Here is a 56693-nt window from a genome sequence, read left to right on the forward strand (position 1 = left end):
GGGTCGCTGCGCATCGGAAACCGCTTCGTGCACACCGGGAAGCCGACGCCCGCCGCCTACGCCGCGGCAGGCGGATCGCTGTACTTCGGTGTCCCGACGGTGTGGTCGCGGATCGTCGGCGACCTCGACGCGGCGCTCGCGCTGTCGTCGGCACGGCTCCTGGTATCGGGTAGTGCTCCGCTACCGGTTCCGGTGTTCGACGACCTCGTCCGCCTGACCGGTCACGCCCCCGTGGAGCGGTACGGCAGCACCGAATCCCTGATCACGCTCAGCACCCTGGCGGGTGGCGAACGGCGCCCGGGCTGGGTCGGGGTTCCGCTCGACGAAGTGCAGACACGGCTGATGGCCGATGATGGCACCCCCGCTCCGCACGACGGGGAAACCATTGGGCGACTGGAGGTTCGCGCCCCGACCATGTTCGACGGTTACCTCAATCGGCCCGACGCCACGGCCGACGTCCTCGGCGCCGACGGGTGGTACCGCACCGGTGACGTGGCCGTGATCGACGCCGGTGGCATGCACCGCATCGTCGGTCGGGAGTCGGTCGACCTCATCAAGTCCGGTGGCTACCGCATCGGCGCTGGCGAGATCGAAGCGGTGCTTTTGGCGCACGGTGGCGTCGCCGAGGCGGCGGTCGTCGGGCTGCCCGACGCCGACCTGGGCCAGCGGATCGTGGCTTTCGTCGTCGGCTCGGCTGCTGCAGAGGAGTTGATCGAGCATGTCGCACAACAGCTTTCGGTCCACAAGCGGCCGCGTGAAGTGCGGATCGTGGCGGCCCTGCCCCGGAATGCCATGGGTAAGGTTCTGAAGAAGGAGTTGTTGACATGACATTGCGTTTCAGTGACGTATGCATCGACGCGGCAGACGTTCACGCGCTCGGCCAGTGGTGGTCCGACGCGCTCGGGTGGCCCGCCGAGACCACCGACGACGGTGACGTCCAGCTTCGCGCGACTGCTGGTCCGAACTTGTTGTTCCTCGCCGTTCCCGAGGGAAAGACGATCAAGAACCGCATCCACTTCGACTTCACGCCCGACGATCAACAGGCCGAGGTCGACCGCCTCGTAGGGTTGGGCGCCCGCCACGTCGACGTCGGGCAGGGCGAGCAGTCCTGGGTGGTACTGGCCGATCCCGAGGGTAACGAGTTCTGCGTGTTGTCGGGTAAGGGCTGACGTCTCACAGGAGACTCGATACGCACCCACAGATCTCGGTGCCAAGATGTCCGCGTGCGTCGACTGTGGGTCTTGCTGGTCTGCGTCGGCGTGCTGGCCGCGTGCGGATCGCCCGCCGTGCTACCGCGCTCGGCGCAGACCCCGCCTATGGGGTGGAACTCCTGGAACTCCGGTGTGCCCCTGACTGAACGGGCCATCGAGGACGTCATCGATGCGATGGTGTCCTCCGGCCTGCGCGACGCCGGATACCACTACGTCAATCTGGACGCGGGGTGGGCGGCGCCGACACGTGATGCCGACGGCAACTTGCGCGCCGATCCCGACCGCTTCCCCCACGGCATCGCCACCGTCGCGGCCTATGCGCATGACCGCAGCATGTACCTCGGCATTTATCACAGCCCGTTCAATCAGGGGTGCGGCCAGGATCCGCACATCGGCGGGGCCGGCCACGAGCAGGCGGACGCGCGGAGTTTCGCGGCCTGGGGCGTCGACTACCTCAAGTACGACTGGTGCCGACTGGACGCCGGCCACAGCGAACAGGTGAAGTACTTCGCGGCGATGCGAGATGCGTTGCGCGCCAGCGGCCGTCGCATCGTCTACAGCATCAACCCCAACAGTTCGGGGGACCCCGACGCGGGATCCGAATACGACTGGTCCCGCATCGCCGACGTCAGCCGCGACGCGATGGACCTGGTGCCGGCCTGGGGTGACGAGCGCCTGGGGGCGGAGGGACTGGCCGGTGTCAGCCAGGCGTTCGCCGCGGCTGGTCCGGTCGCCGCGTACGACGGCCCGATGCACGTCAACGACCCAGACATGTTGGTGGTCGGCATCCGGTGGGCGGACTTCGCCCGAACTCACCCGACGATGTCACTGGGACCGCAGCGGGCCGATCTAACGGATGTCGAACAGCGCGCCCACTTCTCGTTATGGGCGATGCTGGCCGCGCCACTGCTGGCGGGCAACGACGTGCGGTCGATGGACGAGGCGACGCGCGACATCCTCACCAATCGGGACGTCATCGCGGTCGACCAGGACGGGTTGGGACTGCAGGGGCTGCCCCTGCTCGAGGATCGGCGGGTGATCGTGAAACCGCTCGCCGACGGTGCGGTGGCGGTCGCGTTGTTCAACAGCGGCGATGCGCCGGTGGACCTCCACACCGATGCGCACGCGATCGGTCTGTCGGGTACCGACTGCTACACCGTGCGCGACCTCTGGTGCCACACCGAGACGGGGACCAACGGCCCCGTCGGACAGACGGTCCCGGCCCACGGCGTCGCGATGATGCGGGTATCCCGATGCCGATAGGCCTCAGTTGGCGTGCAGCGCCTCGTTCAAGGTGATGCCGGTGCCGTCGCGCGAGACCACCTCGACCGCCCCGGACACCGAATTGCGGCGGAACAGAAGGCTGTTCGCGCCGGACAGCTCCTTGGCCTTGACGGTCTGCCCGTCTGACGTGGTGACCTTGGTGCCACCGGTCACGTACAGACCCGCCTCGATGACGCAGTCGTCACCGAGGGAGATCCCGAGCCCGGAGTTCGCGCCAAGCAGGCAACGACTACCCACTGAGATGACCTCCTTGCCGCCGCCGGACAGGGTGCCCATGATCGATGCGCCGCCGCCGACATCGGTACCGTCGCCGACGACCACGCCCGCCGAGATGCGGCCCTCGACCATCGAGGTGCCCAGGGTTCCGGCGTTGAAGTTGACGAAGCCCTCGTGCATGACGGTCGTGCCCTGCGCTAGGTGCGCGCCGAGCCGGACCCGGTCGGCGTCGGCGATCCGCACGCCAGTGGGCACCACGTAGTCGACCATCCTGGGGAACTTGTCGATGCCGTAGACGGTCACCGGGCCACGCCGCCGCAGCCGGGCGCGGGTCAACTCGAACCCGTCGACCGGGCAGGGGCCGAAGTTGGTCCACACCACGTTGGCCAGCACCCCGAACACGCCGTCCATGTTGGCGCCGTGGGGGGCGATCAGTCGGTGCGAGAGCAGATGCAGGCGCAGGTAGGCGTCGAACGCATCGGCGGGCTTGTCGTCGAGCGATGCGATCGTGGTGCGCACGATGACCGTCTCGACGTCGCGCTCGTCGTCGCGGCCCTCGAGCGCGCCGATTGCCTCGGGTACCTCGGCCACGGAGAGGCGGTTCGTGCCGGACGCAAGGTCCGGCTCGTCACCACCGAGCTCCGGCTCGGGGTACCACGTGTCGAGAACAGTCCCGTCGGCCGCGATGGTGGCCACGCCGACGCCTGATGCGGAAGTCACGATGGTCGAGGTTACTGGACTAGCCTCGAGGACTGTGGCCCTAGACTTGCGCGCCGATCCCATCGCGCTGACGGCGGCGTTGGTGGACATCCCCAGCGAGTCGCGGAACGAACAGCGGATCGCCGACGAGGTCGAGGCCGCGCTACGCACCCAGACCAGCGGATACGAGATCGTCCGCAACGGCCACGCCGTGCTGGCGCGCACCAATTTGGGTCGACCGTCGCGCGTCATGCTCGCCGGTCACCTCGATACCGTTCCCGCCGCGGACAACGTGCCCAGCCACCTCGTCGGCGACGAGTTGTTCGGCTGCGGCACGTCGGACATGAAGTCCGGTGACGCGGTGTTCCTGCACCTGGCGGCGACGATCGCCGAGCCGTCGCACGACATCACTTTGGTCATGTACGACTGCGAGGAGATCGAGTCCACGGCCAACGGTCTGGGTCGCATCGAACGCGAGCTGCCCGACTGGCTCGAGGCTGACGTCGCCATCCTCGGTGAGCCCTCGGGCGGTCTCATCGAGGCGGGGTGTCAGGGCACGATTCGGATGGTCGTCCGCGCCAAGGGTACCCGCGCGCATTCCGCTCGATCGTGGTTGGGGGACAACGCCATTCACAAGATCGGTGCCGTGCTCGACCGGCTGTCGAGCTACGATGCCAGAAACGTCGACATCGACGGCTGCACCTACCGCGAGGGGTTGTCCGCCGTCCGCATCGACGGTGGCATCGCGGGCAACGTCATCCCCGACGCCGCGTCGGTCACGGTGAACTTCCGGTTCGCCCCCGACCGCAGCGTCGAGCAGGCCGCCGCGCACGTGCACGAGGTGCTCGACGGACTCGACGTCGACGCCGAGCTGACCGACGCCGCGGCGGGAGCACTGCCCGGGTTGACGAAGCCGGCGGCGGCCGCACTCGTCCGGGCCGCCGGGGGACGGGTGCGCGCCAAGTACGGGTGGACCGACGTCGCCCGCTTCGCGGCCCTCGGCATCCCCGCGGTCAACTACGGCCCCGGCGATCCGAACATGGCGCACCGCATCGACGAACGGGTGGACGTCACGCAGATCACCGCGGTCGCCGCGATGCTGCGCCAATATCTCGTTGACTGATGTCGGTAGCATGGTCGGAGAACGTCGAATCGACACGAGGCGGGCCGTAAGCATGGTGGGCGAAGACATCTCCGCGTAGCCGGAGCACGTCTGCACCGTCCCCTCACCGAGAGTCCCCTCGCATGTCCGATGTCTTCGTCGTCTGTTCGCAGCTGTCGTACCGCTGGGCCGACGACACCCCGCTCTTCGAAAACCTGTCCTTCACCGTGCCTGGCGGCCGCACCGGCCTCGTCGCGCCCAATGGCGCCGGCAAGAGCACGCTGCTCAAGCTGATCGCGGGGGACCTCGTCCCCGCCGGCGGTTCGATCTCGATCGACGGCACCCTGGGCCATCTACCCCAGACGCTGCCCTTCTCGACGGTCGGCGCCGACCGCACCGTCGCCGAAGTCCTCGGCGTCGCACCGATCGTCGCTGCCCTCGACGCGTTGGCGGGCGGCGACGCGTCCGAGGCGGTGTTCGCCGCCATCGGTGACGACTGGGACGTCGAGGAGCGGCTGCACGCGCAACTCGACCGCCTGGGCCTCGCTCATCTCGCGATGGAGCGGCCACTGGCCTCGCTCAGCGGTGGGGAAGTGGTCTCGCTGGGTTTGGCGGCACGACTGCTACGACGGCCCGACGTGCTGTTGCTCGACGAGCCGACCAACAACCTCGACGTCGACGCCAGGCAGCGGCTGTACGCCGCGATCGACGAGTTCGCCGGCACCCTGCTCGTCGTCAGTCACGACCGGGTGCTGCTCGACCGGATGGACCGCATCGCCGAGTTGCACAGCGGCGAAATCACCTTCCACGGAGGCAATTTCACCGACTACGAAAACGCCGTCGATGCGGCTCAGCGCAATGCCGAGGCCGACATTCGCAACGCCGAACAGCACCTGAAACGCGAGAAGCGCCAGATGCAGCAGGCGCGTGAACGCGCCGCCAGACGGTCGAGCACCGCCGCCCGCAACGTCAAGGATGCCGGCCTGCCCAAGATCGTGGCAGGCAAGTTGAAGCGGAACGCCCAGGAGTCGGCCGCCAAGTCTGACGACGTGCACGCCAAGCGCGTCGACCACGCGAGGACCCGACTCGATCAGGCGGAGCGGGCGCTTCGTGACGACGACGCGATGGTGCTCGACCTGCCGGACACCGAGGTGCCCGCGGGCCGCACGGTCCTGGCCGCTCGCGGGCTGAAGCTTCGCATCGGTGACCGAGAGCTGTTCGTGGACGACGGAATCGATCTGGACATCCGGGGACCGGAACGCATTGCGTTGACCGGGGCCAACGGAGCGGGCAAGTCGACGTTGTTGCAGACGATCAGCGGTGACGTGCAGCCCACGGGCGGGGACGTCCAACGAGGCGACGGTCGGATCGCGTACTTGTCGCAGCGGCTGGACCTGCTCGATCCGGACCGCACGGTCGCGGAGTGTCTGGCGGAGTCCGCGCCGGGCCTGTCACATACCCGCCGCATGCATCTGTTGGCGCAGTTCCTGTTTCGTGGCGATCACCTCGAGGTGCCGGTCGGCTCGCTGTCGGGTGGGGAGCGGTTGCGCGCGACGCTGGTGTGCGTGCTGAACGCCGAACCGGCGCCAAGACTCTTGCTCCTCGACGAGCCGACCAACAACCTGGATCTGGTCAGCGTGCGCCAGTTGGAGTCGGCGCTGATTGCGTACCGGGGTGCGTTCGTGGTGGTCAGCCACGACGAGCGTTTCCTGGACGCGATCGGAGTCGAATGTCGGCTCCGCCTCGCCGAGGGCGTGCTGCGCTAGAGCGGGGACTGCTGCGGACGAGTCTGCGCCGGCTGCGGCGGTTCCGGGGTGGGCGTGGGAACGGGAGCGCGGCCAGCATCGGCGGACTGGCCCGGCCGGGCGCTCTCGTTCTGGGCGGGCGGCGTATCACGTTGCGCACGTTGCTCTTCGGCGCGCTTCTCGGCGTCCTCGCGGTCGCGGTCGGCGGCCTTCTCGTCGTCTGACTTGGCATCATCGTTCTTGGCCGCGTCCGATTCGGCACCCTTGGAAGCGGAATCCACGATGCCCTGCACGCCCTGCATGACTTGCTGCGGCAGCTGGGCGAGGCCCTGCGCGAGGCCCTGTACCGATTGCGCCATGCCCTGGGCGAACTGCCCTAGCTGTTGCCCGACCTGACTGGCCAGCTGACCAGCCATCTCCGCGCCTCCGTCGGCGGCGGTACCGGTGGCTCCGGTTCCGCCCCTGCTCGTCGCGCCCGCGGTGCCCCCGGCACCCCCGGCGCCAGGCGTGCCCTCGAGCGCTTCGGCTGCGGCCCTGAGCTTCTCGGCCCCTTGCTGGTCACCTTGCTGGTACATCTGGTGGGCCTTGGCGAGCAACTCGGCGATGGTGTCGCTCGAACCCTTGGTGGCCTGGAACGTGCCGGCGCGGCTTTGCGTCACGCCGTCGAGTGCCGTGTTCACCGCGAACGCGATGTTGCCGAACGATTCCGCGACGCCAGATGTTTGAGGGGCACCCGCGCCAGTGAGTTCGGACAACCCGTTGGCGACCTGCGAGTAAATGTCGGCCAGCGGCGTCAGGCCGGCACCGTCGAGGGAGAACTCGCCTGCCATGGTCATCCTCTCTGCGTGGTGCTGTTCAGGCCATTCTATGGCCGGTGACACGGGTCAATTGGCGGCACTTCGTCACTTCGCCTCGGCCGGCCAGCCGGGGATGGGGTCACCGTGCGGCGGTGGTTGGTCATGGAATCCGGTGTACATCGCCTTGCGTGCCGCGGCGTCATCGGGCATGTTGTCCGCGCACTGTTGTTGCAGCTCCGGCGGACCCACGTCACGCGCCTTTCCCATGTCGCCCCACAACGTGTAACTCGCCGCCGTCACGAACCACGGACCAAACACGTCGTCAGTGGGTGCGGGCGCGGGTCCGCTCTGCGGCGCAGACACTGCCGGAGGGTGATTCGGTGGGAGCCGTGGATCTGTGTCCGTGAACTCGACCCGCCAAACGATGATTCCGTAGCGATCCTTGTTGGGCGGCTCACTGGAGTCGGATGGCATGATGATCGACCTGAACTTGGAAGCGTCCTGGGTGTCTCGTTTGAATACGGAGTACTCACTTGCGCATACGAATGCACGGTAAGCGTCGCCGACTGGCTCGAGACTCGAGATGTAGAACGGCGCGTAGCCGTAGAGATCAGGATGCACCAGGGGATCTGCTGTCGACCCGGCAGGCGTCTCGGGTCGGATGCTGCCGAGTTCGATCGGGTAGCCGAGGGTGTCCTTCGGTCCGTTCTCTGGAGTTGCCCGCAGGAACCCCGGGTAGGCGGCAGACGTGTTTCCCGTGAAATCCACGATGTCGTACGACTCGAGATATGCCCGCAACAAAACGGCCGGTCCTGTGTCAAGGTCGATTCCTGGTGCCGCCGCCCAGTGGAAACGAAGATTGCTCAACGAGGCCGGCCAGTTGACGGGAGTGGAAGTCGCCTGCGGTGACGGGGGCGGGGATGGCGACGGCTGTGATGTGCATCCGGCGACGATGGCTACAGCGGCAGTGAAAGATACTGTCGCACAACAATTACGGAATGATCGCATCATAGGCACCGTCGTAAGCGTCGAAAGCGGTGATGACGGGGCCGCCCATGTTGGACAGGTAGTTAATGAGGGCCGTCACGTACTGATCGTCTAACTTGCCATTTGTATCCGCTGCTACTGGATTGATGTGGCCATCTGAGTAGTAGTCGTTCATGAGTCGCTGAACATCCTCGGGCATCCCCAAATTGCGATGGAGGAATTCGTTGGCCACCACCGTCTTCACGTCGATCGAACTGTGTTTGGCGATCTCGTCATAGGGCACCAATTCAGGGGAGGGTCCGACGATGGCTTCCTTCATTAGGTCTGATTGCATCCCCACGATTGTTCCCACGAGCGGATTGTCGATTAGTCCGGTGCCCGTCGAGGCGACGCGATCGTAGGCATCGGAAAGTTTCTGGTGGGCGTCGATTCGAGCCTGGTTCGCGTCGACCTGGAGGTCATGAAGGGCATTGAACGTCCCAAGCTCGGTGATGCCCTTGAGTCGTCCCGCGTACTCCATACCCGTGGTGATCTCCGGATGCAGCGGATTGTCGGCCACCGAATTCGCGAACTGGCTGACGAAGCTCGACTGGACACCGACCGATCGCTCGGTCAGTATTCGTCCCGCTTCGTCATTCGACTCCAATACTGAGAACACGCCAACTGCCCTCGGTGCCTTCATGTTGTCACCATCTAGCCCCCCGAAACCTGATGAGCTGTCCAAGTTCTGCCCAGCCATGTCATCGACGTACGGCGTCATGGCGAGTGCCAAACTCTTGGCCAATTCGGGGTTGAGCTGGCCCAGCGACACGTTCTTCTCAGATCCCGTGTCGATATTGAGCAAATCTGGGTGATGATCCCCGATGTAGGCGGCGAGAGCATGAGCCGTCTCTCCCGCCCGACTGCTGACATCAGGATTCGCCGAGTAGGCGTCGTTGTCGATCCAATCGGTGAGCGTGCTCGCCGCACGGCCGTCATCCTGCCAGGGATGAGTGAGCACGTTCTTGGTGAAATCACTGTCACGCGCGAACATCTCGTGGTCGACGACTGTGTCGCGACCAGCTGTCTCGAAGACCCGACCGACGACGTCGTCGCCCCAAGTCTGGTTGCCCTCGGCGGCAAGCCACTCCTTGCCACGGGCCATCATCTCGTGGTCCAGCACTGACCCCTGCTGGAACTTGGAGTCACCGTCGCCCACGATGTCGGCCAGCGCCGTCAAATTCCGGGCGGCATCACCACGGGTGCCCGCTTCGAGATCAGTGCCCGCACCCGACCCCGGGTAACCGACCGACGGGTCGGACGGGCCCAGGAAGTCGCCGTTTACGCTCAGCGCCTCTCTTACGCCGCTTGGCAGATCCGATCCGCCACCAGGGAGCCAACCGTCCCGTCCGGGAACAAGCAATCCGGCGCCGCTCTGGTGGGGGTACTTCACGTCAGGGTCGCTCATCACCTGCATGGCGTCACCCAGGATGCCCTTGTCGTCACCGAGCTTGACCTGGAGTCCGGTGAGATCGGACATCGACATGTCCTTCATCTGGTTCTGCATCTGTCCGATCAATTCGGACTGCAAGCCGTCGAGCGGCTTGGGTGGGATCGTTTGACCGGGATGAGCCGGATCCGAACTGCCCTCCAACTGATCGGAATTGATGGTTCCCATGATGGAGTGAACCTTGGCCGCCGCGTCTTGATCACCGTCCAGCGCTTTGCGAACGAGCTCCTGCATGTCCTCCGGGTAGGGCTTCCACTTCCCGTCCTCACCCACTGCGCCGAGAACATCACCCGGGCCTTCCTTCGGCGCGAACTTCTGATTGCCCAGTGCGGCGTATTCGCCACCGAGACTTCGGATTTGGCTGCCGATCGTCGATAGGTCGCCGTTGGACGTGGTGACGATCTGGCTGAGCTGGCCAAGGCCCTTCTGCACGATGGGCATCAGCAGCTGTTCGCGGTTCTTGCCCGCTGGTACCGACCCCGCGGCGTCGAGCACCCACTTGCGAACCGCATCGAGATCCTGGCGGCCGGCGGTGACCACGTGAGCCGACGCGGTGACCTGCGCGCCCAGCCGCTGATCCAGTGCAGCCAACTGTGCGAACACCTTGCCGTGGTCCTGGTTGGCGGTGTCGTAGGCCGCGGCCGCGGTGCCCGTCCATCGTGACCCTGGTGCGGCCGACTCCACCGTGGTCTGCAGCTGCTGCAAGGTGCCACTCTGGTCGAATCGCTCGCCCGTCGGGGGCACACCCTGCCCGAACGTCTCCCGTGCCGAGGACCACGTCGACATGAACGCATCCAGCACGCCCACGAAAGCCCCCTCGATCGCCGTTGGTGACCCAATCGTAAGGCCGCCCAGCTACCCCCGATTGCGGGAATCGCGAGCACGACTCAGCCGCGCACCGCCGCCGCTTGCCGCGCAGCGTCCGCAGCCACGCCCGTCATGCCGACGGCCATCCTGCCCCCCGGTTAGCGTAAGGGTCATGTGGCTCTCGACCTTGAAGATCGTGCTCATCGTGTTCCTTGTGGTGGGCCTTTGGATCCTGGCGGTCGCGTTCGTTCGAAAGTCGCGAGCGAAGGGCTTTCCCACGCCAGAGTCGTCAAGTCAGTTCTGGCAGATGAATGGTGCGATGCCGCCGACGCCGAAACCGTCGTGGTCCGACGCCGACGAGGATCCCGACAGACCCTAGACTTGACCTCGATCACGCGGGGCAGACGGCAACCAATTCTGCGAGTTCAGTCTTGAACTGTGAGTTCAGGTCGGCGTACTTCTGCACCCATGCCGGCGGCCCGGGGACCGGCGCTTGGTTTGCGTCGTCTCGTGATTCGACGACCACCCCAACGGTCTGATCGGCCAGTTCCGCGACCTTCTCGGCATGCCGCGCCAAGCCCGGATCGGCGATCTCGTCGGCGAAACCCTTCAGCTGGGTCGCCCAGGCGCGATAGTCCGAGACCGGTGTCTCCGACGGGTTGTCAGGGTCCGACTGGGCAATGATTGCCTGGTCGTGAGCCGCGTTCGAATCGAGTAACTGCCTCACGGCGGCACAGTCCGAGTCCGACCGGCCCGGCACTACCCAGATGAAGACAGCAGCCGCAATCGCCGCGAGCACAGTCACGGTGACCGCCCCTGTAATCCACCACCTGCGTGTCGTCATCATCGTGGGCGAGTCATGATTGGAGTCTGGGGAGTGCCGTTGTTCACCGGAACGCCACCGACGAAGTCGACCGATCCGCCGCACCCATCGGGCAGATAATACGTCGTTGTCACGTTACTCGCCGAGAGCGTGGCGATCTGCTGTAGCGCTATCGGTTTCCAGGTGTGGTCTACGTTCTGGATGGGCGGCAGGCCGACGAGGTCACCACCTGCACTCGTTGACGTATTACGTTGGTACTCATAGACGTTACCCACCCATCGCTGCACCTGAGGCTCACCGTTGACGTTCACCACGCGGGTGGTGTCGGTTGCCTCGGTTCCTGCGATGCGGAAGCGGTAACCCTCCCTGTACTGCACGATGGGCGCGTCCTCATCGGCGATCCAGGTCTGCCCCGGCACGTACATGCCCGTTGTCGGGCCAACTTTGAGCGGAGTGTCCTCGGCAAACGGTCGGTACTCGGGCTTCAGCGGCGCATACGGCCCGCGGGGCGACGCTGAAACCGCTTCCCACTGGCCGAAGTTCGGATTGCCGACGAACGGATCAGCGGGGTCCGCCGTTCGGCCTGGGGTTAGGGGATTTCGCGGCACCTCCGTCTCCTCGTCCGTGTCGAATACATCCGGGCCCTGCTTCGGCGCGAACTTCTGATTGCCCAGTACGGCGTATTCGCCACCGAGACTTCGGATTTGGCTGCCGATCGTCGATAGGTCGCCGTTGGACGTGGTGACGATCTGGCTGAGCTGGCCAAGGCCCTTCTGCACGATGGGCATCAGCAGCTGTTCGCGGTTCTTGCCCGCTGGTACCGACCCCGCGGCGTCGAGCACCCACTTGCGAACCGCATCGAGATCCTGGCGGCCGGCGGTGACCACGTGAGCCGACGCGGTGACCTGCGCGCCCAGCCGCTGATCCAGTGCAGCCAACTGTGCGAACACCTTGCCGTGGTCCTGGTTGGCGGTGTCGTAGGCCGCGGCCGCGGTGCCCGTCCATCGTGACCCTGGTGCGGCCGACTCCACCGTGGTCTGCAGCTGCTGCAAGGTGCCACTCTGGTCGAATCGCTCGCCCGTCGGGGGCACACCCTGCCCGAACGTCTCCCGTGCCGAGGACCACGTCGACATGAACGCATCCAGCACGCCCACGAAAGCCCCCTCGATCGCCGTTGGTGACCCAATCGTAAGGCCGCCCAGCTACCCCCGATTGCGGGAATCGCGAGCACGACTCAGCCGCGCACCGCCGCCGCTTGCCGCGCGGCGTCCGCAGCCACGCCCGTCATGCCGATCTCGTCGAACGCCCCGGCAGCCTCGATCAACGCCAACGCATCACCGGCGGTGAACGCCCGCGCATAGGACAGAGCGAGGGGCCGGACGACGCAGTCCACGTCCAGGCGGTCGATGGCCTCGGCGGCGCGCATGTCGCCGAGGCGCACCGCGTCGATGAGGGCGCGCAGGGCGACCGCCGACTGGCCGCCACGCTCCGCGGCGCGGGCCGACTCGCGGGCGGCGTTGACCGCCCCTGGCCCATCGCGACGCGCAGCCGCAGTCCACGCCCGCGCCAGCGAGAGCTCGGGTGCGAAGAGCATCGACTTGAGACCATGGCGCGCTTCGGCTTTCGCGAGCATCCGGCCCGCGTCCGCGATGCGTCCCGACTGGCCGAGCGCCTGCGCCAACAACATCCACGCCAAGGGGCCCCACGAGTAACCCGTCGGTGCCAGTGCCGCCGCCGCCGTCTCCAGCAGACCGATCGACCCGGCGGCGTCACCGCGCGCGAGCAGCACGTCGGCCACCAGGAGTTGGCCGATCGCGTGGCTCGGCTGCGGGGGCGGAGAGCCGTCGAGCAGGTCTTGCGCCAGCCGTTGCGCACGGTCGAGTTCCCCCGACATCACCAGCGCGGTGGTCTGCCCGAAGGCGCTGGTGAAGCGCAGCAGCCCGGGGCTTCCCGCGGCGATGGCACGCGCGGCCAGGTCGTCGACGTCGTCGAAGGTGCCCATCCTGGCGTGACACAGCGCCGCTGCCGCCGCAGCCCAGCCGACGGCCTGCTGGTCGGCATGCGGTGAGTCGAGCACCTCGTGGGAGATCTGCATCGCGCGCGCCGGGCTGCCCGCGTTCATCGTGAACGTGCCGAGCAGCGCGTCGAGCGTCGCCCCCATCCCCTCGGACGTCACCTTGCCCCGGACCGTCTGCAGGAACGCCGTGGCCCGCTCCGGTTGATCCAGCATCCAGAACTGGTTGGCGGCCCGCGGTAGTGCCCACGCCATCAAGTCGGATTCGCTGAGCGTGGATTCGTCGACCTCGGCCATCACCGCGTCGGCGTCCCGGCCGCGGCCCTGCCACGCCAACGCCTGCGCGAGGGTCAGTCGCGCCGCGAGCGATTCTCGGTCCAGCAGCGCCGCACGGCCCAGGTCCTCGGCGGTGGCCAGGTCACCCCGTCCCAATGCCTCTTCGGCGGCAGCGATTCGGTCGGGCATCGCCGCAGTGTATGGCGGTTGTACCCGCATCCACTGGCGAACTCGTTCGTTCGCGCGGACCCGGGTACCTTGCACCCGTGCCCGCCGAATCAGATGCCACCGAAGTCCGCGGCCCATGGGCGGTCTGCGTGTACTGCGCGTCCGGCCCGACTCATCGCGAGTTGCTCGAGATGGCCGCCGACGTGGGTGCCGCCATCGCCAATCGCGGTTGGACGCTGGTATCCGGCGGGGGAATCGTCTCGGCGATGGGTGCGGTGGCGGGGGCCGCGCGGGCGCACGCCGGCCACACCGTCGGTGTGATCCCCAAGGCTCTCGTTCATCGCGAGCTCGCCGACGTCGAGGCCGACGAGCTCATCGTCACCGACACCATGCGGCAGCGGAAGCAGGTCATGGAGGATCGCGCCGACGCGTTCCTCGTCCTCCCCGGTGGCATTGGCACGCTGGAGGAATTCTTCGAGGCCTGGACCGCGGGCTACCTCGGCATGCACGACAAGCCGCTGGTCATGCTCGATCCCCATGGTCACTACGACGGGCTAATGACCTGGTTGCGTGGGCTCGCGGACACCGGGTACGTGGGCGCGGCAGCACTCGACCGGCTGCTCATCTGCACCGACGTCGAGGCGGCGCTGCAGGCATGCGCACCACTCGCGTGATGCTCGCCACGCTCACCGCTAGGGTTGCCTCGTGAGCGACGCAGATTCAGGTACCCGCGGCCACGTCGGGCTTTTGGACATCGCCCCTCGGTTGCCAGGATTGCTGAAGGACGCGCCGGTGATCGCCCGCGGCGTGGTGACCGGCTTCCTGGCCCGCCCGACGGCCAAGACGTCCATCGGCAAGGTGTTCCAGGAACGCGCCGCGCGGTACGGCGACAAGCCCTTCATCAGGTTCGAAGACCAGCAACTGACCTATCGCGAGGCGAACGAAACGGTCAACCGCTATGCGGCCGTGCTCGCCGCGCGTGGCGTCGGCCACGGTGACGTCGTCGGCGTCATGTTGCGCAACTCGCCGCACTCGGTGTTGCTGATGCTGGCGGTGGTGAAGTGCGGGGCCGTCGCCGGAATGCTCAACTTCCACCAGCGCGGCAAGGTGCTCGCACACAGCATCGGCCTGCTCGGCGCCAAGGCCGTCGTCGCCGAGACCGACCTCATCGAGCCGATCGGGGAGAGTGGTGCCGACACCGACGGCCTGATGACGCTCGACGAACTGATTCAGCTGGCCACCACCGCACCCACCTCCAACCCGGCCACGACCGGTGCGGTGCTCGCCAAGGACAAGGCGTTCTACATCTTCACCTCGGGAACCACGGGGATGCCGAAGGCCAGCGTCATGACCCACTACCGCTGGCTTCGCGCCCTCGCCGGATTTGGCGGTCTCGGCATGCGGTTGACCACCGACGACACGCTGTACTGCGCCCTGCCGCTCTACCACAACAATGCACTGACGGTCGCGCTGTCCTCGGTGCTCAACTCGGGTTCGACTCTGGCGCTTGGTAAGTCGTTCTCGGCGTCGAAGTTCTGGGACGACGTCATCGGCTACGACGCGACGGCGTTCGTCTACATCGGCGAGATCTGCTCCTACCTCCTCAACCAGCCGCCCAAGCCGACCGACCGCAAGCACCGGGTGCGCGTCATTGCGGGCAACGGGTTGCGGCCGGCGATCTGGGACGACTTCACCAAGCGGTTCGGCATCTCGCGGGTCTGCGAGTTCTACGCCGCCAGCGAGGGCAACACCGCCTTCCTCAACGTGTTCAACGTCGACAAGACGACGGGTATCTGCCCGTCGCCGATCGCCTTCGTCGAGTACGACGAGGAGAGCGGCGGGCCGGCGCGCGGCGAGGACGGCCGCGTCCGCAAGGTCAAGACCGGGGAGCCGGGTCTGCTTCTGTCCAAGGTGAGCAACTTCCAGCCGTTCGACGGTTACACCGACCGGGAAGCCACCGAGAAGAAGCTCGTCCGCGACGCGTTCAAGGATGGCGACGTCTGGTTCAACACGGGCGACCTGATGCGCTCCCAGGGATTCGGACATGCGGCGTTCACCGATCGCCTCGGTGACACCTTCCGGTGGAAGGGCGAGAACGTCGCGACCACTGAGGTCGAGGCGGCGGTGGCGACGGACTCGCAGGTCGAGGAGTGCACGGTGTTCGGCGTCGAGGTCGAGGGCGCAGGCGGCAGGGCGGGCATGGTCGCCATCCAGCTCAAGGAGGGCCAGGATTTCGACGGCAAGGCGCTGGCGAAGTCCGTTTACCAGCACCTGCCCGCGTACGCGGTGCCGTTGTTCGTCCGGACCACCGAGACATTGGCGCACACGTTGACCTTCAAGAGCCAGAAGGTCGACCTGCGCAAGGAGGGCTACGGCGGCGACGACCAGAACGTCGACGACCCGGTGTACGTGCTCGCCGGCCGCGAGGAGGGCTACGTGCCCTTCTACGACGACTACCTCGCCGAGGTCGTCGACGGCAAACGCCCCAAGTCCTGAGCCCCCGGCGATTTGTGCACGCCCTGCCGCGCTCACCGCGGCCGCGGGTGCACAAATCGCGAGAGCCGTAGCCTGGGAACATGCAGGCGACGTTCGTGGGCCGTCCCGTGGCGGCCGATCGCGCCATGATCATGGCGATCGTCAACCGGACGCCGGACTCGTTCTACGACCGCGGTGCCACCTTCACCGACGAGGCGGCCATGGCGGCCGCGCACAGAGTCATCGCCGAGGGCGCCGACGTGGTCGACGTCGGCGGCGTGAAGGCCGGGCCCGGCGTGGTGGTGGACACCGAGGAGGAGGTCGCCCGCGTCGTGCCGTTCATCGAGTGGCTTCGCGACGCCTATCCCGACCAGCTGATCAGCGTCGACACGTGGCGGGCGGCGGTCGCCAAGCAGGCCTGCGCGGCCGGCGCCGACATCATCAACGACACCTGGGGAGGGTCCGATCCAGGGCTTCCCGAAGTCGCCGCAGAGTTCGGCGCTGGGCTGGTGTGTTCGCATACGGGTGGCGCGATACCGCGGACGCGACCGTTCCGGGTCAACTACGGGTTGACCGAGCGGGGTGTCGTCGACGACGTCATCGCGGAGGTGACGTCCGCGGCCGAGCGCGCCGTCGCCGCGGGGGTCGCGCGGGACGCCGTGCTGATCGATCCGACCCATGATTTCGGTAAGAACACTCACCATGGTCTTAGTTTGTTGCGCCACGTAAACGACCTTGTAAACACTGGATGGCCGGTCCTGATGGCCCTCAGCAACAAGGATTTCGTCGGGGAGACTCTAGGGGTGGGCTTGACCGAACGCCTCGAGGGAACTCTGGCCGCGACCGCGCTCGCCGCGCAGGCGGGGGCGGCGATGTTCCGGGTTCACGAGGTGGGGCCCACGCGACGCGTGCTCGAAATGGTCGCGTCGATCCAGGGCGTGCGTCCACCGGCGCGGACCGTAAGGGGACTGGCATGAGCATGACACCCGAACTCGACGCCGCTGAGGCCATCGCGGGACACCGCTGGTTGACCGACCACACGTGGCGTAGGCCCACGTGGACGGTCGCCGAATTGGAGGCGGCCAAGGCCGGGCGGACCGTGTCCGTCGTCCTGCCCGCGCTGAACGAGGAGGAGACCGTCGCCTCGGTGGTCGACACCATCACCCCGCTGCTGGGCGGGCTCGTCGACGAGATCATCGTGCTGGACTCCGGGTCGACCGACGACACCGAGATTCGCGCGGTCGCCGCAGGCGCCAGGGTGGTCAGCCGGGAGGCCGCGCTACCGGAGGTCGAGCCGCAGCCCGGCAAGGGTGAGGTGCTGTGGCGTTCGCTCGCCGCGACCACCGGGGACCTCGTGGTGTTCGTGGACTCCGATCTGATCGATCCCGACCCGATGTTCGTCCCCAAGTTGCTCGGACCCCTGCTGACGGCCGACGGGGTACACCTGGTCAAGGGCTTCTACCGCCGCCCACTGAAGGTCAGCGGTAGCGAAGACGCCAATGGCGGCGGCCGGGTCACCGAACTGGTCGCGCGGCCGCTGCTGGCCGCGCTGCGCCCGGAGCTGACGTGTCTGCTGCAACCGCTGGGCGGCGAGTACGCCGGCACCCGCGAGCTGCTGACGACGCTGCCATTCGCGCCGGCGTACGGCGTCGAGATCGGGCTGCTGATCGACACGTACGACCGTCTGGGCCTGGACGCCATCGCCCAGGTGAACCTCGGCGTCCGGACACACCGCAACCGGCCGCTGACGGAACTGGCCGCGATGAGCCGTCAGGTGATCGCCACGCTGCTGTCCCGCTGCGGGGTGCCCGACTCGGGCATGGGCCTGACGCAGTTCTTCGCCGACGGCGAGGACTACGCCGCCCGCACCTCGACGGTGTCGCTGGCCGACCGGCCGCCGATGGTCACCCTGCGCCCTCGCTGACCGTGGGGTCATAGGCTTGCGGCCGTGACGTTGATCCTTGTCTATCTGGTCGTGCTGATTCTGGTCGCGACCGTTCTGTTCGGCGTCGGCAGCGTGCTGTTCGGTCGCGGTGAGAGATTGCCACCGCTGCCCCGCGCCACCACCGCCACCGTGCTGCCCGCGTCGCAGGTCACCGGGGCCGACGTCGACGCCCTCAAGTTCAGCCAGACGTTGCGCGGCTACAAGGCCAGCGAAGTCGACTGGGTGCTCGAGCGGCTGGGCCAGGAACTCGACCAGTTGCGGGGCCAGGTCGCCGCGCTGCGCGCTGCCTACGGGGTCGACGACTTCGTCCCCGACTCGGACGCGGTACCCGCGGAGGGGCGCGACGAGCAGTGACCGACGGTCGAACCCGTTGCAGCTGGGCTGAATCCACGCCTGAGCGGTGGGCGACGGCCGACGCCGTGCTCTACCGCGAGTACCACGACACCGAGTGGGGTCAACCGCTGCGGACCAGTCGCGAGCTGTTCGAGCGGATGACGCTGGAGGCCTTTCAGAGCGGGCTGTCGTGGCTGATCATCCTGCGCAAGCGGGACAACTTCCGGCGGGCCTTCGACCACTTCGACGTTGCCCGGATCGTCCGTTACGACGACGGTGACGTGGAGCGTTTGATGGCCGACGTCGGGATCGTGCGCAATCGCGCCAAGATCGACGCGACGATCGCCAACGCGCGTGCGGCGGAAGGGCTCGACGTCGACCTGAGCGAGTTGCTGTGGTCGTTCGCTCCCGAGCCGCGACCTCGGCATGCCGAGATGTCCCTGGTGCCCGCAGTCACGCCGGAGTCGACGGCGATGGCCAAGGAGCTGAAGCGGCGCGGCTTCAAATTCGTCGGCCCGACGACGGCATATGCGCTGATGCAGGCGACCGGGATGGTCGACGATCATGTGGCTGCATGTTGGGTTCCGACCGTTCGAGGCGGCGTCTAAGTCGGGTCTTTGCACACCGCAGGGCCCGGATAGGGAACAATGGCCAGAGATAGTTCAGAGCCGAGTGCTGTCGCCGGGTGGGCAGTCTCGGCCCAGAGCCGTTCCGCGTGCGCGGACCGGAGCATGCGGAAGGAGCGCTCGATGGCGGCGATGAAGCCCCGGACCGGCGACGGTCCACTGGAAGCAACCAAAGAGGGGCGGGGCATCGTGATGCGAGTACCACTCGAGGGCGGCGGGCGCCTCGTCGTCGAGCTGACACCCGACGAGGCCGCCGCACTCGGCGATGAACTGAAGAACGTCACCGCCCCCACCAGCTGATCGTCGATCCCCAACCGCTAGCGGGAGACCTCTTGATAGATCTCCAGGGTCTGCTCTGCGATACGCGCCCAGGAGAACTCGTCGATACACCGTTGGCGCCCTGCGCGCCCGTATCGTTCCGCCCGGTCGGGATCGGCCACCATGGCGTTGACCGCATTGGCCAGCCGCACCTCGAAACCCTCCGCGTCGGCGGGGTCGTAGTGCACTAGCACCCCGGTCTCGCCGTCTGCGACGACCTCGGGTATGCCGCCCACGTCGGAGGCGACCACGGCCGTCGAGCACGCCATTGCCTCGAGGTTGACGATGCCGAGCGGTTCATAGACCGACGGGCAGACGAAAACGGTTGCGGCCGAGAGTATTTCGCGGATCTGATCGCCGGGCAGCATTTCCTGTACCCAGAAGATGCCACTGCGTGAGTCGGCGAGCTCCTTCACCGCGCCTCCCACCTCGGCGGCGATCTCGGGGGTATCGGGCGCGCCGGCGCACAGCACCAACTGCACCTCCGGTGCGAAACGGTGCGCTGCGGCCACCAGGTGTGCCACCCCCTTCTGGCGGGTGATGCGGCCGACGAACGCCACGATCGGCCGGTTCGGGTCGACGCCGATCCGGGCCAGCGTGCCGGCCGCTCCGTTCCTGTCGGGGTACCACTTCTCGGTGTCGATGCCGTTGCGCACCACGTGCACGCGGTTCGGGTCGAGGGCGGGGTAGGTGGCCAGCACGTCGTCCCGCATGCCCGAGCTGACCGCGATCACCGCGTCGGCCGCCTCGACCGCGGTGCGTTCCACCCATGACGACACGCGGTATCCGCCGCCGAGTTGTTCTGCCTTCCATGGCCGCATCGGTTCCAGGGAGTGCGCCGTCAGCACGTGGGGGATGCCGTACAGCATGGCGGCGAGGTGCCCGGCCAGCCCGGCGTACCAGGTGTGAGAGTGCGCGACGGTCGCGCCCGCGGCGGAGTTGACCATGACCAGGTCGGCGGACAGGGTCGTCAGCGTCGGGTTGGCGCCACTGAGCGCGGGGTCCGGGGCAGCGACGAAGACGTCGGGCTCACCCGGCCGCGGCGCACCCATGCAATGCACGTCGACCTCGCACATGGTCTTCAGTTGCGCAACGAGTTCGGTGACGTGGACGCCCGCTCCTCCGTATACCTCCGGTGGGTATTCCCGCGTCATCATCGCTACTCGCATGGCTACGACGGTAGTGGCCCTCCGTGGCGGGCGCACCCAATTGTCTTGACCGACAGCCCGTCAGCTCGTCCGCTCGGCGGCGAAGCCCCCCAAATCGTCTCCAAAAGTGCCAATGGCTAGCCGCGGCTCCTGAGGGCCGATAGGTTTGACCCATGAAGGAACTGCCGACAGTCTTGGGCATCGTCCTGGCGGGCGGTGAGGGTAAGCGCTTGTACCCGTTGACCGCCGACCGTGCCAAACCCGCGGTTCCCTTCGGTGGGGCCTACCGCCTGATCGATTTCGTGTTGTCGAATCTGGTCAACGCCCGCTATCTCAAGATCTGCGTTCTCACGCAGTACAAATCGCATTCGCTGGATCGCCACATCTCGCAGAACTGGCGCTTGTCCGGGCTTGCCGGCGAGTACATCACCCCGGTGCCTGCCCAGCAGCGCCTCGGGCCGCGGTGGTACACCGGTTCGGGCGATGCGATCCTGCAGTCGCTCAACCTCATCTACGACGAGGACCCCGACTACGTGGTCGTGTTCGGTGCCGATCACATCTATCGGATGGACCCCGAACAGATGCTCCAGTTCCACATCGAGAGTGGAGCGGGGGCCACGGTGGCCGGGATCAGGGTGCCGCGCGCCGAGGCGACCGCCTTCGGCTGCATCGACGCCGACGAGTCCGGCATGATCCGGGAGTTCATCGAGAAGCCGGCCGATCCGCCGGGTACCCCCGATGACCCGGAGCAGACGTTCGCGTCGATGGGCAACTACATCTTCTCCACGAAGGTGCTCATCGACGCCATCCGCGCCGACGCCGACGATGACCACTCCGACCACGACATGGGTGGCGACATCATCCCGCGTCTGGTCGCCGACGGGATGGCCGCCGTCTACGACTTCAAGGACAACGAGGTGCCCGGCTCGACCGAGCGCGATCACGGCTACTGGCGCGACGTCGGGACGCTCGACGCCTTCTACGACGCGCACATGGATCTCGTGTCCGTGCACCCCGTCTTCAATCTGTACAACCGGCGTTGGCCGATCCGGGGCGAACCGGAGAACCTCGCCCCGGCGAAGTTCGTCAACGGCGGGTCGGCCCAGGAGTCGGTCGTCGGGGCGGGCAGCATCGTGTCCGCGGCGTCGGTGCGCAACTCGGTGCTGTCGTCGAACGTCGTCATCGACGACGGGGCGATCGTCGAGGGCAGCGTCATCATGCCGGGTGTGCGCATCGGGCGGGGTGCCGTTGTGCGCCACGCGATTCTGGACAAGAACGTCGTCGTCGGTCCGGGCGAACACGTCGGGGTCGATCTCGAGCGCGATCGCGACCGATTCGCGATCAGTGCCGGTGGCGTGGTCGCAGTCGGTAAGGGCGTCTGGATCTAGCGCCGGCGCCGGCGGCGCCACAGGGCGAATGCAGCCCAGGCGATCACGGCCAACGCGACCAACACCAGCACGGGCAGCAGGATCGCCGCGAATACCAACCCGATGCTGGTGACGTCCTCGACGGTGCTCAACACGGGTGCCGCCACGCCTGCCGTCGCCACGTTGGCCACGGGTCGCACCGCCGTCTTGGTCAGGTGCATGACCAGTGCCACGACCACGCCGATCGCGATCGGAATCCACTGACCCGTGGAGGCGAACGCTCCCGGATCGGTGATCGCCGCGGTCTGCGATGCGGTGCCCGCGCCGAAGACGATGCCACCCGACGTGGGGCGCACCACCGTCTGGATGACGTCGTTGATGCTGTCCAGGGCAGGAATCTTGTCCGCTACGACTTCCACTGCCAGCAGCACCGCGACGATCACCAACACCCAGCCGTTCTCGAGCCAGGCCCAGCCCGGCGGCAGGTTGATCACATCGGTGAAACGGCCGAGGAGACCCATCGCCAACAGCGGGATGTAGGCATTCAGCCCGGCGGCACTCGCGAGTCCCACACCGGTGAGCAGCTCCATCTCGTCAGCGCTGGCGTCGCGCAGGTCGCTCGTGCGTGGGCACCTTGGGAGTGTTCGTGATCGAACGGCCCTTGCCCGCAACGGTCGACAGCGCACGACGACAGCGCGGACATATCGGCTTGCCCGCGATGTCGACCGCCCATGGCTTGCCGCTACCGACGCATGTCTTGTCGCTCACGTGATCAGTATGAGGCGCGGCCCGTGGGGTTCGTGGCCCGGATCAGGCGGCGTCTTTCCACGCCAACACATCGGCGAAGACGATTTCCACGCTGCTCGACCGGCGGCCCCGCCAGCCGGGGAGTGGCGGAGCGTTGGAGCGGTGGCGTGCGCCGGTGGGGGTGATGACTTCACAGGTGTGGGTGCCGTCGTCCTCGCGCCGGGTAGTGGCACGCCAGCCGTCGGCCTGTTTGGTGTAGTTGCACGCCTCGCAGGTGCCGCGCCCATTGGGCTCATTGGTGGGCCCGCGCGCAACGTGATCGACGGTGTGGTCGGTGTGGCGGATCGGGGCATCGCAGTACGGGGTGCGGCAGGTGTCGTCGCGCACGGCGATGTAGCGAGCCAACCCCTTGGGGAACAACCGGGCCCGGGACTCCATCGCCACCAGTGCGCCCGATCCGGGATGACGGTACAGGCGGCGCAAAGTGGCCTTCGACCGTTCGTCGCCGGCAGCGTCAGCGGCCAGACGACAGGCGATCGCCGCCGGGATGGGCCCGTATCCAGCCACCCGGGCCGCCGATTGGTCACCGCCGAGCAGGGTCTCGTCGCTGATGACCAGCTCGACCGCGACCGGCACCGGCACCTCGGCGGGGCGCCCGGTGACCCGTTCGACCAGGGTGTCGGCCATCACCTGCCCGCGGCCGCGGCCGTCGCCGCAGGTGTCAGCGGCCCGGCGCAGGGCGGCATAGACCGCCACCCCTTGGGGCATCGGCAACAGCGCGGTCACGTAGGCCATGTCGTCGGGGGCGGGTCGGCTGGTCACGGTGCGCTCGGATTCCGCGCGCACCGCCCGGTCCACGACGGCATGCGGGTCCAGCTCGTAGGCGATGGCCTTGGCGTCGGCTTCGATCCGCCGGTCACCCTTGCCGTGCAGGGACGCCTGGTCGGCGCACATCCGGGCGTCGAGGGTGTGCCGGTCCTCGAGGTCCAGGCACGCCGACTCCCGCACGATCAGCGTGGCCCGCCACTCCGAGAGCGCCCCGGCCGCCAACGCCGCCAAGGTATGGGGCATCTCGTGCACCAGCGCCCGGGCGAACCCGAGATGTCGGCCACCCCGGTTCGGCGAATCACGCCGCGCCAGGGCGATCTCACTGGCCAGACCCTTACCGCGCTTGGCCGCTGGCACCCCCGCCGCCGCCTCCCGCGCCCGGCGTGCGACATCGAGCTCGGCGGTGAGTATCGCCTGCTCGGCGGCTGCGGCGGACTTCTCCCGTTCCAGCTCGGCGATGCGGTCGACCAGCGTGGCCTCAGCGGCGACGGTGGAGCATCCTTCGAACATACGTGCGACCATACGCCGCGGCTCCGACAACTGCGTCACCAGACGCCAGGCACCAATCGGTAGCGCACCCGGCGGGTGTACTGGTCGTAGCCGGCCAGCTCTGCGGTCAGCATCTTCTCCTCGTCGACGATCCTGGCCGCCAACGCGCCGAACGCCGGCACCAGCACGACGAAGCCCCACAGGGAGCCCAGCGCCAACGGCGTGCCGAGCATCATGATCAGGGCGCCGACGTACATCGGGTGGCGCACGACGCCGTACAACCCGGTCGTGACCAGCTCTTGGCCCGCCTCGACGGTGATGGTGGCGGCGGCATAGGCGTTCTGGATGACGACGAACTGCGACAGGAGCAGGCCGACACCGACCATCACGTCGCCCAGGATGACGACCGACAGGGGCACCGACGACCAGCCGTAGCGATGGTCGAGGGCGCTGAGCACCAGCAGGCCGGCGACCGCCAGACCGGTCGCCGCCATCACGATGCGTTGCACCGGGCGGGTCTCCGCCGTCGGGCCCGCCTTCAACCGGCGTTGCAGCGCATCCGGATGCTTCAGAGCGAGGTAGGTGGTCGGGATGATCGTCGCCAGCGTGAACACCGCGATGAAGACCCACGCCTGCCAGTAGTCGAAGGTCCAGGCTGGCAGGAACAGCGCGACGCCAAAGAAGAGGACTCCGAACACCATCGACACGAGGGTTTGACCGATGAGCTTCATGGCCGCCGCCTCAGCGCAGATCGCGACGACGAAAGGCGATGGCGCCCAGTGCGATCAAGGCGGCGTCGAGTCCAAGGAGCCACCAGAGTGGGGTCGAGTCGACGCGACCGAGGCCGACGTGCGGGACATGTGCGAACGGCTCGAGGTCCAGCAGCCACTGCGGCGAGTTCGACAACGAGCCCAGCAGATACACCGCGATGAACGCAACGAGGACACCCCACGCGGCGGGTGTGAAGCGGGGGAGGAGCCCGAACAGGGCCACCGTGATGGCGACCAGCAGCCAGACGGCGGGCAGCTGCACGGCGGCCGTTACCAGTACGACCGCGAGCTTGCCCGTGACGTCGCCTGCGGCTGCGCCGTAGGTCAGTCCGGCCACCAGGCCGGCAAGCAGCATCGCGAAGGCCGTGCCACCGATGGCGAACGCCAGATGACTTGCCAGCCAACGACTTCGACTGACCGCACCGGCAAGTAGCGTCTCGGCCCGTTGGCTCGTCTCCTCCTGGAAGAGTCGCAGCGTCAACGAGATGGCGAACGCCGCCGCCACCATGCCCAACATCCCGAAGGCAATCGCGATGAAGGCCTGCTCCAGCTGATCGGTACCGCCCAGCCTCGCCACCATGTCCAGGGCCGACTGGCTGTCGCCGATCTGACCTCCGACACCGTTGACCACGCTGCCGATCAGCAGGCCGTAGAGACTCAGGCCCACCGTCCAGAGCAGCAGCGAACCACGGTCCAGCCGCCACGCCAACGTCATCACCCCGCGCAGCGTCGATCCGGCCCGCGGCGCACCCGGGCGCTCGGCGAACATGCCTGCCCCGACGTCGCGGCGGGCCAACAACCGATAGGCGACGACGAGCAGGACCGCCGTCAAGGCGACGTGCAGCAGCACTACCCAGAACCTGTCGCCAGCGTACGGTCGCACCTGCAGCGACCACCCCAACGGTGACGACCACGACAGAAGCTCGGCTCTCGAGCCGGCATCCCCGACGGCACGCAGCGTGAATGCCGTTGCCAGCGCACCGAATGCGGCACCGCGGGCGAATCGCGCGCTGGGCGACAGCTGAGCGGTCACGGCGGCGACTGCGGTGAACACCAGGCCCGTGCCCGCCAGTGCGAGACCGAACGCCAATGATCCAGAGGCTGGCACGTCCAGAGGGAGCAGGCTGGCGGTGCCGATGAGTCCGGTTGCGATCGACGCACCACCGGCGAGCAGTATCGCCGCAGTCAGGCTGGCATAGCGGCCGACCGCCGTCGAGTCGATCAGCTCCGTGCGACCGGATTCCTCGTCGGCCCTGGTGTGCCGGATGACGGTCAGGATCACGGCCACGGCGATCAGCACGTGGAACATGCCGGCCTTCCAGATGCCAGTGGCGCCGAGACTGTCGCCGTAGACATTTCCGTACAGCGCGCGCTGGGCGGGGCTGGCCATGATCGTCGCGGCGAACGACGCCCGGTCCGCCTCGGTGGGATAGACGGCGGCGATGCTGCCGACGTACACCGTTCCCAGCGGGATGGACAGCAGCAGCACCCACGCGGGGAGGACGATTCGGTCTCGCCTGAGGTCGAGGCGAAGCAGCCCAACGGTTCCCGACAAGACGGAGCCGCGTGGCGGAGCCTGGTGCGCGGGGTGGCGGGGGCGGTCCAGAACGGTCATGCCGTCACCCGCGCAGTGGGTTCGCCGACGTCGTAGTGGCGGAGGAACAGGTCCTCCAGGGTGGGCGGTTGGCTGACCAGACTTCGGACACCGGCGTCGCCGAGTGCCTTGATGACCTCGCCCAGGCTCTCGCCGTCGACCTGCGCACGCAGGGTATGGCCCTCGAGGCTGACGTCCGCGACACCCCGGATCCTGGTGAGATCGCCTGGATCGCCGATCATCTCGGCCTTGATCGACGTGCGGGACAGATGGCGCATGGACTCCAGCGTTCCGCTCTCGACGGTCCGACCCGCGCGGATGATGGTCACCCGCTGGCACAGCGCCTCCGTCTCGGCCAGGATGTGACTTGACAGCAGCACCGTGGCGCCACGCTCGCGGGCCTCGGTGACGCACTGCTGGAAGACGTTCTCCATCAACGGGTCCAGGCCACTACTTGGCTCGTCGAGCAGCAACAACCTGGCATGTGAGGCGAATGCCGAGACGAGGGAGACCTTCTGGCGGTTGCCCTTCGAGTAGGTACGGGTCTTCTTCGCCGGGTCGAGGTCGAACCGCTCGATCAATTGCGCCCGGCGCTTCTCGTCGATACCACCTCGCATGCGGCCCAACAGGTCGATGGTCTCACCGCCGGTGAGCGACGGCCACAGGGTGACATCGCCAGGTACGTAGGCGATCTGGCGGTGCAGTGCGACGGCGTCGGCCCACGGGTCGCCGCCGAGCAGCCGGACGGTACCGGCATCTGCGCGCACCAGTCCGAGCAGGACGCGGATGGTCGTCGACTTGCCCGCTCCGTTGGGGCCCAGGAAGCCGTGCACCTCGCCCTCGGTCACCGTCAAATCCAACCCGTCGAGTGCCCGCACCGAGCCGAAGTCCTTGGTCAGGCCGTGGACTTCGATCGCTGGTGTACCTCCGTGATTGGTCGTCATCGATCACTCCTCCGTGGACGTAGCGATGGGGATGTCGTGAGCCCGTTGCGCCGTGAACGCGTCGTACATCGTCGAATCGGTCATCAGGCCGTGGGTGTAGAGCTCGAGGGCGGGAAGCACCATCTCCTGGGCGTAGTCGTGCAATACGGCCCGGATGTCGGTGGGTGTGTCGTGCATCTGCAGGTACAGCAGGAACCCGCCGCCGCCGGTCAACGCCAGGAACTTCGCCCTACCCCCGGGATCCCGGCTGGCCTTGACGGTGCCAGCCCGCACCCCCTCCTCGATGTACTGCTCTGTGTTGTCGATCATGTTGTGCCACAGAGTGTTTGCGAGTTCGCCACCGGACAGCATGCTGCGGACCAGGTAGGCCATCGCCGGGGCGAACGACTCGATCTCCGCCATTTGGGCGAACCACGAGGTGGGATCCGATGACGTGATGGTCTCGCTCTTGGCGGAGCGGATCGACTCGGCCACGAACTCGTCGCAGGCCAGGCGCAGGCCATCCTTCGAGCCGAAGTGGTGGATCACCAGCGCGGGGCTCACACCGGCGGCCTTGGCGATGCCGCGCAGGCCGACCTCGAACCCGTGCTCACCGAACTGCTGGATCGCGGCGTCGCGAATGCGGGCGGTGGCCGTCAGGTCATCGACTGAACGCATGTTTAGCATGCTAAACGCGTGTTCAGCGAGAGGTCAAGCGTTTTGCGCGAGAGGGGCCGGAAGGGGTGTGGGGTCAGTCGCGGGCAGCGGCCAGCAAGCCGTCGCCAAGCGGTATCAGAACCGGTGTCAGCCGTTCGTCCTCGGCAATGATTCGAGCGGCCTCGCGGACCGCGACGACGTCCCGGTCGCCGGCGCTTGCATCACCGGCCCGGCCACCCAGGGCGGCGCGATGAATCACGATCGCACCACCGGAGCGAAGCAGACGCACCCCTTCGGCAACGAACTGCGGCTGGTCGGCCGGGTCGGCGTCGATGAAGACGAGGTCGTAGGACTCGTCTGCGAGCCGCGTCAGCACGTCCTGAGCTCGCCCGCTGATCAGGCGGGTGCGGGAGGGGCCGATACCCGCCTCGGTGAACGCCTGTTTGGCCAGCCGCTGATGCTCGGGTTCGACGTCGATCGTGGTCAACACCCCGTCGTCGCGCATACCCGACAGCAACCACAGCCCGCTGACGCCCACGCCGGTGCCGACCTCGACGACGGCCTTGGCGCGCGCGACCTTCGCCAACACGCTCAGCATCGCGCCCACGGCAGGGGTCACGGCCCCGGCGCCGCTGTCGTCCGCACGTTCCCTGGCGGCAGCAGTCAGCGCATCCTCGGAGATCGAGTTCTCGGCGTGGGCGACGAGCGCCTCCGCGCGGCTTGGCCGGGAATCCGGGCTGCCGGAATCGTCACTGCTGGCCATTCCCTCACCGTAGAGCGAACGCCGAGTAGCCCGCTCTTCGACACGCCCGCGGCCGTTCGTCGGATTCGGGGCAAAAGCCGATCGTTTGCGCAGTTCGCACGGTAGGTCAGCAACATTCTCAGGAAAAGTTCAGTTTGCTCATATGCGGACCTCACCAGGGTCGTGGACGGTAAGCGCATGGCATATGGCGGAAGCTGGGAACCCGGGAATATCCACGGTGGCGATTCAGTTTCCGCGAGTGTGGAACGGGGAATCACCCCCGCAGTCCGCGCAATCGATCTGGAGGATCCGACGACCACCACGAGCACGTCACCCGTCTTCATGGCGCACTTCGAGCATGCCGGCGACGGTGACTGGGTGCAGCCCTCGGAGGAACTGTCCGGCACAGCGGTCTTCGACGCCACGGGCGACAAGTCCTCCATGCCCTCGTGGGACGAACTGGTCCGTCAGCACGCTGACCGCGTGTATCGCCTGGCCTACCGGCTTTCGGGCAACCAGCACGACGCCGAGGATCTCACGCAGGAGACCTTCATCCGGGTCTTCCGGTCGGTGCAGAACTACCAGCCCGGCACGTTCGAGGGCTGGCTTCATCGCATCACGACCAACCTGTTCCTGGACATGGTCCGGCGTCGCAGCCGCATCCGCATGGAGGCACTCCCGGAGGATTACGACCGCGTTCCCGCTGAGGACCCGAATCCCGAGCAGATCTATCACGACGCCCGACTGGGTCCTGACTTGCAGGCGGCATTGGACTCGCTGCCCCCGGAGTTCCGGGCCGCGGTCGTGCTGTGCGATATCGAGGGCCTGTCGTACGAGGAGATCGGCGCCACCCTGGGCGTGAAGCTGGGCACCGTGCGCAGCCGCATCCACCGTGGCAGGCAGGCGCTGCGCGAATATCTGGCAAATCACCCGGATGCCTATGCGGAGGGCACGGCAAGAACCGCCTGATTCGGTGTCTGCGACCGGTGGGTGTCCAAACCCGCCCGCCGCGCTACATTCGAACCGGGGAAGCGTTGTCGTGGTGCACTGGACGCGATGAGTCTGGAGAGGAGCAGGTCGATGCCCGATCCGGGAGACGTGTTCCGTCGTGCGTTCTCTTGGCTACCCGCTCATTTCGCCTCACAGAGTGACCACCCCGTCGGCCCTCGCCAGTTCGGGTCCACCGAGCACCTCTCCACGGAGGCCATCGCCGCGTTCGTCGACGGTGAGCTGCGGATGACCGCCCACCTGAGGGCGGCGCACCACATGTCGCAGTGTCCGCAGTGCTCCGCCGAGGTCGACGCCCAGGGGCAAGCGCGCACGGCGTTGCGCGACTCCTGCCCGGTCGTCATCCCGACCTCGTTGCTCGGGGCATTGTCCGACATTCCGCACCGGGCGCCATCGGACCCGGCGGTACCCGAGGTGGCACCCCAGCTCGCCGCTGACGCGCCGCGCTCCCGACGCAAACGCCGGTAGGGTAAATGTCGGGCCAGAGAACATGGCGTGCGCCGGTGACGGCGTCTGCTCAGACGGAGAGTGAACACGGGTGACCAATCAGGATCAGTCCGCGCAAAATCGTCCGCGCATGGAACCGAAGCCCGTATCTCGCCCTCCCGTCGATCCCGCGCAGACCCGGGCGTTCGGCCGGCCCAGCGGTGTCACGGGCTCATTCCTCGGCGCCGAAGAGCACCGCGACCAAGGCGAGTACACGCCTAGAGACCAGGCGCCCGATACGGTCCTCGCCGACGCCTTCGGCCGTCCCGACGGGATCTCGGACACCCTTCAGCGTCATCCGGCCGACGCGGGCGCCCTGCAGGCCGAACGCGGCCGCGACCTGCCCGACGAACCCGAAGACCCGTGGCGCGACCCCGCGGCCACTCCCTCGCTCGGGGTGCCTGCGCAGCCCAAGCCCGCACCCGTTGCGGCCAGCACCGTCCCGATGGGCAAGCTCGGGGTTCGCGACGTCCTGTTCGGCGGCCGCGTCTCGTGGATCGCGTTGGGCGTCATCATGATCGTGGCCCTGGTCATCGGTGGTCTCGGCGGCGTGATCGGCAACAAGACGGCCGAGATCGTCCCCGCCTTCACCACGTCCAAGGTGACATTGCAGACCGACGGCAGCGCCGAGGAGTCGACCAGCCGGTTCGCCGAGGTGGCGTCCGCGGTCGCCGACTCGGTCGTCACGATCGAGGCCACCAGCAAGGGTGAGGGATCCCAGGGGTCCGGCGTCGTCGTCGACGGTCGCGGCTACATCGTGACCAACAACCACGTCATCTCCGACGCCGCGAAGAACCCCGCCGACTACCAGATCTCGGTGGTGTTCAACGACGGCCACGAGGTCCCGGCCAACCTGGTGGGGCGCGATCAGAAGACCGACCTCGCGGTCCTCAAGGTCGACAACGTCGACAACCTGGTCGTCGCGCGGTTCGGTGACTCCGAGAAGCTCCGGGTGGGTGAAGAGGTGATCGCCGCGGGCGCCCCGCTGGGTCTGCGCAGCACCGTCACCCACGGCATCATCAGCGCCCTGCACCGCCCCGTCCCCCTGTCGGGCGACGGTTCGGACACCGACACCGTGATCGACGGTGTGCAGACCGACGCGTCGATCAACCATGGCAACTCCGGTGGCCCGCTGATCAACATGAACTCAGAGATCATCGGCATCAACACCGCTGGAAAGTCATTGTCCGACAGCGCAAGTGGTCTCGGCTTCGCCATTCCGGTCAACGAAGTCAAGGAAGTCGTCGAGGGGCTGATCAAGAACGGCAAGATGTCGCACCCGACGCTCGGCCTGAACGCGGTATCGGTGAGCAACGACGTGGCCTCCGGTGCCCTCATCAAGAACGTCGTCGCGGGTGGCCCCGCAGACCGGGCGGGCGTCAAGGAGAACGACGTCGTCGTCAAGGTCGGTACTCGGTCGGTGGCCGACGCCGATGAGATGGTCGTCGCCGTGCGCCAGCTGAAGATCGGTCAGGATGCGCCGATCGAGGTAATCCGCGACGGACGACCCGTCACGCTGACGGTCAACCCCGGCTCCGACAACCCTGCCGCCTGATCGATGTTCGGCAACGTCGGCTGGGGCGAGATGCTGGTGCTCGTCGTCGCCGGCCTGGTCATCCTCGGCCCCGAGCGGCTTCCCGGCGCCATCCGGTGGACGACCAGCACGTTGCGTCAGGTCCGGGAGTACCTCAGCGGCGCGACCAGCCAACTGCGCCAGGATCTGGGGCCAGAGTTCGAGGACCTACGGCAACCGCTGAGCGAACTGCAGAAGCTGCGCGGCATGACGCCCCGCGCCGCTCTGACGAAGCATCTGCTCGACGGTGACGACTCGTTCCTGACCGGGAACTTCGACAAGCCGGTCAAGCCGGTATCGGGCAACCAGCCGCAACCCCAGCCGCCGACGCCTGCGGTCGAGCCGCGTACGCCAGGGGTCACCCCGTTCGACAGCGACGCGACCTAACGGCCGACGGGGTTCAGACCCAGCGACATGCCCGCGAGGCTGCGCTTGCGCGTCGTGAGCGCGTCGGCGATGGACCGCAACTCCTTCGCGGCCACCGAGTCCGGAGCGCTGAGGACCAGTGGAACGCCCGAGTCGCCCGCGGCGACCAGCGCGGGATCCAACGGCACCTGACCGAGCAGGGGCACGTCGGCTCCCATCAACCGGGTCAGGCTCTCGGCCACCTGCTTGCCGCCGCCCTCCCCGAACAGGTTCATCACGGTGCCGTCGGGAAGCGTCAGACCGGCCATGTTCTCGACCACGCCGACGATGCGCTGGCGGGTCTGCAGGGCGATGGCGCCGGCGCGCTCGGCAACCTCGGCGGCGGCCAACTGCGGTGTCGTCACCACCAAGATCTCGGCGCCGGGAATGAGCTGGGACACTGAGATGGCGATGTCACCGGTACCCGGCGGGAGGTCGAGCAACAGCACGTCGAGGTCACCCCAGTACACGTCGGCCAGGAACTGCTGCAGCGCCCGGTGCAGCATGGGTCCGCGCCACACCACGGGGGTATTGCCCTGGGTGAACATCGCGATCGAGATGACCTTCACCTCGTGGGCGATGGGCGGCAAGATCATCGAGTCGACCTGGGTGGGCCGGTCCGTGGTGCCCATCATGCGGGGCACCGAGTGCCCGTAGATGTCGGCATCCAGGACGCCGACCGAGAGGCCGCGCGCGGCCAACGCCGCCGCGAGATTGACCGTGACACTGGACTTGCCGACGCCGCCCTTGCCGGACGCCACCGCGTACACCCTGGTCAGGGAGCCGGGCTGGGCGAAGGGGATGACCGGCTCACGCGAATCGCCACGCAACAGCGTGCGCAACGCGGTGCGCTGCTCGTCGTTCATCACGTCGAGGGTGACCTTGACGGCACCGGTCCCCGGTACGTCGACGACGGCCTGCTTGACGCGATCGGAGATCTCGGTCTTCTTCGGGCACGCCGACGTGGTCAGGTAGATCTCGACATGGACGGCGCTGTCGGCGGGGTCGATCGAGACGTCCTTGACCATGCCGATCTCGGTGATCGGGCGGCGCAGTTCGGGGTCGATGACCTTGGACAGCGCCGATCGAACGGCCGCTTCCAGGGCCTCAGCATCAGTGGACATCACCCGCGAGTGTAGGCGCTGTCGTCAGTTGACTGGACCGGGCACCGGGCCTACCGGGGGCAACGGCGGCGAAGCCTCCGCCGGCGGCGGGAACGGGGGGGCCGGGAAGAGCGGGGCCGGGAGCCGCAGAGCGGGTGGCGCCTCGGGCAGTGGAGCGGCCACCGGCTGCGGGGTCAGGCAGAAGACCTGGCAATTCTGCTGCGGCGCCACCGGAGCTTGTGGCGTCAGACAGAAGACCTGGCAATTCTGTTGGGGTGCAGCCGGAACGCCCGCGCCGGGGCCCGGCGGGAGGCCCAGCTGGTTGGCGCCGTTCACGTCCGCCAGCGCCAGCGAGGCGAGCGGGTCGTTGGCGGGCAGCCCGATGCCGGGGCCAAGACCCTCCGGGTTGGCGACGAGGTGGGTGTCCCCGATCGGCGGGGCAGCCCCGATCGGCGGGAGATTGACCGGCACGACCCCCGTGGCGTAGGCGGCCGCCCAGCCAAGCACGTTCTGCGCGTAAGCCATCGAGTTGTTGTAGCGCAGGATCGCCGACAGCACCTGCGAGCGGTCGCGCAGGTTCAGATTGCCGCTGCACAGATACCGGGCGGCGCCCAGCGACGCGTCGTACAGGTTCTGGATGTCGGCCTTGCCGTCGCCGTTGGCGTCCGACGCATACCGGGCCCACGTGCCGGGCAGGAACTGCATTGGGCCCATTGCCCTGGCGTAGGTGACACGGCCCGCCTGGACGCTCTGCACGATGACCTCGTTGCCCGCGAGGGTGCCGTCGAGCGAGGGACCGAAGATGCCCTGAACCGGCGTGCCCTGCGGGTCGGTGGCGCCGCCGTTGGCGTGCACCGACTCGATGCGACCGATACCCGCCAACAGGTTCCAGCTGACCCCGCAGCCGGGATACGCCGTGGCCATCATGCGCTCGGCATTGCGGTAGGCACTCAGTGCAATGGCCGGAATGCGAAGGCTGCCAGGCGAACTCACGACGATCGACGGTGGAGGAGCGGACAGGTTGGCGATGGCGAAGCGAAAAGGGGTCGGTGCTTTGGGGGCCGCGATGACGACCACGCCTGCGTCGTCACCGGTCCTGGCCACCGCAGCCAGCGGGGTGATGCCGTCGTCGGCGACGGCATGCCTCGGCGCCGGAGCCGACGCACCCACCGCCAGCACCAGGACCAGCGGAGCGATTACCGCAACCCCGAAGGCAGGCGTGCGCATGACACGACCCGCTCGACGTCGCACGTTTGCGTAGGCAGAGCCGCCTCCGATGTGCACTCGACCGTCCTAGATCCGCGATGACCAAACCGCCGTCGGCAAACACCGGCAACGTTGTGAACCACGTCACCATACCGACTCGTGTGGCGCGTGTTGCAGCAATGGTCTAGACGGGCTCATCCCAGTTGCGCGGGGTCTTGGAGCCCGTCTGCTTCTTGGGCTTCCTGGACCGCAATTCGTCCAGCAACTCACGCACTTCCTCGAGCTCGCGACGGAGGTAGTCGCGGGTGACGACCTCACCGACCGCGATGCGCAGCGCAGCGATTTCCCGCGCGAGGTACTCGGTGTCCGCCTTGGTCTGCTCGGCCCTGCGCCGATCCTCCTCCAGCGAGACCTTGTCGCGGTTCTCCTGACGGTTCTGCGCCAGCAGGATCAGAGGCGCGGCATACGCCGCCTGGGTGGAGAACGCGAGATTCAGCAGGATGAACGGGTACGGGTCCCATTGCAGACTGACCGCGAACACGTTCAACGCGATCCACACGATCACGAGGACGGTTTGCATGGCGAGGTAGCGGCCGGTGCCGAGGAACCGCGCGATCGACTCGCTGACACGGCCGACGGCCTCGATGTCCACCCGCGGCGTGAACCGCCTGCGACGCGTCCTGGGGGTGTCGAGCCGCTGCCGCGACGACAGGTCGCTCACGACGGCTGTCCGGACGTCGCCGTTTCGGTCAGTTCATCCGGGCCGGGCAATTCGGGATCCTCCGGCCGGGCGCGCCAATCGTGCGGTAGCAGGTGGTCCAGGACGTCGTCGACGGTGACGGCACCGAGCAGGTGCTTCTCGTCGTCGACCACGGGGCCGCAGACCAGGTTGTAGGCAGCGAAGTAGCGCGTCACCGCGGCCAACGTCGTCTCCGGATCGAGGCTCGGCAGATCGGAGTCCATGATGCCGCTCACCAGGGCTGCGGGCGGCTCGCGCAGCAGGCGTTGCAGGTGCACGCAGCCGAGGTAGCGACCCGTCGGAGTGGCGGTCGGTGGCCGCACGACGAAGACCAGCGAGGCGAGGGCCGGGGTCAGCTCGGGGTCCCGCACCCGGGCCAACGCCTCCGCCACCGTCGTCCCCGACCCGAGCACGACGGGTTCCGGGGTCATCAGGCCACCCGCGGTGTCCGGGGAGTGCTTCAGCAGTCGCCGCACCGGCTCGGAGTCCTCGGGATCCATTCGCGCCAGCAGCGCCTCGGCCGCCGAGGCACCCAACTCGCCGAGCAGGTCGGCCGCGTCGTCGGGATCCATGGCCTCGAGGACGTCGGCGGCGCGCTCGGGTTCGAGCCGTTCCAGCAGATCGGCCTGTTCGCTCTCGGGAAGCTCCTGCAGGACGTCGGCGAGACGTTCGTCGTCGAGCGCGTTGACGACCTCGTGGCGACGCTTGGCGGGCAGGTCCCGGATGGCGTCGGCGACGACGATGGGCCGCTGCCCCTGGAACTGCGCCAAGAGGTAGGCGACGCCCTGGCCGGGCAAGGCCATCGCCGAATGGGTGAGGCCGGTCACGTTCTGCCAGTCGACGATGTGGACGGCCGTGCGGCGGCCGAGCCTGCGGTGGCTGCGAACCGCGACCCTGGTCACCACCCAGTCCCTGGTGCGGATCTGCTCGATCGCGAGGTCGACGACGACGAGGTCGACGCCGGCGAGTTCCTCGAGCTCTGGATCCTCCACGCGCACGCGGGTGTCGAGCACCTGGCCGAAGACCAGCACCTCACCTGGCCGCTGCGTGAAGCGGCGCAGCGACACGTTGGCGGTGGTGAGTGTCACGGCATTCGGTTCGATCGCCGTGACCCGCAGGAGGCCGACGAAAATCCTTCGGCGCGTGAGCAACTCGACGACGAGCCCCAGGACGCGCGGTTGTTGTTTGCCGATACCGATGCTGATCACCACATCACGCACACGTCCGATCGACTCGCCGTCGGGGCCGAGCACCAACATCCCCGAGAGTCGGGCCGCATAGACCCTGTTCACCGCCACCATGTCACAAAGAGTAGAGAGTGAACCCGTGGAGAATCGATATCGCCCCCGTCGAACCTGCCTTTCGGTTCCTGGCAGTAACCCGAAGATGATCCAGAAGGCACGTGGGCTGGCCGCGGATCAGGTGTTCCTCGATCTCGAGGACTCGGTGGCGCCAGATGCCAAGGCGGAAGCCCGCGTTCAGGTGGCGGCGGGCTTGGCCGAGACGGGGTGGAGCGGACAGTTGCGTGGCGTCCGGGTCAACGATTGGACGACGCCGTGGACGCACGCCGACGTCATCGAGGTGGTCGCAGCCGCGGGTGCCCACCTCGACGTAGTGGTGCTCCCGAAGGTGACCGACGTCGCCCACGTCCACGCCCTCGACCTACTGCTCACCCAACTCGAGCACATCCACGGTTTGCCGGTGGGGCGCATCGGCATCGAGGCGCAGATCGAGAACGCACAGGGACTGACCAACGTCGACGCCATCGCCGCGGGACCGCGGGTGCAGGCGCTGGTGCTCGGCCCCGCCGACATGATGGCGAGCCTGAACATGCGCACGCTCGTGGTCGGCGAGCAACCCGAGGGGTACGACGTCGGCGATGCCTACCACCACGTGTTCATGCGGATCCTGATCGCCGCGCGCGCCCAGGGCATCAACGCGATCGACGGCCCGTTCCTGAAGGTGCGCGACGTCGAGGGCTTCCGCCGGGTGGCCGGGCGCGCAGCGGCGCTGGGGTACGACGGCAAATGGGTCTTGCACCCGGATCAGATCGCGGCAGGCAACGAGATCTTCAGCCCCCGCCAGGACGACTACGACCACGCCGAACTGATCCTGGAAGCCTACGAATGGCACACGTCGCGGGTCGGTGGCGCCAGGGGTGCGGTGATGCTCGGTGACGAGATGATCGACGAGGCGAGTCGCAAGATGGCCCTGGTCGTCGCGGGCAAGGGCCGGGCCGCTGGGATGGCGCGCACCTCGGCCCCCTTCGTACCGCCCGGTCAGTAGCCGATCGGCGGCGACGTGGATGCGACCGCGAAGAAGAAGATGATGACGACGACGTACAGCAGCCACCCCACCACGGAGAGTGCGCCGACGATGACGCCCGCCAGGGCCATGCCGTAGCCCTCCTGACCGGTCTGCTTCGTCTCGCGCATCGCGATGACGCCGAGGATCAGCCCGACGACGGAGGGCACGCCGCAGAAGAACAGTCCCGCCAGTGAGGTGACGAGCGAGCCGATGGCCTTGCCGTTGGTACCCGACGGCCGAACCTGGGCGTAGGGGTCATAGCCGCCGTAGCCGTAGCCGCCGGCGTAGGGCGGCGGGTAACCCGGTGGCGGCAGGCCGGGTGGCGGGTACCCCGACTGCGGGTAGGCAGGCGGCGGGTAGGCGGGCGGTGGGTAGCCGGGCTGGGCGAACTCCGTCGGATAGTCCACTGGCGCATGAGGATCCGGTGGCACGGAGTCCTCGAGCGGCGGGAATTCCTGGCCGCGGCTCGGCTCTTCGGGCCCGGTGCTCACGGCGCGCTCAGCTTCATCATGATTCCAATCATGCTCAACAACAGGGTGACGGCGCCGACCAGGATTCCACCGACCGCCAGGCCGCGGCCGTTCTCACCCGTCACCGCGACCTGATTCAGGGCGTAGACGCCGAGTCCGATGCCGATGATCGACCCGAGCCCGAACAGGCACACCACCGACGACACCAACGCGGCGATGGCCGTTCGATTGGTCCGGCTCGAGACCGGGGAGGATCCTGCGTCCTGCGGCATCGTCTCGGCAGGCGGTGCCATGGCCTGACCTGCCGCATCACCGGGAAGGCTGCCCGGACGAATCATGGGGCCAACCTACCGCAGCCGAGCAGCGGCGGCGTTCATGGGAGTTCGGCACCTATCGCGGCCGTCGGGCGTTGACAATGAACGTCGACCATGAAGATGCGCCGATGATGCGGCACCACTCGACCACGACATGACAGGGACCAGAAGATGACGAACCCACTTCAGAATCCAGGAAGAGCTGGACAGAATCCGGGGCGTGGTGGTTTTGCTGGGCTGCCGACTCCGCCGAAGGGTTGGCCGATCGGCTCGTATCCGACCTACGCCGAGGCGCAGCGCGCGGTGGACTACCTTTCGGATCAAGAGTTTCCGGTGCAGCAGGTGACGATCGTCGGCGTCGACCTGATGCAGGTCGAACGGGTGACCGGACGGCTCACGTGGCCGCGGGTGCTTGGAGGCGGCGCGTTGACCGGCGCGTGGCTGGGTCTGTTCATCGGGCTCGTGCTCGGCTTCTTCGGTCCCAGCCCGTGGGGCGCCCTCATCGCGGGTCTGCTGGCCGGTGTGTGCTTCGGACTCATCACGTCGGGATTGCAATACGCGATGGCGCGGGGCACAAGAGATTTCAGCTCGACGATGCAGCTGGTGGCCGGACGTTACGACGTGCTGTGCGACCCGCAGAGTGCCGAGCAGGGGCGAGACTTGCTGGCGCGCTTGACCATTTGACGGGTGCGGACGCCCCATCGCCGAGGATGCGCCGAGGTTGCTGCCGCGTCACGATTTCGATGCAGCAGCGCGGAAGTGTTGCACATCACGCATGATTCGCTCTACGGTTTGCCCGCGGGGGTGACTCGCGCGACAGGAGGCGTTGGTGCGCGTTGGGCGGCTATGCGCTGCGGCGTTGGCTGGGCTGACGACGGCGTCGCTGGTGTCGGCGTGCGGTGGCCAGAGCGGCGGCACCGTCATCAACTACTACACGCCAGCCAACGAGATGGCCACCTTCACCGCGGTGGCCAAGCGGTGCAACGAACAACTCGGCGGCCGGTTCACCATCAAGCAGATCAGCCTCCCCAAGGGTGCCGACGATCAGCGGCTGCAATTGGCGCGCAGGCTCACCGGGAACGACGGGTCCCTCGACGTGATGGCGCTCGACGTGGTGTGGACCGCCGAGTTCGCCGAGGCGGGTTGGGCCTTGCCGCTGTCGGACGATCCGGCTGGTGAAGCCGAGGCCGACGCGCGGGCGAACACGCTGCCCGGTCCGCTGAAGACCGCGGAGTGGCAGGACCGGTTGTATGCGGCACCAATCACCACGAACACCCAATTGCTCTGGTACCGCGCTGATTTGATGGAGTCGCCACCGGAAACCTGGGACGCGATGGTCGACGAGGCGACCCGGCTGCACGATGCGGGCAAGCCCAGCTGGATCGCCCTGCAGGCCAAGCAGTACGAAGGCCTGGTGGTGTGGTTCAACACGTTGCTCGTCAGTGCGGGTGGCCAGGTCCTCTCCGATGACGGCAAGACGGTCACGCTCACCGATACCCCGGAGCACCGTGCCGCAACGGTCGAGGCGCTGCAGATCATCAAGGCGGTGGCCACGGCACCTGGCGCAGACCCGTCGATCACCCAGACCGACGAGGGCACCGCCCGGTTGGCGCTGGAACAGGGCAACGCCGCCCTCGAGGTCAACTGGCCCTTCGTCCTGCCGTCGATGCTGGAGAACGCCGTGAAGGGCGGAGTGCCCTATCTGCCCCTCGACCAGCGGGCGGACCTCGCGGGCAGCATCGACGACCTGGGCACGTTCAAACCCACCGACGAACAGTTCGATTCGGCCTATGACGCCAGCAAGGAGGTGTTCGGTTTCGCGAACTATCCCGGCGTCGTCCCCGGCGAGCAGGCCAGGGTGACTATCGGCGGCCTCAACCTGGCGGTGGGCAAGAACACCCGGCACCGGGCCGAGGCCTTCGAGGCCATCCGCTGCCTGCGCAACGTCGAGAATCAGCGCTACACCTCCGTGGAAGGCGGACTGCCCGCGGTTCGCGCGTCGCTCTACGACGATCCCGAATTCCAGAAGAAGTACCCGCAGTACGCCATCATCCGAGAGCAGCTCACCAACGCGGCCGTGCGCCCGGCGACGCCGGTCTACCAGGCCGTGTCCACCCGGATCTCGGCGACGCTGGCCCCCATCACCGCGATCGACCCGGAAGCCACCGCCGACGAGCTCGCCGATCAGGTGCAGAAGGCCATCGACGGCAAGGGTCTGATCCCGTGACGGCACCGGCGGACACCACGCAGGTCGACTCCTTGCGCAAGCGCTCGTCGACCGACGACCGAAAGTCGGAGCGGCGCCTGGCCTTCTGGCTCGTCAGCCCCGCCGTGCTGCTGATGCTGGCGGTGACCGCCTACCCGATCGTGTACGCCGTGTGGCTGAGCCTGCAGCGCTACAACCTCGCTGCACCCGACGACACCAAGTTCATCTGGTTCGAGAACTACGCGACCATCCTCACCGACCGATACTGGTGGACCGCCTTCGTCGTCACCTTCGGCATCACCGTCGTCTCGGTCGCGATCGAACTGGTCCTCGGGATGGCGCTCGCACTCGTGATGCACCGGACCATCTTCGGCAGGGGAGTCGTCCGCACGGCCATCCTGATTCCCTACGGCATCGTCACCGTGGCCGCGTCCTACAGCTGGTACTACGCTTGGACGCCGGGCACCGGGTACCTGGCCAACCTCCTGCCGACGGGGGCGGCGCCACTGACGGAGCAACTCCCGTCGCTGGCCATCGTGGTGCTCGCCGAGGTGTGGAAGACGACGCCGTTCATGGCGCTCCTCCTGCTGGCGGGGCTCGCGCTGGTACCGCAGGAGTTGTTGAACGCCGCCCAGATCGACGGCGCAGGTCCTTGGCAGCGGTTGACGAGGATCATCCTGCCGCTCATCAAGCCGGCGATCCTGGTGGCGCTGCTGTTCCGCACGCTGGACGCGTTCCGCATCTTCGACAACATCTACGTGCTGACCGGCGGCGCCAATGACACCGGGTCGGTGTCGATCCTGGGCTACGACAACCTCTTCAAGGCCTTCAACCTCGGGCTAGGTTCGGCGATCAGCGTGCTGATCTTCCTCACCGTCGCGGTGATCGCGTTCATCTACATCAAGATCTTCGGCGCCTCGGCGCCCGGTGCGGGCGAAGAGGTCTCGCGATGAGCGAGCGGGTGGGTGGCGGTCGCGCCTCGGGCTGGGCCGTCGTCAACGCCGTGGTGGTGATCTACGCGCTGTTCCCCGTGCTGTGGATTCTGTCCTTGTCGCTGAAGCCGACGTCAACGGTGAAGGACGGCAACCTGATTCCGTCGCAGATCACCTTCGACAACTACAAGGCGATCTTCACCGGCAACATCTTCACCTCGGCGTTGGTCAACTCGATCGGCATCGGCCTGATCACCACGGTGATCGCCGTCGTCGTCGGAGGCATGGCCGCCTACGCGATCGCGCGCCTGGCGTTCCCCGGGAAGCGTGCGTTGGTCGGGGTGGCCTTGCTCATCGCCATGTTTCCCCAAATCTCGCTCGTGACTCCGCTTTTCAACATCGAACGCAAGATCGGCCTGTTCGACACCTGGCCCGGTCTCATCATTCCCTACATCACGTTCGCGCTGCCGTTGGCGATCTACACCATGTCGGCCTTCTTCAAGGAGATCCCGTGGGATCTGGAGAAGGCGGCCAAGATGGACGGGGCGACACCGGGTCAGGCGTTCCGCAAGGTGATCGCACCACTCGCGGCGCCCGGTATCGTCACCGCGGCCATCCTGGTCTTCATCTTCGCGTGGAACGATCTGCTTCTCGCCTTGTCCCTAACGGCGACCGAGCGGGCCATCACGGCGCCCGTGGCCATCGCGAACTTCACGGGCAGTTCGCAATTCGAGGAGCCGACCGGTTCGATTGCGGCGGGCGCAATGGTGATCACGGTGCCGATCGTCATCTTCGTACTAATCTTCCAACGACGGATCGTTGCCGGTCTGACGTCCGGAGCGGTGAAGGGGTAGGCGGGTTTTCTTATGGCCGAGATCGTGTTGGACCACGTGACGAAGAGTTACGCAGGAGGCGCGGCGGCGGTGAAGGACCTGTCGATCACCATCGCCGACGGTGAATTCGTCATCCTCGTCGGACCGTCGGGGTGCGGGAAGTCGACCACCCTGAACATGATCGCCGGCCTCGAGGACATCAGCTCCGGCGAACTGCGGATCGGCGGCGACCGGGTCAACGAGAAGGCGGCCAAGGACCGCGACATCGCCATGGTGTTCCAGTCGTATGCGCTGTACCCGCACATGACCGTCCGGCAGAACATCGCGTTCCCGTTGACCCTGGCGAAGATGAGCAAGGCCGACATCGCGACGAAGGTCGACGAGACGGCCAAGATCCTCGACCTAACCGAACTGCTGGACCGCAGACCGGCTCAGCTATCGGGTGGACAGCGTCAGCGTGTGGCGATGGGGCGCGCAATCATCCGCAATCCCAAGGCCTTTCTGATGGATGAGCCATTGTCCAACCTGGACGCAAAGCTCAGAGTCCAGATGCGGGCTGAGATCGCGCGACTACAACACCGACTCGGCACCACGACCGTCTACGTCACCCACGACCAGACCGAGGCGATGACGCTCGGGGACCGCGTCGTCGTGATGCTGGCCGGTGTGGTGCAGCAGATCGGTACGCCCGACGAGCTGTACCACCGGCCGGCCAATCTGTTCGTCGCCGGCTTCATCGGGTCGCCGTCGATGAACTTCTTCCCCGCCTCCCTGACCGACGTCGGCGTGCGGCTGCCCTTCGGCGACATCACGCTGACCACCGAGGTGCACGACATGCTGGCGCGACATCCCGAGCCCGCCAACGTGATCGTCGGCGTCCGGCCGGAGTATCTCGAGGATGCCGCGTTGATCGACACCTACGCCAGGATCCGCGCGCTGACCTTCCCGGTGTCGGTGGACCTGGTCGAGTCGCTCGGGTCGGACAAGTACCTCCACTTCCGCACCGAGGGCGGGGGCGCACGGTCGGCCCAGCTCGCGGAGTTGGTCACGGAGTCCGGCACGAGTGAGAATCAGTTCGTGGCAAGGGTTCCGGCGGAGTCGAAGGTGCTGGCGGGGCAGACCGCCGAGTTGGCGTTCGACACCTCCAAGCTGACGCTCTTCGATGCGGATACGGGTGCCAACCTGTCGATCCCGCCTGCCCCGTGACCGACGTCCTCGACGAGGTCCGCGCACGACTGCGCGAGCACTTCGACCGGATCGGCGCCAGCGGTGAGCCCGCCGTCGCCAGCGTGACGTTCCTCGGTGCCGACTCCATCGACGTCCTGCGCTTCGGGCCGGATACCGACCGCGCGTATCACCATGTGTCGCTGGGCTGTTCGCGGTATCCGATGCTCGATCCGACTGCGATGGTCGTCGACTCGCTCAATGGTCCGCGAGCCGAGGTCGTGGTCTCGCTGTGGGGGCCGACGCCGGCGGGCCTGGCGCGGTCGATCGCGATCGTCGCGGCAACCCCCGCGGTCGAGGGTCTGGTGCTGGTGCCCGACGCGCTCGTCGACCTCGAGACGCCGTTGTGGGAGGCCGCACCGTTCACGGCGGTGTTGTTGGGCCCCAGCGGTATCGACGACGTCGAGCTGCCCGCGCCCCATGATCCGGTCACGCTGCTGTCGGCGACGCCGATCACCCCGACGGAGGCGGCATGGGTGCGCCTCAAGGGTGCCGAAGCCATGCGGGAGGCGTGGCGCACCGACGGTGTCGACGTGCGTGATCCGCGACGGCGGGCGGCCAGCCCCACCTGATCGACTTGACGAGCGGACTGGAATCCGTATCCTCGGTGTCGAGGGGAGTACCCACCTCGCTTGAGATCGTCATTACGGCAGCCCCCTGCGGCTGCCCGGTCCAAGCACCGGCGACCGCCATCGAGGCGTGATCCGGTCGGGGAGACCTCCGGTGTGATTTGACCGGAGGAAACCGTCGTGACCGTTCCGTTCTGGGCCTGGGCAGCCGTGCTGGGTGTCATCTTGGCCATGCTCGCCATCGACCTCTTCGCGCATCGTGAGGCGCACGTCGTCGGCATTCGCGAGGCCGCCGCCTGGTCAGCAGTGTGGATCACCTTGGGATTGACCTTCGGTGGCGTCGTCTGGTGGGTGTGGGGCGGTGAGTTCGCCGCCCAGTACTACGCCGGCTACGTAATCGAGAAGTCCCTGGCGGTGGACAACGTCTTCGTCTTCGCGATCATCTTCAGCTACTTCGCCGTCCCGAGGGAGTACCAGCACCGGGTGCTCTTCTATGGCGTGCTCGGGGCGTTGGTCTTCAGGGCGGTGTTCATCGCCGCCGGTTCCGTTCTCATCGCCAGCTTCGCCTGGATCCTGTACGTCTTCGGGGCGTTCCTGGTGGCGACCGGACTGCGAATGGCCCTGCACCGCAACGAGACGATTAACCCCGAGCGCAGTTTGGTGCTCCGAGCGTTCCGCCGGATCATTCCCGTCACCGATGATTACCACGGGCAGAAGTTCCTGGTCCGGCAGGCCGGTCGATGGGTCGCCACGCCGTTGTTGGCGGTGCTCGTTCTCGTCGAGGTCACCGACATCATCTTCGCCGTGGACTCGATCCCCGCCATCTTCGCCGTCACTCAGCAGCCGTTCCTGGTGTTCACCTCGAATGCCTTTGCGATTCTCGGCCTTCGCGCCATGTACTTCCTGCTCGCCGACCTGATGCATCGCTTCGTCTACCTCAAGCTGGGCCTCGCGCTGGTACTGGTCTGGGTCGGCATCAAGATGCTGCTGCTCGAGATCTACAAGATCCCGACCGGTATCTCGCTGGCCGTGGTCATCGCGTTGCTCACCGCCGCGTTCACCGCGAGCTGGATCCGCACTCGGCGCAGCGATGAATCCTTGACACCCGGGCCGACTCTCGCCATTGTGGCGGGGGAGGGGAGTACCTCACCCAGCCCTCCGTCGTCAACACGTTCCGCCCGATGCGGATCCGGCGAAGGCGCCCGCGACCCACGCGGGTCGAGCGAGACCTCGTTTCATGACGGAAACGGAACTCGCCATGACCGATGAGATCAGCATTGCCCACCCCAAGCCCGTACGGCCCGGCCGGGCGGGCAGTCGCCGCATTGCCGCGCTGAACGCCACCACGGTGGCGGAGCTGCAATCGCTACGTGCCTATCCGAGCGTCTCCATCCTGGCCAGCACGCGGCCCGGTTCGACCATGCACGGCGACGACGTCGCCACCCTCCGGTCGTTCACGGGGCAGGCGGCGCAACGACTCGCGACGGAGGGCGTGGCCGACGCGGAGCGCCTGCTCGCGGCGCTGCACGCCATGGTGGAGGAGGCGGCGGGCCGGCCGACGGGCCGAGGCGTGGCGTTGTTCGTCAGCGCCGAGCACGCCAGTCGCGTGGATCTACCCGTGCCCGTCGTGGATCGGTGCGTCATCGATCCGACGTTCGCGACGCGAGATCTGGTCCGGGCGCTGCACCACACGCCCCGTCATGCGGTGCTCCTGCTCTCGACGGACCAGGCGCGCCTGCTCCGCGGGCACGGCTCGGTGCTCGCCTCCGCCGCCACCGGCAGCTTCCCGGTTCGCCGCGCGGCCGGCAGGGGTACCCGAGGGGAGACGACCACCGACTTCCTCCGCCGGGTCGACCGCACTCTCGGGGTGGCGCTACGACTCAGCCCCATGCCGCTGGTGCTCGCGGCAGCAGAGCCGACGGCCTCGGAGTTTCGCCGGTTGTCACGCCACACCGATCGTCTGGCGGGCGTCGTCAAGGGCAACCACCTCACCACCCCGACCGATCGACTGGTCGAGCTGACGCGGCCACTGTTGAACGACTACCTGCGATCTCGCGCGGGGCAGGCCCTCGAGTTCATCGAACGACGTGCGAGCGTCGGGCGCGTGTTGCGGGACATCGGCAGCGCGTGGCTGGCTGCGCGTTGGGAGCGTCCCGAGATGCTCGCCGTGGAGGAGGACTACTTCTACCCCGCCCGTTTGGGCCCCGACGGTGACAGGCTCCTGCCCGCGGTCGACGTGGATCACCCCGAGGTCATCGACGATGCGGTCGACGAACTGATCGAGATGGTTCTGAGCCGCGGCGGGTGGGTGGCTCTCGTGGGGCCGGGTCAATTGCCCAACGGCAGTCACCTCGCGTTGACTCTCCGCCGGCCCTGAACCGGGCGTCGGCCGGCCGCCGACCATCACAACCAGTGATTGCGCCGGAACGTCACGTACAGCACGGTGCAGATCGTCGCCATCACCGTCAGCACGGCCGGGTAGCCCCATACCTGGTGCAGCTCGGGCATGTGGTCGAAGTTCATCCCGTAGATGCCGGCCAGGGCCGTCGGCACCGCCGCGATGGCAACCCAGGCCGAGATCTTGCGCATGTCGATGTTCTGCTGCATCGACACCTTGCCGACGGCGGCCTGAACGAGCGAGCTCAATACCTCGTCGTAGCTGGCGATGCGGTCGGAGGCCTGGGTGTTGTGGTCCAAGACGTCGCGCATGTACCGCCGGACCTCCTTGGAGATCAGATCGTTGTGGTCGGAACCAATCCGTTGCAGCGCCAAGGTCAATGGGCTGACCGCGCGTCGCATCTCGACGACCTCCCGCTTGAGCAGGTAGATGTGCTCGATGTCGGTGGAGCTGTTGGGGGAGAACACGTTCTCCTCCATCGCGTCGATGTCGTTCTCGACGGAATCGGTGACCTCGAGGTAGGAGTCGACGACGTGGTCGGCGATGGCGTGCATCACGGCGTACGGGCCCAGCGCGCAGTTGGCGGGCGTGCTGTCCATCCGGCGGCGGACCCCGGCCAGCCCGCCGTGATCTCCGTGGCGGACGGTGACCACGAAGTCGGGCCCCACGAAGATCATGATCTCGCCGGTCTCGACGATCTCGCGGGCCTTGTCGCCCGACTCGTGTTCGACGTAGATGATGGTCTTCAGCACCAGGAACAAGGTGTTGTCGTAACGCTCCAGCTTCGGTCGCTGATGTGCGTGCACCGCGTCCTCGACGGCGAGCTCGTGCAGGCCGAAGACGTCGGCAACGGACTGCATCTGATGCTCGTCGGGTTCGTGCAGACCGATCCAGACGAAGGCAGCGATGCCGTCGAGTTCGAGCTCGCGCACCTTGTTCAGGGCTGCGGCATGGGTGTACTTGCCGTGCAGTCGTCTGCCGTCGGCGTAGACGCCGCAGTCGACCATCGCCCTGGCGACGGGTACGTGGATCGACTGGGCGTCGGGCTCCATGGGACGACGGTTCGTCGTCCGCAACATCGACGGCTGCAAGGCGCGGAATGACGGCACGAACGACCTCCCCTCAATGGGCGGAGCAGCCCCGTTGGGCCCCGAAATGACCGCTGCGAATGCTACGCCCAATGGCTGGGAGCGCCCGTTTCCGACAGTGAACCCCATCAGGCCGGAGCCCTGGGTGAAGTAACCTGACGCGATGACTGAAGCGGTGCGCACACCCCAGGTCGTCATCGACGACGCCTCGATCTTCGACGCTCACGAGGGGGGCAAGCTGTCGGTCGCGTTGAAGGCGCCGTTGGACACCCAGCGCGCCCTGTCGATCGCGTACACGCCGGGTGTCGCACAGGTCAGCCGCGCGATCGCTGCCGACCACACCCTTGCCGCCAAGTACACCTGGGCCAATCGGCTGGTCGCGGTCATCAGCGATGGCAGTGCCGTTCTCGGCCTCGGCGACATCGGCCCCGCGGCGTCGCTTCCGGTGATGGAGGGCAAGAGCGCCCTGTTCAAGACGTTCGGCGGGCTCGACTCGATCCCGATCGTGCTGGCCACCAACGACCCCGACGAGATCGTCGAGACGATCATCCGGCTGCGCCCGACCTTCGGCGCGGTGAACCTCGAGGACATCTCGGCACCGCGCTGCTTCGAGATCGAGCGCCGTGTCATCGAGGCGCTGGACTGTCCCGTCATGCACGACGATCAGCACGGTACGGCGATCGTCGTGCTCGCGGCGCTGCGCGGCGCCACCACCGTGCTCGACCGCGACATGCACACGCTGCGCGTCGTGATCTCGGGCGCGGGGGCGGCCGGCGTCGCGTGCGCCAACATCCTGCTCGCGGCCGGGATCCGCGACCTGACGCTGCTGGACAGCAAGGGCATCGTCCACTCGGGTCGTGACGATCTCAACCCCTTCAAGGCCGAGCTTGCAGCGAGGACCAATCCAGGCGGCCGCACGGGTGGGACGGCCGAGGCGGTCGACGGCGCGGACATGTTCCTCGGCCTGTCGGCGGGTGTCGTACCGGAGGAGATCATCGCGACGATGGCCCCGGGCGGCATCGTCTTCGCGCTGTCCAATCCCGACCCCGAGATCCACCCCGATGCGGCCCGCAAGTACGCGGCCGTCGTGGCCACCGGCCGCAGCGACTTCCCCAACCAGATCAACAACGTGCTGGCCTTCCCCGGGGTGTTCCGCGGGGCGCTCGACGCGGGCGCCCGCCGTATCACCGAGGCGATGAAGGTGGCCGCCGCCGAGGCGATCTTCTCCGTCGTCGGTGACGATCTGGCCATCGACCACATCGTGCCCAGCGCACTGGACCCGCGGGTGGCGCCGGCCGTGGCGGCGGCGGTGGCGGCGGCGTCGAAGCTCTGAATCGCACGATGACCCTCCGGCGGGTGGCGATGCTCCTCGCCGTCCTGTTGCTGGCCGGTTGCGGGGGGCCGCCGCCGGCATCGTCGGTCGCCGTCGGGGCCGGTCCCGACGCGGCGGGGACGCTACTGGCCCACCTGTACGCGGCGGCGCTGCGGTCCTACGGGAGTGCGGCGCACGTCGAGCCCAGCCCCGATCCGCTGGCCGACCTGGACACCGGCGACGTCGAGGTGGTGCCGGGGTTCACGGGGCGGCTGCTGGTCCGCTTCGATCCCGGCGCGACGGCCCGCGCGCCCGAGCAGGTCTACCGGTCGATGATCTCGGCGCTGCCGGAGGGCATCGGTGCGGGTGACTATGCGCAGTCCGCAGAGGACAAGCCCGCGTTGGCGGTGACCGACGCGACCGCGGCGAAGTGGGACAGCCGCGACGTGGCGGCGTTGGTTTCACACTGCCCCGGGCTGAAGGTGGGCAAGGTCGTCGGCGAGCGCTCCCCGAGCACCGTCGCGACGTGCCGACTTCCCGCGGCGGTCGAGTTCCCGGACGCCGCGGCGCTGGTGGCCGCGCTGCGGTCGGGTCGGATCGACGCGGCGTGGACGTCGACCGTCGTTCCGTCGACGCCCGACGACGTCGTGGTGCTTGGCGACCGCACCTCGTCCATCCGCGCCGAGAACGTCGTGCCGTTGTACCGACGCAACGAGCTGAAGGAGCGTCAGGTGTTGGCGCTCAACGAGATTGCGGGCGAACTGGACACCGGGTCACTGGCCGACATGCTCGGCAAGGTGGCCACGGGCACCGACCCCGGCGCCGTCGCCGAGGAGTGGCTGGCGGCGCACCCACTCGGCAAGTAGCCCTTCCCCCTTGCCGCCCATCCCCCTTGCCGCGAGCGTGCGTGTTTGCGGCCGACACGCCGATCGAATATCGGAGTTCACGCACGCTCGCGCAGGGCTGGGCCGAGTGTCAGCGCATCCCCGGCATCGCCTTGGCGATGACCGAGGAGAACAGTCGCTGGTACCCCGATCCGGTGATCCGGACGATCAGGTCGAGCGCCTTCGCGTCGGGCCCCACCAGCACGCGGGCCTTGTTCTTGCGGACCGCCTCGAGGATGATCTTCGCGGCCTTCTCGGGGGTCGTGTTGGCCAACTTCTTGTCGAAGGTCTGGGCCAGCTCGGCTTTGTCGATGTTCTCCGCGGCGGTCATGTTGCGCGCGATCGCGGTCTTGATGCCGCCGGGGTGCACCGTGGTGACCTTGACCGGACGCTTGGCCGCTGCCATCTCCTGGCGGAGGGCCTCGGTGAAGCCGCGCACCGCGAACTTGGCCGCGTTGTAGGCCGCCTGACCCGGGACGGCGAACAGGCCGAAGATGCTGGAGACGTTGACGACGTGGCCGTCGCCGGACTCGATGAGGTGCGGGAGGAACGCCTTGGTGCCGTTGACGACGCCCCAGAAGTCGACGTCCATGATGCGTTCGATGTCCTTGTAGGAGCTGACCTCGATGTCACCGGTGTAGGCGATGCCTGCGTTGTTGTATATCTGGTTGACCTTGCCGAAGTGCGCTTTCACGGCATCGGCGTAGAGCTCGAACGCCTCGCGCTCGGTCACGTCGAGCCGGTCGGCCTTGACCGGCGCGCCGATCGCCTTCAGGAGCGCTTCGGTCTCGGCGAGCCCTTCGGTGTCGACGTCGCTGATGGCGACCTTCGCGCCCGATCGGGCCAGCTCGATGGCCAGCGCCCGCCCGATGCCCGATCCGGCTCCGGTGACGACGGCGACTTTTCCGGCAAAGCCCTCCATGAACACTCCTCTGTTGGTGTCGGGCGCACGACGGCAGACACCGACGGATGTCGACGGCCGTACTTTCGGCGAGCAGCCTAGCCGGTACCGCGGGTCGCGGGTAACTGCGGGGGAGGTTGTCTTCAATACGTCCCGTGGCGCGAGCGTGCGTGAAGTGGGATTACGCAGCGGCGCGAGGTTGGGGCCGGCTAGCCGAACGCCTCGTCGATGATCTCCTGCTGTTCCACCGCGTGCACCTTCGACGAACCCGACGACGGCGCGGACATCGCGCGGCGCGAGATGCGCTTGATGCCGGTCAGCTTGTCCGGCAACAACTCTGGCATCGCGAGGCCGAACGTCGGCCATGCCCCCTGGTTGGCCGGCTCCTCCTGCACCCAGTAGAACTCCTGGGCGTTGGGGTACTGGTCGAGCGTGGCGCCGAGCCGCCGCTTCGGCAGCGGATAGAGCTGCTCGACGCGTACGATCGCGACGTCCTCGCGGTTCTCCTTGGCCTTGCGTGCCGCCAGGTCGTAGTAGATCTTGCCGCTCGTCAGCAGGACCCGCTTGACCTTCGAGCGGTCGCCGTCGCCCTCGTCGTAGGTGGGCTCCTCGAGGATCGAGCGGAACTTCTGCTCGGTGAAGTCGCGGATGTCGCTGACCACAGCCTTGTTGCGGAGCATCGACTTCGGGGTGAAGACGATCAGGGGGCGGTGGATACCGTCCAACGCGTGCCTGCGCAGGAGGTGGAAGTAGTTCGCCGGGGTGGACGGCATCGCGACCGTCATCGAGCCCTCGGCGCACACCTGGAGGAATCGCTCGATGCGCCCCGAAGTGTGGTCGGGTCCCTGTCCCTCGTGGCCGTGCGGCAGCAGCAGCACGACGTCGGACAGCTGGCCCCACTTCGCCTCGCCGGAACTGATGAACTCGTCGATGATCGACTGGGCGCCGTTGACGAAATCGCCGAACTGGGCCTCCCACAAGACCATTGCGCCAGGGTTGCCCACCGAATACCCGTACTCGAAGCCCACCGCGGCGTACTCGGACAGCGCCGAGTCGTACACCATCAGCCTGCCGCCGCTCGGCGTGCCGTCCTCGCCGAGGGTCAACAGCTCCAGCGGAGTGAACTCGTCGCCGGTCTTGCGGTCGATGATCACTGCGTGACGCTGCGTGAACGTGCCACGGCGGGTGTCCTGGCCGGTGAACCGGATCAGTATGCCCTCCGACAGCAGGGTGCCCAGCGCAAGTAGCTCGCCGAACGCCCAGTCCACCTTGCCCTCGTAGGCCATTTCGCGGCGCTTCTCCAGCACGGGCTTGACGCGGGGGTGCACCGTGAAGCCCTCGGGTACGGCCAGGTGCGCGTCACCGATCCGGGCGAGGAGCGACTTGTCCACTGCCGTACTCAGTTTCGCCGGCAACTGCTGGTCGGACTCGACGGACTCGCTCGGCTCGATCTCGTGCTTCTCGAGGTCGCGGACCTCGTTGAACACCCGCTCGAGTTGTCCCTGGTAGTCGCGAAGGGCGTCCTCGGCCTCCTTGATCGAGATGTCACCGCGGCCGATCAGCGCCTCGGTGTAGGTCTTGCGAACCCCGCGCTTGGTGTCGATGACGTCGTACATCTCGGGCTGGGTCATCGACGGGTCGTCACCCTCGTTGTGCCCGCGGCGGCGGTAGCACAGCATGTCGATGATGACGTCCTTCTTGAACTTCTGCCGGAAGTCGACCGCCAGCCGGGCCACCCATTGGCCGGCCTCGGGATCGTCACCGTTGACGTGGAAGATCGGTGCACCAACCATCTTCGCGACGTCGGTGCAGTACTCCGAGGACCGCGAGTCCAGCGGCGAGGTCGTGAAACCGATCTGGTTGTTGACGACGATGTGGATGGTGCCGCCGGTGCGGTAACCCCTCAGCAGCGCCAGGTTCAGTGTCTCGGCGACCACGCCCTGGCCGGCGAACGCCGCGTCGCCGTGCAGCATCAGGGGTACGACCGAGAAGCCGTCGGCACCGTCACCCTTGTCCAGCAGATCCTGCTTGGCGCGGACCAGGCCCTCCATCACCGGATCGACGGCCTCGAGGTGGCTGGGGTTGGCGACCAACGACACGTCGATGTCGTTGTCGCCGAACATCTGCAGGTAGTTTCCGGTCGCGCCGAGGTGGTACTTCACGTCACCCGAGCCGTGTGCCTGCGAGGGGTTCAGGTTGCCCTCGAACTCGGAGAAGATCTGCGAGGCGGGCTTGCCCACGATGTTGGCCAGCACGTTGAGCCGGCCGCGGTGCGGCATCCCGATCACGACCTCGTCGAGCCCGTGCTCGGCGGCCTGGTCGAGCACGGCATCCATCATGGGAATGACGGTCTCGGCGCCTTCCAGCGAGAAACGTTTCTGCCCAACATATTTCGTCTGAAGGAAGGTCTCGAACGCTTCGGCCGCGTTGAGCTTGCTCAGAATGTACTTCTGCTCGGCGACCGTCGGCTTGTCGTGCTTGACCTCCACGCGTTCCTGAATCCACCGCTGCTGCTCGGGTTCCAGGATGTGGGTGTACTCCACGCCGACGTGGCGGCAGTAGGCATCACGCAGCACGGACAGCACGTCGCGGAGCTTCTTGTATTGCGCACCGGAGAAGCCGTCGACCTTGAACTCCCGGTCTAGGTCCCACAGTGTCAGCCCATGGGTCAGGACGTCCAGGTCGGGGTGGCTGCGGAACCGGGTCTTGTCTAGGCGCAGCGGGTCGATGTCGGCCATCAGGTGACCCCGATTGCGGTATGCCGCAATGAGTTCGATGATCCGCGCGTTCTTGTCGAAGATCGAATCCGGATTGTCGGTACGCCACCGGACGGGCTCGTAGGGGATGCCCAGTTCGCGGAAGATCTCGTCGAAGAAGTCGTCGGACAGCAGCAGGTTGTGGACGGTTCGCAGGAAGTCGCCGGACTCGGCGCCCTGGATGATGCGGTGATCGTAGGTCGAGGTTAGGGTGATCAGCTTGCCGAGGCCCATCTCGGCGATGCGTTCCTCGCTGGCGCCCTGGAATTCGGCCGGGTACTCCATGGCCCCGGCGCCGATGATCGCGCCCTGCCCACTGAGCAGTCGTGGCACCGAGTGCACGGTGCCGATGGTGCCCGGGTTGGTCAGCGAGATCGTGACGCCCGCGAAGTCCTCGGCGGTGAGCTTGCCGTCGCGGGCCCGGCGCACGATGTCCTCGTAGGCGGCGATGAACTGGCCGAAACGCATTGTCTCGCAGCGCTTGATTGCTGCCACGACGAGCTGGCGCTTGCCGTCCTTGCCCTGCAGGTCGATGGCCAACCCGAGATTCGTGTGAGCCGGCGTGACCACGTTGGGCTTGCCGTCGATCTCGGCGAAGTGCCGGTTCATGTTGGGGAACTGCTTGACGGCCTGCACGAGGGCGTAGCCGAGCAGGTGGGTGAAGCTGATCTTGCCGCCGCGGGTGCGTTTGAGGTGGTTGTTGATGACGGTGCGGTTGTCGAACATCAGCTTGGCCGGGATGGCCCGAACGCTGGTCGCCGTCGGCACGGTCAGCGAGGCGTTCATGTTCTTGACGACGGCAGCCGCGGCTCCGCGAAGCACCGCGACCTCGTCGCCGTCCGCGGACGGCGCTGCGGGTGCCTTCGGCTTGGCGTCGGCAGGCTTGGCGTCAGGCTTGGCGTCAGTCTTGGCTTCGGGCTTGGGCTCGGCGGGCTTGGCGTCGGCGGGTTTCGCGGGGGCCTTCGCCTCGGTCTTGGGCGGTGCTGCCTTCGCCTCGGCCGGCTTCGGCTCGGTCACGGCGGGCTTGGCGGCGGGCTTGGCGGGGGCCGCTGCGGCCTTGCCGTTGCCACTCGAGGTCGCCGTCGTATCATTCGCTGGCTCCGGCGAGTAGTCGACGAGGAACTCGTGCCAGCTGGTATCGACCGACGAGGGATCCTCGCGGAACTTGCGGTACATCTCCTCGACAAGCCACTCGTTCTGTCCGAATGGTGAAGGTGAACTGCTCACGGCAGCTACTCGCCTCGATTCCTTACTAGCTCCGCGGGCGCGCCGTCTGCCGCTCGCTCTCTCGCCGCATAAAGGCTATCGCGTCGCTGCATCCCGTAACGGCCAACGTCACTTGTCACATCGAGCCGACGTCGACGGCGGCCCGCCCTACCTCTCGATGGCGGGCAGGACGTGGAGCGCCGCCGGCCACCGTGCGGACGCGCTACCGAAGGCGCCTTGGGCGTTCGCGATGATCTTCTTGCCCATGGCCCGGTTCCCGACGCCGCCGATGACCGCGCCGATCCCGACGGGGAGCAGCTTTCCGAAGGCGATCGCTCCGCGTTTGAGCGCGTACTTCTTGACGAAGAACTTCAGCAGTCGACCGTTCAATTGGGACACCGCGGGCAACGGCAGCGACGCGGCGCCGTCGGCCAGCCAGGCACCACCCGTACGGCCGGAGCCGATGAGATCGGTGACCGCGCGCTTGCCGTCATCCCCGACGAGGACGGCGAGCACCAGGGCGCGGCGACGCTCCCGGTGGTCGGCGGGGATGCCGTGGGTCTCGGCGACTGCGAGCACGAAGACCGCCGTCGCCTCGAGGAACACGACGGTCTCACCCGCTACGGCGGACATGGCCACCAGCGTGCCGATGCCGGGGAACGCCGCGGCCGACCCGACGGCGGCGCCGCTGGCCATCACCGCGGCAAGGTAGTGCTTCTCCAGCTTCTCGACGATCTGAGCGGGGGACGCGTCGGGATTCTGTTCGCGCAGCCGCTGCACGTAGGCCCGCACTGCGGGGCCCTGAACGCGCGCACCGCGCTCGATGATCTGGGACAGCGCGCGAGCCGCCACGCTTGGATCGTCGTCGAGGTTGGCGGGCAGCTGATTCTTGGCGCTGAAACGAGCGCTCATGGGTAGGCCTCCAGGTACGGACGGGCACGTCCAGGCTATCCCGTCGTGATGGCCTTTCAACGAACCACGACGCCGCCGCGTGCCCGACGGTGACATCGGTCACCGTTCACCCTGGGAAGAAAACGCTCGTAACCCTTGCTAAACAGTTTCATGGCAGCATCGGTATTCGTGGACCTCAAGAGTGCTGCACCCAACGGCCCGGGGGTGATCGACGGCAAGGCGATGCCGAGTCAGACCCGGATGATCGTGGTGCTGGGCCTGCTGGTCGCCCTGGGTCCTCTGACCATCGACATGTATCTGCCAGCGCTGCCGCGCATCGCCGAGGACTACGCGGTGTCGTCGTCGGTGGTTCAGCTGACGCTGACGGGCACGCTGGCCGGCCTGGCCATCGGTCAGCTGGTGATCGGCCCGCTGTCGGATTCGCTCGGCCGTCGTCGCCCGCTGATGGCGGGCATCGTGCTGCACATGCTCGCATCGCTGCTGTGCCTGTTCGCGCCGAGCATCGTCGTGCTGGGGATCGCCCGCGGACTGCAAGGCGTGGGCGCCGCGGCGGCGATGGTGGTCGCCATCGCGATCGTGGGCGATCTCTTCGCCGACTCGACCGCGGCGACGGTCATGTCGCGGCTGATGCTGGTCTTGGGCGTCGCGCCGGTGATCGCGCCGTCGTTGGGCGCGGCCGTGCTGTTGCGCTTCTCCTGGCATTGGGTGTTCGCCGTGTTGGTGGTGCTCGCAGGTCTGCTGCTGTTGCTCGCCGCGCTCGCCCTGCCCGAGACGCTGCCGGTGTCGCATCGCCGTCCGCTGCGCGTCCGCGGCATCCTGACCACCTACGGCGGGCTTCTGAGGGACCGCCGCTTCGTCACCCTCGTCCTGGTCGCCGCGCTGGGCATGTCCGGCCTCTTCGCCTACATCGCCGGCGCCTCGTTCGTGCTGCAGGGTAGGTACGGGCTCGGCCAGCAGGCGTTCGCGTTGGTGTTCGGCGCGGGTGCCGTCGCACTGATCGGCGCCACGCAATTCAACGTGGTGCTGCTGCGACGTTTCACGCCCCAGAAGATCACCGTCTGGGCGTTGGCGGCCTCCGCGGTGTCGGGCGTCGTCTTCGTCGCGCTCGCCGCCTCGGGGGTCGGCGGCATCTACGCCTTCGTGATCCCCATCTGGGCGATCCTCGCGGCGATGGGCTTCGTCATCCCGAACGCCCCCGCGGTCGCGTTGTCGCGGCACACGGAGGCCGCCGGCACGGCGGCCGCGTTGCTGGGCGCCGGTCAGTTCGGATTGGGTGCGGCG

General features: G+C 67.4%; 55 protein-coding genes and 1 pseudogene (2 of these 56 running past the window's edge). 30 read left to right on the forward strand and 26 right to left on the reverse strand.

Annotated features, from left to right (window positions below):
* The 3 genes in view from QUE68_RS06760 to QUE68_RS06770 are tightly spaced (at most 54 nt apart) and all read left to right on the forward strand, a layout consistent with a single transcriptional unit that may run on beyond the window.
* Positions 1–828 carry the 3' portion of an acyl-CoA synthetase gene (locus tag QUE68_RS06760; protein ID WP_284234690.1) on the forward strand. It extends 573 nt beyond the left edge of the window, so only the last 828 of its 1401 coding nucleotides appear in the window; its start codon lies off the left edge, out of view; its stop codon occupies positions 826–828.
* Positions 825–1169, forward strand: coding sequence for a VOC family protein (locus QUE68_RS06765; protein ID WP_284233253.1), 345 nt, complete (start codon positions 825–827; stop codon positions 1167–1169). The genes QUE68_RS06760 and QUE68_RS06765 overlap by 4 nt, the downstream gene beginning before the upstream one ends.
* 54 nt (positions 1170–1223) lie before the next feature.
* Positions 1224–2474: a glycoside hydrolase family 27 protein gene (locus QUE68_RS06770; RefSeq protein WP_286275319.1), complete on the forward strand. Its 1251-nt coding sequence runs from the start codon at positions 1224–1226 to the stop codon at positions 2472–2474.
* A 3-nt stretch (positions 2475–2477) separates the two neighbouring features.
* Here the strand turns inward: QUE68_RS06770 and dapD are convergent, their stop codons facing one another.
* Positions 2478–3431 carry a 2,3,4,5-tetrahydropyridine-2,6-dicarboxylate N-succinyltransferase gene (gene dapD, locus QUE68_RS06775; RefSeq protein WP_284225196.1) on the reverse strand — a complete coding sequence of 318 codons (954 nt, stop codon included), beginning with the start codon at positions 3429–3431 and terminating at the stop codon, positions 2478–2480.
* A gap of 1 nt (position 3432) precedes the next feature.
* Here dapD and dapE point away from each other — a divergent pair, with 1 nt between their 5' ends.
* A complete protein-coding gene (gene dapE, locus QUE68_RS06780) occupies positions 3433–4533 on the forward strand; it encodes a succinyl-diaminopimelate desuccinylase (protein WP_454786232.1) in 1101 nt (366 codons plus the stop codon).
* Between the two features lie 122 nt (positions 4534–4655).
* Complete coding sequence (locus QUE68_RS06785) at positions 4656–6278, forward strand: ABC-F family ATP-binding cassette domain-containing protein (protein WP_284225198.1); 1623 nt, start codon at positions 4656–4658, stop codon at positions 6276–6278.
* Here QUE68_RS06785 and QUE68_RS06790 read toward each other — a convergent pair.
* The 3 genes from QUE68_RS06790 to QUE68_RS06800 form a co-directional block, all read right to left on the reverse strand.
* Entirely contained in the window at positions 6275–7093 is an 819-nt protein-coding gene (locus QUE68_RS06790) for a type VII secretion target (RefSeq protein ID WP_286275320.1), read from the reverse strand. The genes QUE68_RS06785 and QUE68_RS06790 overlap by 4 nt on opposite strands.
* A gap of 66 nt (positions 7094–7159) precedes the next feature.
* Positions 7160–7822 (reverse strand): hypothetical protein, encoded by a 663-nt coding sequence (locus tag QUE68_RS06795; RefSeq protein WP_286275321.1) that lies wholly within the window; start codon positions 7820–7822, stop codon positions 7160–7162.
* Between the two features lie 223 nt (positions 7823–8045).
* The gene (locus QUE68_RS06800) at positions 8046–10316 is read right to left on the reverse strand and encodes a TPR repeat region-containing protein (protein WP_286275757.1); all 2271 of its coding nucleotides are present in this window, start codon (positions 10314–10316) and stop codon (positions 8046–8048) included.
* Positions 10317–10509: 193 nt separating this feature from the next.
* Between QUE68_RS06800 and QUE68_RS06805 the strand changes: the two genes are divergently transcribed.
* On the forward strand, positions 10510–10716 hold the full coding sequence (locus QUE68_RS06805) for a hypothetical protein (protein ID WP_284225201.1): 207 nt from the start codon (positions 10510–10512) through the stop codon (positions 10714–10716).
* Between the two features lie 12 nt (positions 10717–10728).
* Here QUE68_RS06805 and QUE68_RS06810 read toward each other — a convergent pair whose 3' ends face one another.
* From QUE68_RS06810 to QUE68_RS06820, 3 genes and pseudogenes are all read right to left on the reverse strand, one after another.
* Entirely contained in the window at positions 10729–11064 is a 336-nt protein-coding gene (locus QUE68_RS06810; protein ID WP_284225202.1) for a hypothetical protein, read from the reverse strand.
* Positions 11065–11180: 116 nt separating this feature from the next.
* Positions 11181–12314 carry an EspA/EspE family type VII secretion system effector gene (locus QUE68_RS06815; protein WP_286275322.1) on the reverse strand — a complete coding sequence of 378 codons (1134 nt, stop codon included), beginning with the start codon at positions 12312–12314 and terminating at the stop codon, positions 11181–11183.
* An 80-nt stretch (positions 12315–12394) separates the two neighbouring features.
* Positions 12395–13627, reverse strand: a pseudogene (locus QUE68_RS06820) (tetratricopeptide repeat protein); the annotation flags it as partial.
* An 89-nt stretch (positions 13628–13716) separates the two neighbouring features.
* Here QUE68_RS06820 and QUE68_RS06825 point away from each other — a divergent pair.
* The 7 genes from QUE68_RS06825 to QUE68_RS06855 all read left to right on the forward strand — a co-directional run bounded on the left by QUE68_RS06825 (position 13717) and on the right by QUE68_RS06855 (position 19297).
* Entirely contained in the window at positions 13717–14292 is a 576-nt protein-coding gene (locus QUE68_RS06825) for a TIGR00730 family Rossman fold protein (protein ID WP_286275323.1), read from the forward strand.
* A 31-nt stretch (positions 14293–14323) separates the two neighbouring features.
* A complete protein-coding gene (gene fadD6, locus QUE68_RS06830) occupies positions 14324–16114 on the forward strand; it encodes a long-chain-acyl-CoA synthetase FadD6 (RefSeq protein WP_286275324.1) in 1791 nt (596 codons plus the stop codon).
* Positions 16115–16194: 80 nt separating this feature from the next.
* Positions 16195–17070 carry a dihydropteroate synthase gene (folP, locus tag QUE68_RS06835; protein WP_286275325.1) on the forward strand — a complete coding sequence of 292 codons (876 nt, stop codon included), beginning with the start codon at positions 16195–16197 and terminating at the stop codon, positions 17068–17070.
* Positions 17067–18017 carry a glucosyl-3-phosphoglycerate synthase gene (locus tag QUE68_RS06840; protein WP_284233268.1) on the forward strand — a complete coding sequence of 317 codons (951 nt, stop codon included), beginning with the start codon at positions 17067–17069 and terminating at the stop codon, positions 18015–18017. Before folP ends, QUE68_RS06840 begins: the two co-directional genes overlap by 4 nt.
* A gap of 24 nt (positions 18018–18041) precedes the next feature.
* The gene (locus QUE68_RS06845) at positions 18042–18392 is read left to right on the forward strand and encodes a DivIVA domain-containing protein (protein ID WP_286275326.1); all 351 of its coding nucleotides are present in this window, start codon (positions 18042–18044) and stop codon (positions 18390–18392) included.
* Positions 18389–18979: a DNA-3-methyladenine glycosylase I gene (locus tag QUE68_RS06850; RefSeq protein ID WP_286275327.1), complete on the forward strand. Its 591-nt coding sequence runs from the start codon at positions 18389–18391 to the stop codon at positions 18977–18979. The genes QUE68_RS06845 and QUE68_RS06850 overlap by 4 nt, the downstream gene beginning before the upstream one ends.
* A gap of 141 nt (positions 18980–19120) precedes the next feature.
* Positions 19121–19297: a DUF3117 domain-containing protein gene (locus QUE68_RS06855; protein ID WP_284225212.1), complete on the forward strand. Its 177-nt coding sequence runs from the start codon at positions 19121–19123 to the stop codon at positions 19295–19297.
* Between the two features lie 17 nt (positions 19298–19314).
* Here QUE68_RS06855 and glgA read toward each other — a convergent pair whose 3' ends face one another.
* Positions 19315–20484: a glycogen synthase gene (gene glgA / locus QUE68_RS06860; protein WP_286275328.1), complete on the reverse strand. Its 1170-nt coding sequence runs from the start codon at positions 20482–20484 to the stop codon at positions 19315–19317.
* A 152-nt stretch (positions 20485–20636) separates the two neighbouring features.
* Here glgA and glgC point away from each other — a divergent pair, with 152 nt between their 5' ends.
* Positions 20637–21851 carry a glucose-1-phosphate adenylyltransferase gene (gene glgC, locus QUE68_RS06865; protein WP_286275329.1) on the forward strand — a complete coding sequence of 405 codons (1215 nt, stop codon included), beginning with the start codon at positions 20637–20639 and terminating at the stop codon, positions 21849–21851.
* Here glgC and QUE68_RS06870 read toward each other — a convergent pair.
* From QUE68_RS06870 to QUE68_RS06905, 8 genes are all read right to left on the reverse strand, one after another.
* The gene (locus tag QUE68_RS06870; RefSeq protein ID WP_284225217.1) at positions 21848–22420 is read right to left on the reverse strand and encodes a DUF4126 domain-containing protein; all 573 of its coding nucleotides are present in this window, start codon (positions 22418–22420) and stop codon (positions 21848–21850) included. The two genes, glgC and QUE68_RS06870, sit on opposite strands and share 4 nt — an antisense overlap.
* Positions 22421–22424: 4 nt before the next feature.
* Complete coding sequence (locus QUE68_RS06875; RefSeq protein WP_284225219.1) at positions 22425–22598, reverse strand: hypothetical protein; 174 nt, start codon at positions 22596–22598, stop codon at positions 22425–22427.
* 42 nt (positions 22599–22640) lie between these two features.
* A complete protein-coding gene (locus QUE68_RS06880) occupies positions 22641–23915 on the reverse strand; it encodes an HNH endonuclease (protein ID WP_284225220.1) in 1275 nt (424 codons plus the stop codon).
* Between the two features lie 35 nt (positions 23916–23950).
* The gene (locus QUE68_RS06885) at positions 23951–24625 is read right to left on the reverse strand and encodes a methyltransferase family protein (protein WP_286275330.1); all 675 of its coding nucleotides are present in this window, start codon (positions 24623–24625) and stop codon (positions 23951–23953) included.
* Between the two features lie 10 nt (positions 24626–24635).
* The gene (locus QUE68_RS06890; RefSeq protein ID WP_286275331.1) at positions 24636–26279 is read right to left on the reverse strand and encodes an ABC transporter permease; all 1644 of its coding nucleotides are present in this window, start codon (positions 26277–26279) and stop codon (positions 24636–24638) included.
* Complete coding sequence (locus QUE68_RS06895) at positions 26276–27202, reverse strand: ABC transporter ATP-binding protein (RefSeq protein WP_284225223.1); 927 nt, start codon at positions 27200–27202, stop codon at positions 26276–26278. Before QUE68_RS06895 ends, QUE68_RS06890 begins: the two co-directional genes overlap by 4 nt.
* A gap of 3 nt (positions 27203–27205) precedes the next feature.
* Entirely contained in the window at positions 27206–27859 is a 654-nt protein-coding gene (locus QUE68_RS06900; protein ID WP_286275332.1) for a TetR/AcrR family transcriptional regulator, read from the reverse strand.
* A 73-nt stretch (positions 27860–27932) separates the two neighbouring features.
* Positions 27933–28601, reverse strand: coding sequence for an O-methyltransferase (locus tag QUE68_RS06905; RefSeq protein WP_286275333.1), 669 nt, complete (start codon positions 28599–28601; stop codon positions 27933–27935).
* A gap of 177 nt (positions 28602–28778) precedes the next feature.
* On the opposite strand from QUE68_RS06905, the gene sigE reads away from it, so the two are divergent.
* The 4 genes from sigE to tatB all read left to right on the forward strand — a co-directional run bounded on the left by sigE (position 28779) and on the right by tatB (position 32034).
* Positions 28779–29549, forward strand: a complete 771-nt coding sequence (gene sigE / locus QUE68_RS06910) for an RNA polymerase sigma factor SigE (RefSeq protein WP_286275334.1) — start codon at positions 28779–28781, stop codon at positions 29547–29549.
* Positions 29550–29660: 111 nt separating this feature from the next.
* A complete protein-coding gene (gene rseA, locus QUE68_RS06915) occupies positions 29661–30056 on the forward strand; it encodes an anti-sigma E factor RseA (RefSeq protein WP_284225229.1) in 396 nt (131 codons plus the stop codon).
* Positions 30057–30165: 109 nt separating this feature from the next.
* Complete coding sequence (gene htrA, locus QUE68_RS06920) at positions 30166–31629, forward strand: serine protease HtrA (RefSeq protein WP_455012930.1); 1464 nt, start codon at positions 30166–30168, stop codon at positions 31627–31629.
* A 3-nt stretch (positions 31630–31632) separates the two neighbouring features.
* Positions 31633–32034 carry a Sec-independent protein translocase protein TatB gene (gene tatB, locus QUE68_RS06925; RefSeq protein ID WP_284225233.1) on the forward strand — a complete coding sequence of 134 codons (402 nt, stop codon included), beginning with the start codon at positions 31633–31635 and terminating at the stop codon, positions 32032–32034.
* Here the strand turns inward: tatB and QUE68_RS06930 are convergent.
* From QUE68_RS06930 to QUE68_RS06945, 4 genes are all read right to left on the reverse strand, one after another.
* The gene (locus QUE68_RS06930; protein WP_286275335.1) at positions 32031–33176 is read right to left on the reverse strand and encodes an Mrp/NBP35 family ATP-binding protein; all 1146 of its coding nucleotides are present in this window, start codon (positions 33174–33176) and stop codon (positions 32031–32033) included. The two genes, tatB and QUE68_RS06930, sit on opposite strands and share 4 nt — an antisense overlap.
* Positions 33177–33200: 24 nt before the next feature.
* The gene (locus QUE68_RS06935) at positions 33201–34382 is read right to left on the reverse strand and encodes a lytic transglycosylase domain-containing protein (RefSeq protein WP_286275336.1); all 1182 of its coding nucleotides are present in this window, start codon (positions 34380–34382) and stop codon (positions 33201–33203) included.
* A gap of 163 nt (positions 34383–34545) precedes the next feature.
* Positions 34546–35082, reverse strand: coding sequence for a DUF1003 domain-containing protein (locus QUE68_RS06940; RefSeq protein ID WP_284225236.1), 537 nt, complete (start codon positions 35080–35082; stop codon positions 34546–34548).
* Positions 35079–36401: a magnesium transporter MgtE N-terminal domain-containing protein gene (locus QUE68_RS06945; protein WP_286275337.1), complete on the reverse strand. Its 1323-nt coding sequence runs from the start codon at positions 36399–36401 to the stop codon at positions 35079–35081. The genes QUE68_RS06940 and QUE68_RS06945 overlap by 4 nt, the downstream gene beginning before the upstream one ends.
* Before the next feature lie 25 nt (positions 36402–36426).
* Between QUE68_RS06945 and QUE68_RS06950 the strand changes: the two genes are divergently transcribed.
* On the forward strand, positions 36427–37386 hold the full coding sequence (locus tag QUE68_RS06950) for an HpcH/HpaI aldolase/citrate lyase family protein (RefSeq protein ID WP_284225238.1): 960 nt from the start codon (positions 36427–36429) through the stop codon (positions 37384–37386).
* Here QUE68_RS06950 and QUE68_RS06955 read toward each other — a convergent pair.
* Positions 37380–37898, reverse strand: coding sequence for a DUF4190 domain-containing protein (locus QUE68_RS06955; RefSeq protein WP_286275338.1), 519 nt, complete (start codon positions 37896–37898; stop codon positions 37380–37382). The two genes, QUE68_RS06950 and QUE68_RS06955, sit on opposite strands and share 7 nt — an antisense overlap.
* Positions 37895–38215, reverse strand: coding sequence for a DUF4190 domain-containing protein (locus tag QUE68_RS06960; protein WP_286275339.1), 321 nt, complete (start codon positions 38213–38215; stop codon positions 37895–37897). Before QUE68_RS06960 ends, QUE68_RS06955 begins: the two co-directional genes overlap by 4 nt.
* A gap of 147 nt (positions 38216–38362) precedes the next feature.
* Here QUE68_RS06960 and QUE68_RS06965 point away from each other — a divergent pair, with 147 nt between their 5' ends.
* The 8 genes from QUE68_RS06965 to QUE68_RS07000 all read left to right on the forward strand — a co-directional run bounded on the left by QUE68_RS06965 (position 38363) and on the right by QUE68_RS07000 (position 46332).
* Positions 38363–38875 (forward strand): general stress protein, encoded by a 513-nt coding sequence (locus QUE68_RS06965; RefSeq protein ID WP_284225241.1) that lies wholly within the window; start codon positions 38363–38365, stop codon positions 38873–38875.
* Positions 38876–39020: 145 nt separating this feature from the next.
* Positions 39021–40418, forward strand: a complete 1398-nt coding sequence (locus tag QUE68_RS06970; protein ID WP_286275340.1) for an ABC transporter substrate-binding protein — start codon at positions 39021–39023, stop codon at positions 40416–40418.
* A 32-nt stretch (positions 40419–40450) separates the two neighbouring features.
* The gene (locus QUE68_RS06975) at positions 40451–41350 is read left to right on the forward strand and encodes a carbohydrate ABC transporter permease (protein ID WP_455013407.1); all 900 of its coding nucleotides are present in this window, start codon (positions 40451–40453) and stop codon (positions 41348–41350) included.
* A gap of 8 nt (positions 41351–41358) precedes the next feature.
* Positions 41359–42183 carry a carbohydrate ABC transporter permease gene (locus QUE68_RS06980; RefSeq protein ID WP_286275758.1) on the forward strand — a complete coding sequence of 275 codons (825 nt, stop codon included), beginning with the start codon at positions 41359–41361 and terminating at the stop codon, positions 42181–42183.
* Positions 42184–42195: 12 nt separating this feature from the next.
* Entirely contained in the window at positions 42196–43368 is a 1173-nt protein-coding gene (locus QUE68_RS06985; protein ID WP_286275342.1) for an ABC transporter ATP-binding protein, read from the forward strand.
* Complete coding sequence (locus tag QUE68_RS06990) at positions 43365–43958, forward strand: suppressor of fused domain protein (RefSeq protein WP_284225246.1); 594 nt, start codon at positions 43365–43367, stop codon at positions 43956–43958. Before QUE68_RS06985 ends, QUE68_RS06990 begins: the two co-directional genes overlap by 4 nt.
* Positions 43959–44135: 177 nt before the next feature.
* Complete coding sequence (locus QUE68_RS06995) at positions 44136–45224, forward strand: TerC family protein (protein WP_286275343.1); 1089 nt, start codon at positions 44136–44138, stop codon at positions 45222–45224.
* Positions 45193–46332 (forward strand): baeRF3 domain-containing protein, encoded by a 1140-nt coding sequence (locus QUE68_RS07000; protein WP_286275344.1) that lies wholly within the window; start codon positions 45193–45195, stop codon positions 46330–46332. Before QUE68_RS06995 ends, QUE68_RS07000 begins: the two co-directional genes overlap by 32 nt.
* Positions 46333–46358: 26 nt before the next feature.
* Here QUE68_RS07000 and corA read toward each other — a convergent pair whose 3' ends face one another.
* Positions 46359–47432: a magnesium/cobalt transporter CorA gene (corA, locus tag QUE68_RS07005; RefSeq protein WP_455013409.1), complete on the reverse strand. Its 1074-nt coding sequence runs from the start codon at positions 47430–47432 to the stop codon at positions 46359–46361.
* A gap of 172 nt (positions 47433–47604) precedes the next feature.
* Here corA and QUE68_RS07010 point away from each other — a divergent pair, with 172 nt between their 5' ends.
* Together QUE68_RS07010 and QUE68_RS07015 are read left to right on the forward strand one after the other, a co-directional pair.
* Positions 47605–48774 (forward strand): NAD(P)-dependent malic enzyme, encoded by a 1170-nt coding sequence (locus tag QUE68_RS07010; RefSeq protein ID WP_284225250.1) that lies wholly within the window; start codon positions 47605–47607, stop codon positions 48772–48774.
* Positions 48775–48782: 8 nt separating this feature from the next.
* Positions 48783–49619 (forward strand): glycine betaine ABC transporter substrate-binding protein, encoded by an 837-nt coding sequence (locus QUE68_RS07015; RefSeq protein ID WP_286275346.1) that lies wholly within the window; start codon positions 48783–48785, stop codon positions 49617–49619.
* Between the two features lie 109 nt (positions 49620–49728).
* On the opposite strand, the gene QUE68_RS07020 is transcribed toward QUE68_RS07015, so the two are convergent.
* From QUE68_RS07020 to QUE68_RS07030, 3 genes are all read right to left on the reverse strand, one after another.
* The gene (locus QUE68_RS07020) at positions 49729–50559 is read right to left on the reverse strand and encodes an SDR family NAD(P)-dependent oxidoreductase (protein WP_284225252.1); all 831 of its coding nucleotides are present in this window, start codon (positions 50557–50559) and stop codon (positions 49729–49731) included.
* A gap of 188 nt (positions 50560–50747) precedes the next feature.
* Complete coding sequence (locus QUE68_RS07025) at positions 50748–54521, reverse strand: multifunctional oxoglutarate decarboxylase/oxoglutarate dehydrogenase thiamine pyrophosphate-binding subunit/dihydrolipoyllysine-residue succinyltransferase subunit (RefSeq protein ID WP_284225253.1); 3774 nt, start codon at positions 54519–54521, stop codon at positions 50748–50750.
* Between the two features lie 147 nt (positions 54522–54668).
* Positions 54669–55412: a hypothetical protein gene (locus tag QUE68_RS07030; RefSeq protein WP_284225254.1), complete on the reverse strand. Its 744-nt coding sequence runs from the start codon at positions 55410–55412 to the stop codon at positions 54669–54671.
* A 150-nt stretch (positions 55413–55562) separates the two neighbouring features.
* On the opposite strand from QUE68_RS07030, the gene QUE68_RS07035 reads away from it, so the two are divergent.
* Positions 55563–56693, forward strand: partial view of a multidrug effflux MFS transporter gene (locus QUE68_RS07035; protein WP_284225255.1) — the 5' portion only. 162 nt of this gene lie beyond the right edge of the window; only the first 1131 of its 1293 coding nucleotides appear in the window; its start codon is at positions 55563–55565; its stop codon lies beyond the right edge, outside the window.

Source organism: Mycolicibacterium sp. TUM20985 (assembly GCF_030295745.1).
In the GTDB taxonomy this organism is placed as follows: domain Bacteria; phylum Actinomycetota; class Actinomycetes; order Mycobacteriales; family Mycobacteriaceae; genus Mycobacterium.

Excerpts from the sequence above, each read along its gene's own strand:
- QUE68_RS07010 (WP_284225250.1), top strand. The coding sequence starts at position 47,605 with ATGACTGAAGCGGTGCGCACACCCCAGGTCGTCATCGACGACGCCTCG.
- folP (WP_286275325.1), top strand. The coding sequence starts at position 16,195 with ATGCAGGCGACGTTCGTGGGCCGTCCCGTGGCGGCCGATCGCGCCATG.
- corA (WP_455013409.1), bottom strand. The coding sequence starts at position 47,432 with ATGTTGCGGACGACGAACCGTCGTCCCATGGAGCCCGACGCCCAGTCG.
- QUE68_RS06960 (WP_286275339.1), bottom strand. The coding sequence starts at position 38,215 with ATGATTCGTCCGGGCAGCCTTCCCGGTGATGCGGCAGGTCAGGCCATG.
- QUE68_RS06840 (WP_284233268.1), top strand. The coding sequence starts at position 17,067 with ATGAGCATGACACCCGAACTCGACGCCGCTGAGGCCATCGCGGGACAC.
- rseA (WP_284225229.1), top strand. The coding sequence starts at position 29,661 with ATGCCCGATCCGGGAGACGTGTTCCGTCGTGCGTTCTCTTGGCTACCC.
- tatB (WP_284225233.1), top strand. The coding sequence starts at position 31,633 with ATGTTCGGCAACGTCGGCTGGGGCGAGATGCTGGTGCTCGTCGTCGCC.
- glgC (WP_286275329.1), top strand. The coding sequence starts at position 20,637 with ATGAAGGAACTGCCGACAGTCTTGGGCATCGTCCTGGCGGGCGGTGAG.
- QUE68_RS06930 (WP_286275335.1), bottom strand. The coding sequence starts at position 33,176 with ATGTCCACTGATGCTGAGGCCCTGGAAGCGGCCGTTCGATCGGCGCTG.
- QUE68_RS06885 (WP_286275330.1), bottom strand. The coding sequence starts at position 24,625 with ATGAAGCTCATCGGTCAAACCCTCGTGTCGATGGTGTTCGGAGTCCTC.
- QUE68_RS06965 (WP_284225241.1), top strand. The coding sequence starts at position 38,363 with ATGACGAACCCACTTCAGAATCCAGGAAGAGCTGGACAGAATCCGGGG.
- htrA (WP_455012930.1), top strand. The coding sequence starts at position 30,166 with ATGGAACCGAAGCCCGTATCTCGCCCTCCCGTCGATCCCGCGCAGACC.
- QUE68_RS06935 (WP_286275336.1), bottom strand. The coding sequence starts at position 34,382 with ATGCGCACGCCTGCCTTCGGGGTTGCGGTAATCGCTCCGCTGGTCCTG.
- QUE68_RS06805 (WP_284225201.1), top strand. The coding sequence starts at position 10,510 with ATGTGGCTCTCGACCTTGAAGATCGTGCTCATCGTGTTCCTTGTGGTG.
- QUE68_RS06895 (WP_284225223.1), bottom strand. The coding sequence starts at position 27,202 with ATGACGACCAATCACGGAGGTACACCAGCGATCGAAGTCCACGGCCTG.
- QUE68_RS06765 (WP_284233253.1), top strand. The coding sequence starts at position 825 with ATGACATTGCGTTTCAGTGACGTATGCATCGACGCGGCAGACGTTCAC.
- QUE68_RS06945 (WP_286275337.1), bottom strand. The coding sequence starts at position 36,401 with ATGGTGGCGGTGAACAGGGTCTATGCGGCCCGACTCTCGGGGATGTTG.
- QUE68_RS06855 (WP_284225212.1), top strand. The coding sequence starts at position 19,121 with ATGGCGGCGATGAAGCCCCGGACCGGCGACGGTCCACTGGAAGCAACC.
- sigE (WP_286275334.1), top strand. The coding sequence starts at position 28,779 with ATGGCATATGGCGGAAGCTGGGAACCCGGGAATATCCACGGTGGCGAT.
- QUE68_RS06880 (WP_284225220.1), bottom strand. The coding sequence starts at position 23,915 with ATGTTCGAAGGATGCTCCACCGTCGCCGCTGAGGCCACGCTGGTCGAC.
- dapE (WP_454786232.1), top strand. The coding sequence starts at position 3,433 with ATGGTCGAGGTTACTGGACTAGCCTCGAGGACTGTGGCCCTAGACTTG.
- QUE68_RS06905 (WP_286275333.1), bottom strand. The coding sequence starts at position 28,601 with ATGGCCAGCAGTGACGATTCCGGCAGCCCGGATTCCCGGCCAAGCCGC.
- QUE68_RS06870 (WP_284225217.1), bottom strand. The coding sequence starts at position 22,420 with ATGGAGCTGCTCACCGGTGTGGGACTCGCGAGTGCCGCCGGGCTGAAT.
- QUE68_RS06785 (WP_284225198.1), top strand. The coding sequence starts at position 4,656 with ATGTCCGATGTCTTCGTCGTCTGTTCGCAGCTGTCGTACCGCTGGGCC.
- QUE68_RS06985 (WP_286275342.1), top strand. The coding sequence starts at position 42,196 with ATGGCCGAGATCGTGTTGGACCACGTGACGAAGAGTTACGCAGGAGGC.
- QUE68_RS07000 (WP_286275344.1), top strand. The coding sequence starts at position 45,193 with ATGACGGAAACGGAACTCGCCATGACCGATGAGATCAGCATTGCCCAC.
- glgA (WP_286275328.1), bottom strand. The coding sequence starts at position 20,484 with ATGCGAGTAGCGATGATGACGCGGGAATACCCACCGGAGGTATACGGA.
- QUE68_RS06790 (WP_286275320.1), bottom strand. The coding sequence starts at position 7,093 with ATGACCATGGCAGGCGAGTTCTCCCTCGACGGTGCCGGCCTGACGCCG.
- QUE68_RS06900 (WP_286275332.1), bottom strand. The coding sequence starts at position 27,859 with ATGCGTTCAGTCGATGACCTGACGGCCACCGCCCGCATTCGCGACGCC.
- QUE68_RS07015 (WP_286275346.1), top strand. The coding sequence starts at position 48,783 with ATGACCCTCCGGCGGGTGGCGATGCTCCTCGCCGTCCTGTTGCTGGCC.
- QUE68_RS06890 (WP_286275331.1), bottom strand. The coding sequence starts at position 26,279 with ATGACCGTTCTGGACCGCCCCCGCCACCCCGCGCACCAGGCTCCGCCA.
- QUE68_RS06800 (WP_286275757.1), bottom strand. The coding sequence starts at position 10,316 with ATGTCGACGTGGTCCTCGGCACGGGAGACGTTCGGGCAGGGTGTGCCC.
- QUE68_RS07020 (WP_284225252.1), bottom strand. The coding sequence starts at position 50,559 with ATGGAGGGCTTTGCCGGAAAAGTCGCCGTCGTCACCGGAGCCGGATCG.
- QUE68_RS07030 (WP_284225254.1), bottom strand. The coding sequence starts at position 55,412 with ATGAGCGCTCGTTTCAGCGCCAAGAATCAGCTGCCCGCCAACCTCGAC.